This window comes from Alphaproteobacteria bacterium, assembly GCA_016870095.1.
Classification (GTDB): Bacteria; Pseudomonadota; Alphaproteobacteria; order Paracaedibacterales; family VGCI01; genus VGCI01.
Window position 1 is genome coordinate 1 of sequence record VGCI01000009.1, and the last position, 57,671, is coordinate 57,671.

Consider the following 57,671-nt stretch of genomic DNA (forward strand, 5'->3'; position numbering starts at 1 on the left):
AGATGCACACCGGGCAGTTGTTCCTGCAACAAAATGCTCCATTAACCGTAATTGCTTAGACCAACTTATTCGACTCTTTCTCATGCAACCCTTTATAACACTTCTTGGCGTTATCTAGGACAGCCCCTAAAATTATTTAGACCTTGGTAGAAAATGTCTACCTTCTGTCCCGCACACTCTTGAATAGCTATGAGAAGTGCCTGTGAAAGAGCGGGATTGGAGCCATCGAGAAGACCCCAAGCTTTATCACCAATTAATTTTCGTTGTAAATAAAGCTGCTTTTGTTGGACAGATAGCTCATTTTTGGAAATATCAGCACTCTTTAATTTACCGTAACCCTCAGTTGAGGAAAGGTAATGCCGAGAATAGAATGTTACATCCTGTCCCTCATGAAAAAGGGGAAGAGGTTGTGTGGATAACTGAATTTTAGGAAGCACGGGTTCATTTTGAGGTATTTTTTGGTTCAAGACTTGATTTAAATGTTGCCTTGAAGCCAGGTGTTCTTGCTGTAGGATCTTTACCATTTCTTGCAAACTCTCCTTTGTTGCTTCTTCCTTATCTCTTTCTTTGCCCATAAACGCTAATGCTTGCTCAAGATTTTGTAAGTCCTCAGCCATTCGAGATACTTCTTGAACTCTTATAAGCTCTCTGGCTTCGAGTTGTTCCCAAAGACTGGCAGTTTTCGGCTTTAACGGTTCACTAAGTGAGGAAAATTTTTGGGGAGCTGGGTTTAGTCGTATAACCAATTCTGTCGCCTCACTCTGGCAAACGGCAATGAGAGACGTTAAAGATAAATATATGATCGCTTTTTTCATGGTCGCTCCTTCAATACCCCTACTATTTAAAACTCATGTAATTTATCAATTTTGAGTTGTAATTAATATATTTAATTTAACATTAGTTGATAATTATATGCAACTATTAGTATATATAAAAGTTGGTTGCAAGGGCTTTTAATAGTCAATGTTGGGAATGCATGGGCTGCATTTTGTCACATAAGGAATATGTTCATAAAATTGGAAATTTAGACAAAGCGAGCGAATGCCTATCACACATTGACGCCTAAATCTCTTAAATCTAACCGACATTGGGCAGCATTCATAAATTGCATTCCCTTCAATCCTATTGCTTGTGCTCCCATTACGTTTTTATCAAGGTCATCAATAAAAAGCGTTTCTTCAGGCACAAGAGAATAAGATTCTATAAGAGTCTTATAAGGTAGCGGAGAGGGTTTCAGCGCACCAATTTCACCTGAAACTACAATCCCAGAAAACTTTTGAAAAAAGTCATATCGAGTCTTCAAATAACTGACAATTTCAATCACATTGTCAGTTATAGAATATAAGGGGTAACCTTGATCATAGAGTTCCTCAAGAAGCTCGATGCTCCCCTCTAAGGGAACGAGCGACTCTCTCACCGCAATCATAAGATTTTCAAGTGTTTCTTCAGGAATACCTAACTGCTTCTTATAAATCTGAATCACTTCTTTTTCTGTCAACTTTCCCAAGTTCAAATCAAACCAAACTGAGGATTTGAATAACTTAAGCATTAATTCGTCCGACGATCGTTCTTGATTGAAAAAATGGCGAACAATGTCCTGCGGTGACCATTTTATCAAAACATTTCCGACATCAAACACTATATTTTTAATAGTCATGCTTACCCTTTTCTCCTCATAATTTTTTATCAATCAAGCGAACCCAAGCTTCCCAGTCACGAGCCCCAAGATCATCTTCAAAACTTAAAAGATCTTTAGCAGTTTTCTTGCCTATATCAGAATCGAGAATGACAACATCTCTATTCATACTGAGCGTCAAACACTGTGTTTGACAGGCTTTTTGTAAATGATAGGTATAAAATAGAGCTTCCTTGATCGTTCGACCACTCGTAATCGAACCATGATGCCGCAGCATAAGGACAAATTTGTCTTTCAAATCCAGAGCCAATTTTCGCCCTTGAGTTGTCATGTCTAGTGCCAACGAATCATAATCATGATAATTTACATGATCATAAAAATGAAGTGCCCATTGATTAATAGGCATAAGACCTTCTTTCAAAGCAGAAACAGCCACAATTTCTGGAGAATGAATATGAAAAATAGCTTGGATATCGGGGCGAGCTTGGTAAATTGATCCATGAATCACATACCCCGTCTGATTCATATGACTTTCCCGTCCCCCCCTAACAACCCCAGCTTGGGAAACTGTCAAAAGAGACTCAGCCGTTACTTCATTAAACAACTGACCAAACGGGTAAATATGAAAAAAGGCCGGATCTTCAGCGCGAATCGATAAGTGAGCATAGGTATGATCATCTAAACCAAGATGCCCTAAAATACGATAAGCATACATCAAGTCAATTTTGCGGGGATCTAACATAGCGAAACTTCTTTAGAAAGAAAATCATTCCTAAGATGTGCCGTAAGAAAAGTAATTTGTCAAAGGGGTTTTAAAATATTCACCCTAAAGTATTTTCTATCCAAGATTGACAGGAACTCTCAGGATAGATATAGATTGTGATTGACTGTTCATGATATTTTCGTATTGTATACTTGTTTCATCCCGTGTTTTAAACGGGCCTGTAGTTCAGTTGGTTAGAACGCACCGCTCATAACGGTGTTGTCGTAGGTTCGAGTCCTACCGGGCCCACCATTTTTCATTACTTTTATTAATTTTTAATTAAAAAATATATTTTTTACTTTCTTTTCATGGTTTTATTACCAAAAGCACTTGATTATTGCCCCTAAAAACTTATCTTAACTGTTAGAAAACCTTGTTTAAACTTAAAAATGAGGCTGTTTTTATCCGTTAGGGCTAAAGGTGGTGATTCCGATGACCGAACTAGGAAACGAGAATCAAGAAGAAAATGAAGAAGGTGAAGTTTCTTCTGCGGAACAATCCAGTTCAGGAGCAGAAGGAAAATCTCGTTCAAAATCTGCGCAAAATAATATAAAAAACGCTAAGGATTATAGAAAGAAAAAAAAGGACGCGGTACAAGGTAAAGAGAAAGGGAAAGACACCCAAGAAAGCTCAGATGAAGACAAAGGGCACCACGCTGCACAAAAAGCCGAAGGGGATAGTAGTGGTAGCCATAGTCGAGCGGGTCTCCAGAGTGGTCAAACAACTGTACAATTTAACAGTGGTGGGGGTATCGGCGGCGGTAACGCAGGGATGACCTCCTCATTAACCAGCTTGTTAGGCTTATTTGCATCATCTGCAAGTTTAGTACGCGCTGAAATTGGGGCCATATTTAATACAGTCTCTCAAACCGCTAATGTCCTTTTACGGGGGGCATTCCAAACACCAATCACACAATTAGGCAATCTTTTAGGTGATGAGGGTAAAGGAGGCAAAGGATCTACCGTAACAACCTTGGACCAAACTTCAGAAAGTGCCAGTAACAAATTTATTCTTGATCTTTCTAACTCAAGCGGCACACACAATAATAATGGCGCTCAAGATGCACTCACAAGGTTATTAAGAGGCATTAGCACTCAATCATCTGAAACAAATCATGAGGAGGCGCGTCCACCCGCTGTACCCCTCTTTACACCTGTTACCGGCGTTCCCTTTATAGCAACATTTAATTCCAGCAATTTCTTCCCGGGTTCAACTATTAAGTTTGCCTTTACAAATAACGATACGACGACCCCAATATATAGAAATGCAATTAGTGAATATATTGGTGATGCTGGATTACCCGTCACTGATACCTATAGTTACAAAGTCATAAGCCCCGTCCCCGTGTACCCAACCGACACACCAGGTGAAAATGTAATATTTAACACAGGCGTGACAGCTTCTGAACTTGTTCCTCACACCATAATAACCTACTTATCTGATCCCAATATATCAACATCTCTGGCACAAGCAGATTATTCTGAAATATTATCTAATTTAAATGTTGCAGGAATAACATTCACTCCCCAAGGAGATATTTTCGTAAATGTCAGTGTGCCAACATCCGTCCTTGTGAAAATTATTCCAGCGGGAGAACCTGAATCTAATGGACTTGTCGTTCGTATTGATGGTAGCCCTGTCGCCCCCATAAGCCAGAATAATGCACCTTACTTTGCCCCAAGTATTAACCGATCAGGTGACTCCGCCTATGAACCACGTATTCCGGGAGGGATAGTCACGGGCGGCTCGTCTAATGGCGACTCCTATTATCGACAATATTACACTCAAAAATTTATCTACACAGAAAATTCTATTGTTTCACTTGCGGACGTATATCCGAACACAATGGTGGGATTGAGAGACGGAAATGGTCAATTTCAACAAACTTTCTTCAATCCCTCTAGTGGGGATACAACTATAGTTGGCAATGGAGAACTATTATTAATTGGACATCCCCAACTTCCTGGTATTAGTTATTCCGTCGGCACCTCTCAAACCATCACATATTTATATGAAAAAACAACATATGATGAAATCATTAATGGTCAACAAACTGCCACTAATGCCTTTTATTCTCAAACCAACCCAACCATTCTTACCTCAACACCCCTTGGAAATTTCTTTAATGGGTTTAATTTTCCAGATACGGCTAATAACGTAAACACTTACAGCTTACCCAGTAGCTTGATTTTTCGTCATTCTGGATCTTCTCTTACGACAATTCCAACAGAAGCTACCTATGGAAATTTTGCAGGATTTAAGGTTCCAAGTACATCCATAACAGAATATTCAGCCATCTTTTTGCCTCAAGGTTCAACGACAGATCATATTACCTTCGGGGGCAATGTCTTGGATGTATTCGGTACTAAGTATGGTGAAGGTGATGCTCTTATAATTCATATGTCTACAAATACAACGGCCTCAACTGGATCTGAGAATATTATTACATTTGGTGGCAATACGCTTGCTGGATTCGGTAATGCGTATGGAGACATGCAAACACTTTATATGGACTCAGTCACCGGAGCAAATCATAGCTCAACAATTGCCACCAACCTCATATTTTTGGGGAATATTCTGGATGTCGATAAGGGTGTTGATAGTATTCTTTTTCCTCACCTCGAATCTCTAATCCTTTCCAAAGATTTAACAGACGATAGCAATATTCACTTAACTTTTAAAAATAGTATTATCACTGGGAATGTGGGAAGCGATCAATTTAATGATAACATAAATAATTTGGGGGACCTCTATGACACTACCATTTACAATGGTTTTATTAAGGGCGTAACTGTTAGCGCGTCTTCATCTGATCAAGTGACTATCATTGCTGGCAACAACTCCATTACTTGGGGGACGAATATTTACACAGGGGGACATACAACCCTAAACCCGGATGGCAAAGATAGTTATAATTTCACTCTTATTGGTGACATGGACAACAATCCTATTAGTGAAGGTCATGCGATCATCACTGACTTTAAAATGAGCACAGACAGTATTAATTTTCAAATAACACCAAATCTTTTTAGAGCATTTGATCAACTCCATATAAAAAACATTGATATATCCAATTTAAATGCGAGTGCAACTTTTAGTTCTGGCCCTATCTCAAATCCAAATATCGCAAATTATGATCTTGGTTCAGGAACCCGTATCCAATTTGCGGGGGGCGGCTCTTTATCTTTGGAAAATATTAATATTAGCTCTTTTTCTGAAATTTCTAATATTTCACTAAGCATGAAGCTTACTTATCGACCTGTTGAGTCTCTCATCACTGCTCCTCAACAACCATTGGTATACTCTGGGTCAAATTTTAATACCCCATCGCACTTTAATGAACTTGATAATTTTTTTCAAAATTCTTTATTGGCAACCTATTCGACGGTTATTCCCTCAACTGCCTATAATCCTGGGATTATAAGTCAAATAACACCCACACAAGATTTCACCTTCAATGGAACCATGCTTCAAAATGGAACAAAAACTGTCTTAACTTTTCCGAACTTTTATACCAACCCTGCCGATACGGGCAATGTGACTATTGATCAGTTTGGAACCATTACCGTTACCACATCCACACCAATACTCGAACAACTTGAAATTACAGCAACAGATCAGGCTGGGCATAGCACAACAAGCTCTTACCTATTTGGGTTCTTAGATGCTCCCATCACAACAGTAGCTGCAGGTGATACTTACGTTGGAGGAATAAACCTAGGTGGAGTAGGAAATATTCTATTAGGAACTGGCTCAACACTTATAGGCACAAGTGTGGACCAAAATGTACATTCATCTAATAATAGTATCTTCAATTTAGGAAGTAGCGCCTTAATTGTTGATACCGCAGGAGGCGCTACCGCCTACGGTGACTTCGCTCGGTTAAACTTCACTGTTCAAGGAATTGATGATGCTCATCTCTCCTTAAGCAACCCCAATGCCTCGATATCTACAATTGGAAACACATATAATATTGGTGCCAATGCCTTTAACGTAATTGGAACAACATTTGGAGTCGCCGAAACCCTTACCATTACGGCTGAAGGGGCCGATAATGTAAGAGTTTCCGTTAGTCGTTTAAATCCTATTTCTCTTCATGCTGATGCCTCTGGCCAATTTATAGGAAATACCTTTAATTTTAATCAACAAACAATTTATGGTGCGGGCACTCTAACGGGGTATATCGATACGATTGCTATAAATTTGACGGGTGGCACGACTGTCAATGGGACAAGCCCTTTCGATATAATAGGTCGAGGCACGTTAGTCCCATCAAGTTTAGATGTTTCTGCAGATGTAAATAATAATACTTTTAATTTTGCCCCAACAACAATTATTGTTCGAGGAGATAGCGTCGGACAAACTACAACCGTTGTAGGAAATGTTGAGACACTTAACATAACGACAAAACCGGGTAATATTTCAAATACAAGCTCAAATCTTACCGTCAACTCCTCAGCTACATTTTCTGGCAACATGTTTGTGTTTGAAAATTCCTATCTTCAAGGAGGGGCAGGAAATACAATATTTTATGGTCATATTAGCAATTTAGGAGATCCGTTTGGCTATGGAAATCCCTCCAATGCTTTTGGGTATACAGGGTTTGTGAGTGGCGCTAACGTCGTTATTTCTCATAATGATGAAAATCAAATTGTTGTAACAGATAAAAATAATAATTCAATAACCTATGGAAATAATACCTATACCGGGGGCACAGGGCATAATATTTATAATTTTACCATTGCGCAAGATTCATTTGGCCTCCCTATCATGCAAGGTCATGATACAATAACTAATTTTAATCCCAATACGGACACCATTGTTTTTCACATTGAGTCAAATCTTTTTGCAAGATTGGGAATGACAATTGGTACGGATCAAATCACACAAATTCTCAATGCAGAAAAATTTGGAAGCTATTATACGATTACGGGAAGTACATATCAATTCGTTGGGGTTGGAGGGGACAATGGCTCCCTAACTTTAGGAGGTGGCTTATTTGCTCCATCAAGTACTTTTCTCCTTCTTGATGCGACTTATTCGAATGTTCCTATTCAATTTATATCCACAGGCTCGACCTATGTTCCTCCTACAATTAATCCCATACCTGCTGACTTTGATCCCGTCAAAGTTAATGTATCAATCCCTTATGCTTTTGGAGGGTTTTTTGTGGGAGATCCCTCCATTGTGCAATACTCCGTTCGGGGGGGAGCGGCAGGAGAAATTTCTTTGCCGAGTACAACGCAGTTGGGCGTTACTACCTTCGTTATTGAAGGAACTGTGGATAATGGAATAACTTTTAATTCCGAAGGAACACTCGTTGTAAATCTTGAACCCAACAAACCCATAGATACTTACCTTACTGTTGGTATATCTGACGGCATTAGTCCGTCTCAAAATCTACCTACAGTTCACATCTTTGCAATCGCCTCAACCGATGGTCTCATCCATAACGGGCCCATTGACCCTCAAGACCCAACCATAACCGCAACGGACATAACCTATTCGTCTTATGCTTTTGAAACCAAAACACCGGGCAACACAATTGTTGCGAGTGGTAATGATCTGAACTTTGACCCAACTACAAATCCAACAAATGCGGCCTTAAAAATTAATTTTGGTTCAAACTTAATTTATGATGTGAGTAGTTCTACATCAGGTTCAGTGACAACGGGTCATACAGCAGTGGGTAACATAAATAATATTAATTTCACAAATATAGGAACAACCCCCAATAGTTCACTAAATGACCAAATAATTTTCTTTAATAGCAACCTGTTTAACGTCAATGCATTTGATACAAATGCAAATACCAATGGAGCAGGTATATACGGTAATAATCAAACATTAACCATGAAAGCTGCGGGTAACTTAGTTGCATCCACTACAGGCGGCCCTATAACAATTACACCTATTGATAATACAATCAAAGGGAACTCCATTACTTTTTCAGATAATAAGGAATATGGCAGCGGTAATCTTTATGGAAACATGAGGAGTCTTTCCCTCATTCTTGTTGATCCAACACCCGTTATGGTTTCCAATCCATTGTATGGAAATGCATTTATTCAGGGAAATATATTTAATTTTGGTTCTAATACGTTAATTAGCCAGCCTGTCAACACCACCTTCGCAGGTTCAGCTAATCTTTACACAAGTGTTGGAACTCTCATTATGGCCAATCAAGAAACTTCGGCCTTTCCCCGTACAGGAACAAGTCTAATTGGTGGAACTCTATCCACTGATGGCAATATATTTACATTCAAAAATAGCACCTTAATTGCGGGAGCGACGCCAACCCACTTTTATGGCGATATCGCTGATTTATCAAGAACAAGCTTTGTTTCGCAAATTGTAACAATCATGAATCCGTCAGTCGGCCATGTCTCTATAATGGACGCTAATCATAATGTTATTAATTGGGGCAATAATACCTACATAACCCCTTCAACTGCCGGCAATAATCCCAATATTTATACTTTTACAATTTTTTCCCTGGGAGATGTATATGGGGCAATGCAAGGAAATGTGACCATAAATGGTTTTAGACCCACTTTGGATACATTAAACTTCCAGGTGGCTCCCGGTCTATTTAAATCATTAAATACAAATTACGATCGCACTTTAAGTGCGAGTGAATTAAATACCCCCGGCTTTACAACTTTCAGCTCCCAATCAGGAGATAGTGTCCTTTCTTTTACCCCATCTTTAAATGCGGGATCCATAACATTAGCCGATATCCCCAATATTACAAGTTATAATTCGTTAATAGTAACCGTTGATGTTTCTTATCCAATTGCTCCCGTTACTGTTGCCCCGTTTACGAATGCAAACCCCAATCCCCTTATCCTATCATCAACTGGTGGCACTATAGGAAATGGTATTTATTATCTAGAATTAGATAATTATTTCCAAAATGTAGATATTGCAAACGCTGATTCAACTTATACCGTCACAAATTATTTTGATAACACCTATACAAATGCTTTAGCATCATCGGGTATTACATTCCCACAACTTGCTTTGAATACGTCGGCTATTTCTTTCTCAGCCAATCACTTTGGAACAATCACTGTAACCGACACAACAACACCGAATACCCCAATCTTAAGTCCAGTGATCATTGAAGCCAACGATCCTCATTTTTCAACTAATCATCCGATTCTAAGCCCTCTTTTGGTTGGAGTATTTGAATCCACAGGCAACATTACCTCTGATACAAACCTTCAACCTGATAACCTCGGAATTACAAGATTTATAGGGGAAGCCTCAAGACCAACATACTTTCAAGGTCAGGCCAGCAATGAAGTTATCATAGGAAATATAGATCCTATAGATGGATCAACTGATTATACCTTTGCTCCCTCTGCTGGAGCCCACAATTTTTTTGGTGGCACCACATACGGCAGCCAATTATATAGCAATACTGCTGCTGCTTTTGGGGGCAATATGTTGATCAATACCACGCCTGGCACGACGGCTTATGGCAACTTTGAAAATATTATTATTAATTTATCAAACACAAATACATCATCGTTTTTGAACGTCAATAATTACGTTGCGCAATTTGGTCAAAATGTTTTCAATGTTACCGGAACAGTCTATGGGGTAGCTGATAACTTCATCTTCAATCAATATCAACCCTCGACCTTAGGTTTTTCTCCATTTGAAAATACATTTAACGGAACTTTTGTTTTTGGATATACTCCAAATCCTACGTTTTCTTCTATCGGGTCATACGGAAGTCAAACAATATATGGCTCAGGAACTATTTACGGGGTTTTGAATACCCTTGAAATTGGATCGCATAATTCTGTATCTGATGTGGATTTTAATTTTGCCAATACTCAAGTCGCAATTATGGACGATCAATATAGTACTATTTATTCAAGTTTAGACAGATTAATAATTGATACTTTAGATGATGATGTCACAGTAACGTTCGGGAATACGATTGCTATTGGTGGCTCTGGTGGGGCTAACTTTTATCCTGCCATCAATGATATGTCCTCAACACCATTCTGGACAGATACTGCGATAAATGTCTCTCGTTTTGGAACGTTATTACAAATGCAAGATAGCCATAATAACATTATAAATTGGGGGCAAAGCCAAATTTTCTTAAAGAGTGGTAGCAACAATATTATTAACGTAACTTTATTAGATGCAACACCCGATCTCTTCTCGAGCTCAACAATTAATCCTGTACTTGCTGGGAATCTAAATATCACGAATTTTGATCCTAATCATGATGTTATTCGATTTAACTTATCTCAACCCCTATACGAATATCTTCTTTCTAAAGGTCCAATAACAGGAGCATCCTTAAACGAGTTTAACAGTTTAGAGCCAAATCTTATTAATATGCAAAACACCGGCGGCGATGAACAAATTACCTTTACATATGGTTCCACAATAAAACTTATGGGCTATACGACGGGCGCATCTTTAGCCCAATTTGGTGCTGACGCCTTCCAATTGGGAACAACTTTTAATGGAACAGCTGCTACGCTACCAGGTACTTCTAATGTAGCCCCAAATGCACAAAGTACATTTACATTCACGGTGCCGAGCAATTCAGCATCTGATTTTTCGCTTTTTCAAGAGTATGATCAAATTTCTAACTTTGATACGAGTGCAAATACTATACAAATCACTTTGAATCAAAAACTTTACGATCTTCTCCAATCAAGCTACATGTTTGGAGGAACAACAGATTTCAGAAGCATTATTGAATCTAGTGCCTCAACAAGTTTGGGCGGTATCACGATTAGCAAAACAGCCGCACAATTTGATTCATCAAATAATATAACTTTTGACTCGTCTCTTAATTTCCAGACAAATGGCGTAACATCAGGCACGGTAGTTTTACACAATGTTGATATAACAAATTTATCTGATCTAGGCTCTCAATTGAGTTTTGGACAAGTGGGTGTAACCGGTCAAAGCGATACTTTCTCATTTATCATTCCTTCTGGCATCACCAATGATCTCTCATCTTTTGCTAATGTAACTTACGTTACCCATTTTGATACGGGGACTACGCACGACTATTTACAATTAATACTACCTACAGCTACGTATCTAGCTTTAAGTAGCGATGGCACGTTAAATGGTACAGTCACAGCTGCTCAATTACAAGCAGCCGGACTCACTGTCACAACAGGAACTGCCACAACCCCAACAATTATAGATTTTCCGGGAATTAATAATGAGATCAGATTAGAAGGAGTTACAAACATAACAAGTGCAAATCTTGATAATTACTTGCACGTGGGTTATGTCGAACAAGGCACAACTGGTCAGGATATTTTCAGCTTCACGATTCCCTCTGGAAATAGTCTGGGAGCTTTCACCCAGTTTGATCACGTTTTGAATTTTGATTCTAGCCAAGATATTATTCAGCTTGTTGTGCCGAAAGATGTCTATTATTCAATAAATGAAAATGGTCTCCTAACCCCTACTGAAATAATTAATGCCCTTGCAACAAATGCCTCTACAACGGTCGGTGGGATTTCAGTCACTCAACATGCCGCCCAATATCTAGACACCAGTTTGAACAACATTGATACTGTGTTAAATTTTTCAAATTCCAATGGTGTTGAGGGAGCGATTACTCTTCACAATGTGAATTCAAGCTTAGGGACAAACTTTCATTTTGGGTTTACTCAAGACATCGATCAATTAAGTAATAATACAATTACGTTTAATACAATTGATAGAGGAAACGGGTTTGGTAGCTTTACTCAATATGATCATCTCACCAATTTTGACCTCGGCGGCTCTGATAAACTACAATTTGCTTTATCCGAAAATCTTTACAATCAGATCAGCCAATCTGGTACTTTAGATAGCTTCGGAATAGCAAACTACCTCGATACTCAAAGCATAAATGGATCAGTGGGTAGTATAGTCGCTCAAACAAGTGGCGGATCCACTGTGCTTACATTTGGGTCTAATTCCCAGCAATCCGGATCTATCACTCTTGATAATTTTATCCTTTCCCAAGGTAAACTAGCAGAACTGGGAACACACATAGAATTTGGTAAACTTCTTCAAGGAACATCAGGTACAGATTTATTTTCAGTAAGCGCTTCCGCTGGCAATCCTTCTGATTTATCTTCTTTTAAGGAATTTGATCACATCATCGACTTTGACAATAGTGCTGACAACTTACATATTAATATTTCAACAAGTCTTTATGATACGATTGATCATTTTCTAAACCCATCTCCATTAAATGTTGGCACAACGACGAATGCTCAATTAATTGACGCTTTAGCCACAGGTTCTGCAAATGGGCACGCCCTAAATACTCAAATAAATATCGTTGAAGTCAATGCACAATTTCCTGTCACAAACGCGCCGATAGATACTATTCTACAATTTGTGAACCAAGGAAATATAAGTGGCTCTATAACTCTCCACAATGTCAATTTAAATGGCTCACTGACAAATCTCAATAATTTACTCATTACTCATTCATAAATTTTCCCCAAAGCATCTTGCTGTTACCCTTGTTGTTCTTTACTATTTGATCATTAATGGGAGAATAGCATGGCACCTCACAGCGGTTTTTTTACCCTGCTCACACAAAGGCGCTTTGCTCCTTTATTTTACACTCAATTTCTAGGGGCCTTTGTCGATAATGTTTTTCGTAATGCTTTAATCATTCTCGTCACATACAATGAAACATTGGCGCAAGGATATGATAGACACCTCACTGTGACTCTCTTAGGAGGTCTGGTCGTTTTACCATTTTTCTTATTTTCAAGTCTTGCGGGTCAACTAGCCGACCGTTATGAAAAATCAAAACTTGTTATGTTTTACAAAGCAATAGAAATAATTGTAATGGCATTAGGGATATATGCTCTCCTATCGCAATCCTTGCTGTTACTCTTGCTCATTTTCTTTCTCAATATGACTCAAGCTGCATTTTTTGGACCCATTAAATATAGCATTCTCCCCCTTTATTTAAAAAAAGGGGAGCTCCTTCATGGGAATGCAATGATCGAAAGCAGTACCTTTCTAGCAATTTTATTAGGGTCTATTATGGGAGGGATTGCTGTTTCCATACCCAACTATGGTATTTACATTATCAGCACTATTTTACTCTTATCTTCCATTGCTGCCTTCGTTTCCTGTTGTTACTTACCAAAAGCTAATGCGGCTGATCCTCACTTGAAAATAAATTTAAATTTATTGACAACAAGTTTCACCCTTATCCGTTTAACGGCCCAAAACCGCACTCTCTTTTTATCTATTATTGGTATTTCATGGTTTTGGGTAGTTGGAGGTATTTTCCTAACTCAAATTTCCATTTATGGGAAAGAAGTCTTAGGGGGAAATCAAAGCCTAGCCTCCCTATTTCTTATTCTCTTTACTATAGGTATTGGGCTAGGTTCCTTTTTATGCACTCATTTAAGTAAAGGGAAAATTGATTCCCGGCACATTATTTGGGGAGCCTTGGGAATGACTCTGTTTATTGTCGACCTGGTCATCGCAAGTCATTTTGTTAGTCTCAACGAACCCGATTATATTGGAATTAATCAATTTCTATTCCACAGCAATACTCTTTTCAACAATTGGCGCATCACTCTTGATCTCATGATGATTGCTGTTTGTGGAGGCCTTTATACAGTCCCATTATATACCCTTCTACAAGTTGAATCTGATACAAAGGTGAGATCCAGAGTCATTGCCGCCAATAACATTATGAATTCCTTTTTTATGGTGGTTTCTACTCTCATCACGATGATTTTGGTGTCTTTCAAAATCCCTATTCCCCATATATTTTTAATAACGGGTTTGGTCAATCTTATTGTAATCGGTCGTATCGCCCGACTGGTACCCGAATCTGTAGTTCAGTTATTCTTTCATGGTCTTCTAAAATTTCTTTTTCGAGTAGAAATTAAAGGACTACAGAACTACCATAATTCTGGAAAAAGAACTTTAATCATTGCAAATCATACGTCTTTTCTTGATGGATTATTGATTTTTGCATTTATTCCAGAACGCCTCAATTTTGCTATTTACAGTCACTACATTAACAAGTGGTGGATTCGAATTATGCGCGGAAGTATAAATTTATTCCCTCTAGATCCGACAAACCCACTGGCAACGAAACATCTCATAGATTTTTTGCGCCAAGACCGCAAATGCGTCATATTTCCCGAAGGACGCATCACAGTAACGGGATCATTAATGAAAATTTATGATGGCCCCGGGATGGTTGCCGACCGGGCGGAAGCCACCATCTTGCCCATTCGTATAGAGGGAGCACAATATTCTTTCTTTTCTCACTTACGAGGTGTTGTCCGACGAAAATTTCTCCCCCAAATTACGCTTACTATTTTGCCGTCTCAAATCATTAGCGCACCCAAAAACCTTAAAGGTAAAGAACGTCGAAAAATCATGAGTAGTAAGCTCTATGATATTATGGTTGGTATGATATTTGAGACATCACCCTATGAAAGAACTTTATTCAGTACTTTTATTGAAGCGGCCAAAACTCATGGTATGAGAAGGATTATTGTAGAAGATAGTCAACGTGATCCTCTCACGTATCGCCAAGTTCTTATGCGTTCTTACATCTTGGGTCATTACTTAGAGAACAGAACGGTGCCTGGAGAACGTGTGAGTATTCTATTACCAACGTCTATTGCAACTCTTATTAGCTTTTTTGCCTTACACAGTATTGGTCGCGTTCCAGCTATGTTAAATTTTTCTCTTGGATTGCAAAATTTACAAGAGGCATGCAATTTAGCCCGAACAAGACTTGTGATCACCTCCCGACGATTTATCGAAATTGCTCATTTAGAAGATATTGTAGAAAAATTATCGCAACACGTTCAAATTTTATATTTGGAAGATGTCCGCACCGATATTGGATTATTTGCGAAAATACGAGGTCTAATCGCTGCACATTTTCCTGAATTTTTTCACCGTTTTCTCTATCATACCATAAAACCAGACGATCCTGCCGTTATCCTTTTTACATCAGGCTCTGAAGGAACACCCAAGGCCGTTGTTCTCAGTCACACAAATATTAATGCCAATCGATTTCAAGTTACCTCTACCATTGATTTTAACGCACAAGACATAGTTTTAAATGTTCTTCCTATGTTCCATTCCTTTGGTTTAATGGGGGGAACTTTAATTCCTTTATTCCAAGGAATTCGGGCTTTTTACTATCCGTCTCCCCTACATTATCGAATGGTGCCCGTAACCGCCTACGACATTAATGCGACCATTTTCTTTGCAACAGATACCTTCTTAAGTCGCTATGCAAGGCTGGCTCATCCTTATGATTTTTATGCAACACGCTATGTATTTGCCGGGGCCGAAAAACTTCAACCTGAAACTCGACAAGTCTGGATCGAACGTTTTGGTATTCAAATCCTTGAAGCTTACGGCACTACAGAAACATCTCCGGCCTTATCCATGAACACACGTATGTATAATAAGATTGGAACTGTTGGTCGTTTCTTGCCGGCTATCCAGCACCGTCTACGACCTGTTGAAGGAATATCGCAAGGGGGGCAATTACTAGTGAAGGGTCCAAATATTATGTTGGGCTACATCAATCATGATACAAGTCGCATTATTCCCCCAAGATCTGATTTTGAAGAAAACAATCACTCTTCAAGTACTGGATGGTACGATACGGGTGATATCGTTTCGGTGGATGAACAGGGATTTGTAACAATATTGGGACGTGTTAAACGGTTTGCTAAAATTGGGGGAGAGATGATCTCTCTTGTATACATTGAAGAAATCATCAATACTTTTTGGCCAGAAAGTCAGCACGTACTTCTTGCATTTCCTGACCCAAGAAAGGGAGAAAAACTTGTGCTTTTAACGACGGGATCCCTGTCCCGTGAGGAAATTACCACCCATCTTAAATCTCAAGGGCTTACAGAATTGAATTTTCCGCGACACGTATTTTACACGGATCAAATTCCTCTCTTAGCAACAGGAAAAGTGGATTTCCCCCAGGCAAAAATCCTAGCAGAGAATTTTATGGCAAGAGATAGCCAAATAGGATAAATATTTTTAATCCTACGGCCTCTCGATAGAAAATTATGGAACACATTTTGCTTTTGCGAGCATTTCCGGAAGAATAGAAATTTCCATTATTTTTGCTACCTGCGCTTTTTTAGCGCATACTGCCAATACTAGATAATTTTTTATTATAATCAAACATTTAACAATAAGGCTTCATCTTTATAATTATAATTTAATTGATAATTAAAATTAAATTATTGATATTAGTTTCTCTATAAGATATTCCATTTTATGTAAATAAGTAAAAATTTTATTAGCTTATTTCTTAATTATTATGCCATTTAAGGCTTTGGATCATCTATTAAAAATAGGGAGATTTATATGAATAAAGTTAATTATGAATCAAAAATAAACCAAATGTTTGCTCCAATTTTTATTGGTAAATAATACTAGGAATAGTTCATTAAAATAACTTAGAAGATTTTTCCGAAAAACAAATAATTATATTGTTTTATTGTCATGACTGCAATACCGATACTAAATTTTTTTTAGTCTTAGACGATAATATTTTTTGCTAAACATTAAGAATTCGTTATTATTTTTAAATTAATATTGTTTTGTATATTTATTAATAAGAGGAATTTCTAAGTGGATTTTAATTTAGAGCATCTCCGATCTTTTATTATTGTCGCCCGCACAGGTAATCTGAGTTCAGCAGCGAAAGAGCTTGGAACTACACAACCAAATCTTGGTCGTCAAATGACTGCGCTAAGCAAAGAAGTTAATATAACTCTATTTTCTCGTCATTCACGCGGAATAACACTAACAGAACAAGGGGAGGAATTTCTCAAAGTATGTGAAGAGATTATTGGTGATTTTGTTCAAAAAACAGATATTATTCGAGAAAAAACATCGGAACCGCAGGGAACCCTTCGGATAATGATGGGAGTAGGTGCATCACAAATAATCTTAGACCACCTTTCTCCCTTTATTCATAAGTTTCCAAAACTTTGTTTTAGATTTTCATCCATAACCGACATTTTTCAATTTAAAATCGGAGATGCTGATATTGGTATTATGCCGGTATCATCATCTGACCCAGACTTAATTCAACACCATCTATACGATATGGATTTAAGAATTTATGCTTCTCCACATTATCTTGCCAAACACTCTCTGCCTAAGACACTTGAGGATTTATACGAGCATAATATGGTTGTTTATATTGGCGACACGCCAGAAATCACAAAATCTCTCTCCCTTCACTTAACTGGCAACCCTTCTAGAGATTCTAAATACAAAAACCTTATTGAAGTTAATAATGGATTATCTCTACGTAAAACTTTATTAAATGGTTTAAGGATTGGAAGTTTTTGGTATGAGGAGGAACTTTTAAAACAAGGAGTTCTTGTAGATGTATTTCCAAACATGCCAAGTCGCAGTATTCCTCATTATTATACGTATCATCGCCGTTTAGAAAACTCTCCAAAAGTACATGTCTTTCATGAATTTATGAAGGAAATTGTCAAACCATTCCAAATGATAGCCCCTGCTAATAAAAAGTAATATTACAAAAATTTTTATGTACTTCATATTTGAGATAAAAAACAAGTATATTAAAATTTAACACAATAAAAAGTGACAAATTTATTCTCTGTATTCTAGATAGAAAATTATGGAACACATTTTGCTTTTGCGAGCATTTCCGGAAGAATAGAAATTTCCATTATTTTTGCTGACCGCGTATTAATGACCAAATCAAGTTGATGATTCACTTCTATGGGTATATCTGAAGCTTTTTCTCCTTTAAGTATTCTGGCAACTAACTGACCAGCCTTATAACCCATAGCTTTATGAGACGGTGCATGAACAGCCAAAACACCTCTTTCAGCTGAATCATAATCCGGTGTAAAAATAGGTATTTTATTTGTACGCCCTAAGGCCACAATTCCATCAATTGAGGCCATCGCCGTATTATCAAGAGGGATAAAAATAGCATCTGCTTTCCCAATTAAACTGGTAGCTGCCATAAGAGTGTCTGCTGTTCTTGCGGTTGTTGCATAAACTAAAGAATACCCCATTTCAGGGGCAAGCTTTGCTAACTTTTCTACAGCTTTAGAAGAATTAGCTTCTCCCGGATTATAGAGAACACCGATAGTTTTAACAAAAGGGGCGATTTTTTGAATGAGCTCCAATTGAGGTCTCAAGGGCATTCCGTCACTCACACCTGTTACATTTTCTTTGCCCTTATCAAGAGATGACACAAGACGTGATTCTAAAGAATCAGTTACTGCCGTAAAAACCACAGGAACATTATGTTTGGCCATCGGGCGAATGAGACTTTGCGCTGAAGGGGTGGAAATACCAATTGCCACCGCTGGCTTCTGACTAACAAAGCCATCAGCAATTTGACTTGCCGTCGCAATGTTACCTTGAGCATTTTGATATAAGAGTCTCATTGTCTTACCGTCCTCAAAGCCTGAATCATTCAAGGCCTTGATGATACCTTCACGTTCTTTCGTTAAGGCATCATGATCAACAATTTGCGTAATCACAACAAGGGGCAATTGAGAAGATTGGGGCACATCATCTGCCCAAATACTTCCCATTATCAATAAGAAACAGAGAATAAAAAAATGATGAAAGTTCATGCCCCGCCTCCGCTTTGTTCTGAAAGCTTTTTCTTCAAAGATTCTGGGACTTTAATTCCAAGAGATTCAGCAATCTTATTATTTAAATCAACGTTTACATTTGCGGGATATTCTATTTGCAAATCAGAAGCCTTTGCTTCACCTCGCAAAATTTTAGCAATCATACGGCCTGTTTGACGGCCAATTTCATATTGATCTGCACCCAAAAGTGCTAAGGCGCCACTTTCTATAAGATTACCATCACTTGCAAAAAGCGGGATTTTATTGTCACGACAAATTTGCCCAATGCCATTAATAGCTGCTAATGCTGTATTATCATTGTTGATGAAAATTGCATCAACTTTACCAATCAGACTTTGAGCCGCACTCGTCACTTCACTTGTTTTCGAAGCTGCTGCAGGTACCAATTCTAGCCCTTTCTTCTTACTATCATCTTGCATTTGGGTCAGAAGACTCGCTGAATTTGCTTCCCCGGGGTTGTAAACAACGCCGATTTTTTGGGCGTTAGGTAAAATTTTCATGATGACATCAAATTGATCTTTGGGGGGAACAAAGTTTGAAACTCCTGTAACATTTCCCATTATTTTTGCCCCTTTTGGATCTGTCACAGAAGCAAAAACCACAGGTATTTTTCTGTCTCGCGATGCACTCAAAGCAGCTTGGGCAGCCGTTGTCCCAATCCCAATAAGTAAATGAACTTCTTGCCCTACAAATTTCTGGGCAACTTGGGTAGCAAGCGCCGGGTTTCCTTGTGCAGAATCCCAAGACCATTGTAAATTTTCTTTAAAACCAAGTTGGGTTAATTCATCACGAATTCCTTTGCACGTTGCATCTAGCGCCGGATGTTCAATGACCTGAATAACACCAATTTTATAAAGGGTGGTGGGAAGAGATGACGTTGCACCAAAAGTCATTGCAATTGGTAGTATTAAAGCAATAATCGTTTTTATAACTGTTCTAAAAGCCATAATAGGGACTCCATTTTAAAATTCGTTTTTCCATTATTTCGTTCATTCTGATTGGACAAATCATAAGTGTTATGATGGGGTTCCATAATTTTCTCTCCTATTTCTTAATAACAAACTTTGCACGTTTTACAGTAGCTTCGGGAAATATAATCTTTAGTTCTTCTGCTGTATCTTGGTTTAAACTCACCTCAATTTCCGCAGGCGTTTCTACGGATAATGTTTGAAGATTTACCCCTTTCAAGATTTTAGCCACCATCCTGCCGGTTTGTCGTCCCAACCCATATTGACAATGAGCGATGGTTGCAAGACATCCTTGTCTAACGGACTCAGGATCTGAAGAAATAATGGGAATAGTATTGATTTGTGCTATTTTTAAAAGAGACTCAAGCGCCGCAACAATGGTGTTATCATTGGGAATATATATAACATCAACCTTTCCAATTAACGATCTCGCAGCAGCCGTCACCTCTACCATATTAGAAGCCGTTGCGCGAACGAGAGTCATCCCCTTTTTCTCTATGTTTTGTTCAAAAATTTTGAGAACAGCAAGAGAATTGGACTCTCCCGGATTATATATTGTTCCCACTCTCTTCGCATTGGGTAATATATCTTGTAAAAGAGACACCTGTTCCGCCACAGGAGGTAAGTCTGATACCCCTGTAATTCCCTGACCCGCCTTATCCATACTCGGCACTAACTTTGCCCCTATCGGATCATTGACGGCTGCAAAAACCACGGGAATGTTATGATTTCGAGCCACTGCATAGATTGTTTGAGTTGAAGGCGTTGTAATGGGAACAATAATTGTGGGGTTTTGACTCACAAATTTTTGGGCAATCTGTGTTGCCGTTGCGATATTTCCGTGGGCATTTTCAAACAAAAAATCACAGTCAATTTTTTGTATCGCCAACTCATCTTCAATTCCATTACGTATGAGATTCAAAGAAGGATGGGGCACAATTTGCGTAATAGCAACGAGGGGCTTTTTCCCCGGGGATGAATTTGTTCCTGCAGCACATGATATTGCTACTGAAACGAGAATAACACTACGCTGAATGATATTTTTAAAACGATAACTTTTCATAATCTTTCCTTACATTTTTAAAACAAAACATTAACAACCTATAAATCACCGATGGTGATAGGCCCGCCAATGTCCGTAATAAAGATGTAAAGACTGAATCACAAAAAATTCCTTTGAACAAAACCAAGTTTACACCATATTATTTGGTGAAGGTAAGTCATAATGTCAAGAAAATATTTACCAATATCCCGCAGCGCCTTAATTTTAGCGAAACAGCTCTTGACTAGATTCATCTCGACAACGTGTTTATACTTGAGTCTTGCTATTTCCCATAGGTCATAGTAAAAACCAAAGGTATTGGTCGCATAGCTCAGCGGTAGAGCACTACGTTGACATCGTAGGGGTCACAGGTTCAATCCCTGTTGCGACCACCATTACTCCCTAGCAACCGTTTTCAGCTCTTGCGTTTCCTCTGGCATTGTATCTATGACTTCAGCTTCAGAGATAGGGCTTTCATCTTCTGAACCTGCCTCACCCTCGGTAGTATCTTCCGCATCATCATGGTCACCCAAAGGAATGCGGCTTACAGCCACGACTTTTTCTTCCTCGCCCACACGGAAAATGGTCACCCCTTGGGTCCGTCGTCCGGCTATGCGGATGTCGTGCACAGGGCAACGAATCAATTGTCCCCCATCTGTTACCAACATAATTTGATCTGTTGGATCAACAGGGAATGAACCAACAACACCACCATTGCGTTCATTGACAATGATACTGTCAACACCCATGCCTCCGCGACCCGTTGTGCGGTAACCATAAGAGGAGCTTCTCTTACCAAAACCTTTTTCCGTAATCGTCAAAATAAATTGTTCGCTGCCCGCAAGCTCTAGAATGCGTTCTGGGGATAGTTTCACAGCCTCTGAAGACCCGTCTTCATCATCCAAACTATCTGATCCCAAAGCATCTTCGCCTTCCAGTCCTCCTTCAAGAGCCTGACGAGCTTTAGCAGCTTGGCGCAAATAAGCATCACGTTCTTCAGTTGAAATAACCATTTGACCCAATATACCCATGGAGATGACTTCATCGTCTTTAGATAAGCGAATACCCCGGACACCATTGGAGTCCCGACCGACGAAGATACGAATATCTGTCATATGGAAGCGTATACATTTGCCTTTTTGAGTGGATAACAATACATCGTCATTTTCTGTACATGTTTGCACGGCAATTAAATTCTCGCCCTCATCCAACTTCATGGCAATTTTACCATTTGCTTTAATATTTAAAAAATCGCTTAAGCGGTTGCGTCGAACATTCCCCTTAGAAGTCGCAAACATCACAAACATCTGATCCCACAGATTCTCCTCTTCCGGTAGGACCATTACTGTCGAAATGGTTTCTCCCTCCGACAAAGGCAGAAGGTTAATCATCGGGCGGCCTCGCGCTTGAGGCGTGGCCAATGGCAGACGGTAGGCTTTCAACTGATAAACGCGTCCAATAGACGTAAAGAACAAAACAGGGCTATGAGTATTGGCAACAAAAACATCACTCACAATATCTTCATCACGGGTGGACATTCCTGATCGTCCCTTACCGCCACGACGTTGTGCTCTATAGGTAGACAATGGCACACGTTTGATGTAGCCATTCAAGCTTACTGTCACAACCATGTCTTCCCGCTGAATGAGGTCTTCCATATCAACATCGGAACCCCCTTCTTCAATCGTGGTCCGTCGCGGTGTCGCGAACTGTTGTTTCATCTCAATCAGCTCGTTACGCAAGATATCCATAACCAACTGGCGAGACGCCAAAATGCGCAAATATTCAGCAATCATATCGGCAAGTTCTTGCAAATCTGCCGCTATTTTATCCCGTTCCAACCCTGTCAAACGGTGAAGACGTAAATCCAAGATGGCTTGAGCTTGCGCATCGGAAAGTCGGTACGTATTCCCCACCACTTCTCGATCGGGTTCAACTAAAGAAATAAGAGCTGCTACGGATTCTGATGGCCAATCTTGTGCCATTAACTGTGCTTTAGCAACTTGCCGATCAGCAGCGGCACGAATCAAGGCAATGATTGGATCAATATTAGCAACCGCAATGGCTAAGCCTACAAAGAGGTGGGCTTTTTCTCGGGCCCGAGCCAGCTCATACCGCGTGCGACGCAAAATAACTTCCTCACGAAATTCGACGAAAGCTTCCAGAATTCTTTTAAGAGGCAATTGCTCGGGTCGACCATGATTAAGAGCCAACATATTGATACCAAAAGATGTTTGTAAAGCCGTATACCGGTACAATTGATTTAAAACAACATCAGGAACAGCATCTCGCTTTAACTCAATAACAACCCGCATTCCTTGACGATCGGACTCATCTCGCAAATCAGAAATGCCTTCAATAATTTTTTCTTTGACCGTTTCGGCGATGCGCTCGATCATGCGTGATTTGTTAACTTGATAAGGAATTTCATCAATGATAATGGCTTCCCGATCTCCCCGAAGCGTCTCAAAATGTGTTTTTCCGCGAATGACGATAGAACCACGTCCCGTACGATAGGCTTCAAAAATTCCCCCGCGCCCCATAATTGACGCCCCCGTTGGGAAATCAGGTCCGGGGACTATGGCGATGAGTTCCTCAACTGTAATGTCAGGATTATCAATAAGCGCACAACACGCCTCTAGGACTTCCCCTAAATTGTGGGTGGGTATATTGGTTGCCATACCGACCGCAATTCCACTCCCCCCATTAACTAATATGTTCGGAAAACGGGCTGGCAGAACTTTGGGCTCAACCATGGAATCATCATAATTGGGCTGAAAATCAACGGTATCTTTATCAATGTCTTCGAGAAGGGCATGAGAGGGTTTACTCAGCCTTGCTTCCGTATAACGGGAGGCAGCAGCAGGGTCGCCATCCATTGATCCAAAGTTTCCCTGTCCATCGATCAATGTCAGTCTTAAAGAAAAATCTTGAGCAAGACGAACCATAGCATCATAAATTGCCATATCACCATGAGGGTGATATTTACCCATAACATCACCCACTGTTCGTGCAGATTTACGATAGGGCCGATTATATTCGTTTCCGGCTTCCTTCATCGCATACAATATGCGTCTATGAACCGGCTTCAACCCATCTCGCACGTCAGGCAATGCACGAGACACAATAACGCTCATTGCATAATCTAAATAGGAGCGTTTCATCTCCTCTTCGATAGCAATAGGCTTAATATCTGATGGCTGAAGGGACGTTGTCATCTTGCTTCTTTCCTCTTAAAAGTCTTCAAAAAAAATTACGATATCACTTCGTTAAAAAGGCACTTCATCATTCAAAGGGGCGCCGCTACCCAGAGGCGCCGAACTCAAACCCGCCCCAAAACCCCCACTGTTTCCCCCAGATGGAAAAGAGTCGTGTTCATAGCTACCTCCTTGATCTTCAACACCCCCACTTCCGCGAGTATCAAGCATGGTTAGTTCACCGCGGAATTTGCCAAGAACAACTTCCGTTGTATACTTTTCCTGCCCTTGTTGGTCTGTCCATTTGCGAGTCTGCAACTGTCCTTCTAGATAAACTTTAGAGCCTTTTTTAAGAAATTTTTCTGAGACTTCTGCCAATTTATCATTGAAAACGACCACACGGTGCCATTCTGTGCGATCCCGCCGTTCACCTGATGCTTTATCTTTCCAAGATTCACTCGTTGCAACAGATAATGTTACAATTTTACCGCCCTCAGGGCTATTGCGCACTTCAGGATCCCGTCCCAAATTTCCGACCAAAATAACTTTATTTACCGATCCCGCCATATTCGTTTACTCCTTACCAAAATGTCATTTCTTTAGAGTTTACAACCTTAACTCTGGGGCTTTAAACTGGTCCCAATCCTTTGTTCTTTTTGCTTTCAAGAGAAGAAGGTCACTCTACCTTCTTTTATACGAAACTCTGATGCTCAACGCCATCTTTTGTTTTATATAAAGACTGAATATTTTGAAAAAGCTTAGTTTTTTACAACTTAGTTAATAATTTAAGTAAAGAAAGCTTGCATAGGGTTAAAATTGCTTTTTTATAGATTGTCTTGTAATATTCTACATATAAAAAAATTTTTATATGAATTGATAGTTAACCACATGAAAAAAAATAGTATTTTTACTAATTTTATCGGCTTTCATTCTCTTAAACATGCACCCACTTTTCGCTATAGAACAACCTCAATCCTCCTCACAGACTTCATCCGCCGCTCTAAAATTTCGAATCACGCCTCAAGGTGAGATTGAAGATGCACAAGGAAGTGATTTAATAGAACGCTTTAAAGACGCGGTAAAAAATGAGGTCAAAATATGGGAAAATAAAAAAAGTAAGTATCTTACCTTGTTAAATAGTTATGAAGCAAAACTTAGAGACAAAGCTACCCTTTCAGATTCAGAATGTTATTTAATCGAAATAGATTTGATCATTCTAAAGCGAAAAATTAAAATTTGTGAAAAAAACAAATTTTGTGTTACCGAAAGGGAAAGTTTACTACCCCAAATATTAAAGGAGATTCTTACTACTAAAATGCCCTTCCATCCCAAGATGGACGTTACAACCAGGGGCGGCGTGTGGGAATTAGGACGCAATGAGTTGACGCATGACAGTCCGGACAATTATTGTTCACTCAACTGGAAATTATTAGATACAGCTAACATTCGCCATCTTGATATTATTGATTTTTCTGATCTCCTCAACAGTCAAGAAAAGTTTCTAATTTACAAGGAAAATAAGTATTTCATTCGTCATAATATACCCCAGTTAAGCAAAAATCTTAGAGAGAAATATTTCATAGATTACGAAGAACATCTGCCAATAGCTTCCTTTCAAAGGATTCAAAAAAAACTTCGACAATTAGAAACATTACTTGGTAGCCTTTCTGATCCCTTAGTAACTTCCCATTCAGCTCCGGATAATGGAGGAGTGAATATTAGACACATTACTTCAAATTTTGGATCAGCCTCAAAAGAGAGAATTATGAAAGAAATTGAAAGATTAGAAAAAAAAGCCCATACGGTAACAATCCCTCTCATGGCTGTGACTTACTGGATGGGCGAAGTTATGTCCGCATTTATGGGCGAAATTGATGTTCATCGACAAGGATTGTCTCAATCTACGACCTCTAACGTTTTCAGTGACAATAGCTAACTTAGAAAAGGAATAACAATGAAAAGGCTAGTCTATGTGGCCATATATATTGGATTTCATTTGTCAGCTTTAGCAATGGAAAAACCAGATGAACTCCAACACGTCCCTGTACCAAGATTAAAATTTAAAATAAGTGAAAATGGAGATATTGAAGACGCACCTGGGAGTCATTTAATTATGGAATATAGAAAGTTTGCCCTATAGACTGCTATTTATTGGAATCTAAAAAGAGATGCTACCAATGCTGTGATAAATGATTTGAAAGAAGAGCTAACGAATAATAACTTATCTCCGTCTCATAAGGAAAGCCTAGAGATTCAATTGAATCGTCAAATAAAAAAAGTAACAAAATATGAGATAAGGTTTAAAGAAAATATGGACCAACAAGTTCTTTTGAGTGCATGTTTACAGCATATGAGTAGGAATGAAGATGGTCCTATTAGTTTTAAATACTGCGCAATGAACTATGATTATTTTAGTAAAATTGACTTCCGGCTTGCGGGAGATATTTTTGATTTTTCTGCATTTAAAAATCATCTACGAGGCCATAATAGTCCTCAACTGATTTATTTTGACGGCAGTCATCGGCTTGCAGGGTTGAGAGTCAGGAGTTATGCTCTGGTACATCTTGTAAAAGCCAGGGAGTATTATATAGAAAACCTGTGGTCTCATTGTTTTGAAAATCAAAGAAAGTTGATCAAAATACAAACTAAAATTTGGGAAGCTGCTAAATTGCTTCGATATGTGATGAATGCATCTGAGCTTTCGTTAGAAAATGAAATTAAAATAAGAGAGCTTCAGAAAGAAGCAGAAAAAACAAAAAAATCAATTTCCCAACTATTAAAAGAAAAAATTGAAAGCTTAAATGAAGATGCGAATGATATTTATATTCCTTTGTTAGCACCGTCATATTATTTTCTTCTTGTGCTTATTGAGTTTCAGAAGGAGGCCCCTCTTCACAAGATTAGGCAACCTGGTTGAGATAGGATAATTACGGATTCGTAAAATAGTTTACCCTCTCTTGTGAGAGGGTAAACGATAAAGAATGTGAAGAAAACTTAGAGAACTTTAATGTTAACCGCGGCCATTTTGCCTTTGTTTTCTTGTAGCTCAAACTCAACCTTTTGGTTTTCAGAAAGAGTGGATAGACCTGCTTTTTCAACTTCGCTCATGTGAACGAAAGCATCTGGCGCACCATCATCTAATGTTATAAATCCATACCCTTTTTCTGGGTTAAACCACTTTACTGTTCCTGTTTTTGACATAATAGTCTCCTTGTCTGTGTCGTTAATAATTTTTCCCTTATGGTTTTATTCTATAGAACCTAGGATTAAAAGCAAGTTCCATCTACACATCTTTTCATTTTCTCACCTTTTTTTTAGCCCTAAGCTTGCTTAAGTGTTGTATAGTAAAAATAAAGATAATCAAGAGGACCCTCCTATTTATGGAATATTTGATCGATTTTATTAAAGATTGGGGCTATATAGCTGTTTTTTTAGGATCCTTAGTAGAAGGTGAATCCGTAATTCTTGTAGCCTGCTTTATGGCCCACTTGGGATATTTGTCCTTAACAAAGATCATGATCATTGCTTTTTGTGGCACCTTATTTGCAGATCAGGCCCTGTATTACGTTGGAAGATATTATGGCCAAGCCATTATCCAAAAATTTCACCGTCTTCACGCACCAGCTAATCGGGCTTTTAAACTTCTTCATAGTTGGGATATTTGGTTTATATTAAGTTTTCGCTTCATTTGGGGAATTCGCACAATAAGCCCTATTGTTATTGGCTCAAGTGGTATTTCTCCTCAAAGATACACCCCTTTAAATATACTTGCTGCCGTTATATGGACGTTAATTAGCTGTATCGGCGGTTACATGCTTAGTGGCGTTATTGAAGACATAGGGCTCCATGTTATTAAGCGATATTTTGGGTATTTTACCATTGGGATTATCATCCTTGTTGTCGGGTTTATTGCTTTAAAACGTTGGATGAAAAGCCGGCTTGAAACTCTTGGAGATGAAGGCCCTTTTCACGACTAAATAATAAGGAATTACAAAATCATGCCAAACCGAGTTATAGCATTTGGGTCAGATCATGCCGGATTTACATTAAAAAATGATCTTAAGGAAACTGCCAAGTCTTTTGGACATTATGTGATTGATTTAGGAACACATTCGGCAGATTCTGTTGACTACCCAGATTATGCAAACAAAGTTGTGGAGGCCCTGAAGGGAGAGCAAGCCGCTCTTGGCGTTATCATTTGCGGTACAGGTATTGGAATGTGCATGGCCGCCAACCGACATAAGGGTATACGCGCTGCTGTTTGTCATACAGAGTTGGAAGCCCGCCTGGCAAGAGAACATAACAATGCCAATATTTTATGCCTAGGCGGACGGATCCTTGGCACCGATCAAGCAAAAGCCTGTCTTGCTGCTTTCTTGAGCGCTCATTTTATTGGTGGCCACCATACAGCTCGTGTAACAAAATTGGGCTAATAAAAGTGAACGTCTACCTCAGGCTAAGCCGACTTCACCGACCCGTTGGAATTCTTCTCTTAATGCTCCCCTGCTGGTGGGGTGTTGCTCTTGCTAGTCCCCAAAAAATTAATATTAAACTTCTTGTGCTTTTTGCTTTGGGAGCAACATTCATGCGCAGTGCGGGCTGCACATTTAATGACCTCATTGATCGCAACATTGATATCCATGTGAACCGCACAAAACTCCGTCCTCTTGCAAACAAAGAGATATCCCCAGGGTATGCCTTCCTCTTTTTCATCCTCCAATGTTTGGGAGGGCTTATTATATTGGGATGCTTACCGCAGCGATGTTGGCCTCTTGGTTTAATTGGCCTTGTTCTGCTTGCTATTTATCCTTTTATGAAACGCGTCACCCATTGGCCGCAATTGGTATTGGGATTTGCTTTTAATTTGGGGATTATCTTTGGCGTTGTTGCCGTTTTACCCTATGGGGCCATTCAATGGTTCCCCGTTCTCTGTCTCTATGGCGCCGGAATATTTTGGACTCTAGGATATGACACGATCTATGCCCTGCAAGACAAAACCGACGACCTTAAAATTGGTGTCAAATCCACCGCCATTTACTTCGGAGACACTATAAAAATTGCGTTATCCCTTATTTATAGCCTCGTATTTGTCAGCTTAGCGTTGGTGGGTTACTGGGAAAATGCAAACGATATTTTTTACAGTCTTCTTGGAATCAGTTTCTTCACAACGCTCGTCATGCTGTACCGCATGAATCCCCATAATGAAGAAAATTGCCAAAAGGCTTTTAATGCCAATTCCTATTTGGGATTGTTAATTTGGATTGCCTTACTCACTTTGTAATTAAATCGAATAAAAAAATCCTTAGGCATTTTTCCCTTTAAAACTAACCAGAAAATTTACGAATTTAGGCTTCCAATTTAAATTCAATAGGCACCTCCAAAGTTTTGACACCAGGCATGAACTTCCATTGGCGAATCGCGTTTAGGGCCGCATTTTCTAAAATAGGATCTACTAGCGGAGGAATTGTCCTGGCGTCAGATACAGCACCCTCTTGAGATAAATGGACCTGAATCATAACAATGCCTTGAATTTTTCTAAGCCTTGCCTCTCGAGGGTAAATAGGAGGAGGCTGAAAGAAGGATATAGCGTTATGGCTAGTGTCTAATCCCTTCGTTGAGACGGCTACTGTCTTCAAAAATTGCTTATCTTCATTACCCTTTTTAGCGGAAGATTTTCCTCTAGGTGGATTATCGTATATTCTCTCTTGGGCTTGGGTTTTGAGTTTATTTTCTCCTGAGGATGAACCTTGCGAAGAGGCTAACTTGTGTATTTTTTCAGGAATGATTGCTGATAAATGATCCTTCGGTTGGGCGTTACAAAATACCATTTCCACACAAAAATTATTCTGCAAACTTTGAGGTTGCCCCTTACCCATATACGGGAAATTAAAAGCAAAGGCAGAGATGACTAAGCTATGTGTTAGAAATGCACTCCCTAAAGCTGGCCAATAATATTCTTTCATAACATAGGATCCTCCCTCTAACATTGTGCGCGAAGCCCTACATAAACGCCCATGCCTGGTTGCTGAAAACTTCGTGGACTTTCATAGTAACGATTAAAGAGATTTTCTGCACGCCCATAAAATTGCACTTGATCCGTTAATTGATAGGCAGTTTGTAGACCCACGATCGTATAACTGCGCGTGTGCACTCTTTTAAAGATGGCCGCATCAAACGTATCTCGAGAACTAATATAAAGAACATTTCCGCTCAGTTGCCAATTAGAAGTCACGTGTCCGGTCACAGAAAAAGTAATTTTATTGAGCGGATTTCCAATCAATCCCAGTCTTGTTCTTTCATCCCAGGTTTCCGTATAGGTATGGGAAAGTTGTGCACTCCATTGCGATGTTGGGTGAATGCGCATACTTGTTTCAACCCCTTGAGTCCGAGCTTTATCCATATTAATCAACATCACCCCACCAGACGCTGCCGTAATTAAATCCCGGATCCGATTCTGAAATATTGTCACGCCCAAACTCAGTGTATTTTGAAAGAAAGAACGCTCTATACCCCCATCCCAACCTAAACTTCGTTCAGGTTTAAGATTGGGATTGCCGGAAAAAAAGGGATCTTTATAAAATCTCTGCTGCAGGGTTGGTGCTTTAAAGGCCGTTCCGATTCCTCCTTTTATAGTAATTTCTTTAACTCTGTATTGCATTCCAAATCGAAAAGTTGGTTTTGATGAAATTCCTTGATACTTGTCAATGCGGGAAGACCCAGTCAGCATTAAATTTTCATACATTCTATAAGAAAGCGTGCCCCCAATTCCTCCATGGGAAGTTTGAAAATCTCTATTCAGGATGGGTAGCTTATACCAATACAATTTTTCCCGAGCAAAATCTGTTGCAACTTGAAGTTGTAAAGAATTTGTTATCTCAAAATTTTGGCGCCAATCAATTTGGGTTTGAGAACCATTTCGCGTTGTCTGACTTGACGTTGGACGCGTGTTGATAAGATTATTTTGATAATGTCCAAGACCAAAATCATGCTGCCATCGACCTGCTAATGTCTCAAAATGCCCTTGAAGACGATTAAAAGATTCCGAAAAGTTCTGTCGATAAGGGTATGTATCCGTTGGCGGTTGGCGAAAGCCAAGGCGGCGGGTTAAATATCGACTTACCCAGGAAATATGCGCTGAATCTGACGTCGCACCGAGACGAGCAGTGAAGGCCTCCTGATGTAAAGGATTATCAGCTTTTTCCCTAATTCTTGTAAGATACCTTGATGGTGTTGTTCTTGTACCCATTGATTGAACACGCGAACCATTTACATAATAGTCTATCCTATTCTTTTGACCTTGGAATCCAACATTTTGAGTATACGTTTTAAAGGAACCCGCCTCAGTATTGGCTAAGGTTTTATGGGCACCTTGACCTTTTTTGGTTTCAAGAAGAACAACACCTCCCATACCCCCAGGTCCATATAAGGAACTCTTAGGCCCTCGAATCACTTCAATCTCACAGAGATCACTTGCCATCCATCTTGATACGTTCAACGCATTATCAAAAGAACCACTATCATTGATAGTCATACCATTCATGATGACAGTTGTATTGCCATCTCCCGCTCCTCGGATAGAAATTCTCGCTTCTTGGCCAATACCACCATGCTGGTTGACATAAACTCCAGGCACTCTACGTAAAGCATCCGAAATAGTTACCGATTGCTGCTGCTCCAGATCTTTCGCTGGAATACGTGTCGTGTCGGCACTATCAAGAGGATTGGGTTCGGATAAAGGCGTCGCTCGTACGACAATTTTTGGAAGTTGAAAAGGCAACTGACTTGCAAAAACACTTGTAGCATAAGCCAAGAAGGGTAATGTAGATAAAACCCTGGGCACAAAAATATTGACATACATGAATGAAGAACTCCCGCTCGTGGTTAATGTGCATCACCACATGCGGTTATCCCGTTCCCAAAAGCACCCCGCCCTCAAGAAAAGTGATGCGAATCAGCTGGCAGGTCTCCTGGCTTATGGGTCATTGTTTAATAGTCATGCCTTCCCAGTTTCCCAGTGGCAACTAGCTGTTTTGCTAGTAATCCTCCTTCCAGAGGACAACCCTTAAACTCGCCATTCACAGTTACGGGGGTAGCCACGGATTAACCCTTTATCGGGTATACCGTGTTCCCTTTTCATTTGGCGTACGCCAAAACCAACAGTCAAAATTAAAATCTCCCAAACACCCCCACTGTGTCAATATCCCATTTTTCACTTTTGAATATTTCTCTGTAACCCTAATTTTAACTGGTCTATGGTCGATTTTTATAGAAATTTACCCCCAATATAGAGTATCAAAAGAATATGAATACTGTTATTTCGCTTGCCTATAAAAGCTCCAAAAGCCATAAATTGGGGAGACGTATTTTTCATGAACATATTCGCCCCTACGGGCGGTATTTTGTGATCGCTGTCGTCTTGATGATTCTAGCTGCCCTGTCAACTTCCGCATTGCCGTATTTTCTTCAACCTGTTTTTGATGAAGTTTTTGCAAATGGCACACCTCGGGTACTGCTGTTTGTTTGTGGAGGAATCTTTTTGGCCTTCGTTGTAAAGGGCGCCAGCTCCTTTGGAGAGTCTGTAATCATGACTTACGTGGGGCAACGGATCATCTCTGACTTGCAAAATCGCCTTTTTAGCCATTTAATGCGCCTCGATTTAGCTTTTTTTCATGGAACATCTTCTGGAGACATATTGTCCCGATTCACAAACGATGTGAATTTAATGCGCAATGCCGTTGCCACCACCTTGGTTGGAATAGGTAAAGATTCATTTACCCTGATTTTCTTGGTATCTTTGATGTTTTACAGAGATTTAGCGTTGGCATGCATTACTCTGTTCATCTTCCCCCTTGCCATTTTACCCATCCTTCACATTGGTCGCCGCATGCGTAAAGTGGCGAATACTACGCAAGAAGAGCTCGCAAACTTTACGGGACGTTTAACACAAATTTTTCAAGGCATCCGAGTCATTAAAGCATATCGTGCAGAAGAATATGAGGCCAATAGAGCTCACATGATGATTGAACGTATCTTTGCCCTGGTCTATAAAACGGCCCGCGTTCGCTCAGCTTCTCATCCCATTATCGAGGGTCTTGGCGGAGTAGCCATTGTTATTGTTATTGCCTATGGCGGATGGCAAGTTATGCATCATGCCCGCACTACGGGCGAATTTATGTCGTTTATTCTTGCCTTATTGCTCGTTTATGAGCCCATGAAACGCCTCAGCAATATGAATGCCAATATCCAAGAAGGTTTAGCAGCGGCAGCTCGTGTTTTTACCATTTTAGATACTCCAGCCATTATTCAAGATAATCCGCATGCCAAACCTTTACCGCCTATTACAGGAAATATAGAGTTTCAGAATGTCCGTTTTGCTTATCCTGACGGAAAAATTGCATTAGATGGTATTAATCTAACAATACAAAAATCCCAATCTATTGCGCTTGTAGGAGCCAGTGGAGCTGGCAAATCCACCATCATCAATTTGATTCCTCGATTTTATGATATTCAAGAAGGATCTATTCTCATTGATGGAATTGATCTGAGAGATGTCACGCTCAGTTCATTACGTCAACAAATAGCCTTGGTCAGTCAAGAAATTATGCTCTTCGATACGACTATTCGTGACAATATTGCTTATGGATCCTTCACCGCGACAGATAATGACATTATGGAAGCCGCTAAAGCAGCAGCAGCTCATGAGTTTATTTCCGCTTTGCCGAATGGATACGAGACAATGATCGGAGAAAATGGGGTAAAACTTTCCGGAGGACAACGTCAAAGAATTGCGATTGCGCGCGCTATGTTGAAAAACGCACCCATTCTTTTATTAGACGAAGCCACATCTGCACTAGATACAGATTCTGAACGACAAGTTCAAGCGGCTCTCAAAATTCTTATGAAAGGGCGTACTACATTGATGATTGCCCATCGACTTTCCACCGTTGTCGAAGCAAATAAAATTTATGTTTTGCAAGATGGGAAAATCGTTGAAAGTGGGAATCATCAAACACTACTTGAAAATAAGGGAATTTATTCTGGCCTATGGCAGGCTCAATCGACACGCCCCACGAATGAAGCCGCATAATAAGGCTCGCTGTTTTGCCACTCATTCAAATTTACTTTTTTAATTAAAATATCGTTCCAGAATTTCTTGATAAGCTCGTGTCAAACGATGAATTTCTTCTACAGAAATATGCTCATCAACTTGATGAGCTGTCGTATTGACAAGACCAAATTCAATAACAGGGCAAATATCCTTCATAAATCGAGCGTCAGAAGTCCCTCCACTTGTACTGAGTGTTGGCGTCAATCCTGTAGCCGTTGAAATAGCTTGAGATATCAAGTTCTGCAGAGCCTTGTCTTCGCACAAAAAAGCATTGCCACTTCCTTGAATATCAAGAGTATAAGTAAATCCCATTGCCGACAAATTATGCCTTTCGGCTGTCTTGTGCAGATAGTGTTGTAAAGATTCCAGCGTATGCGTTGGGTTAAATCGAATATTAAATTTTGCGGTTGCTTCGAAAGGAATTACATTTGTAGTCGGATTACCCACATCAATGGAAGTCACGGCAAGATTAGAGGGGTCAAAGTGTTTTATTCCGTCATCCAAGGGACGCGACAAAAGATCTTGTAAATATTCGAGAAGGGGAAGAATGGGATTTTTTGCCAGATGTGGATAGGCTGCATGGCCAGCTTTTCCTTGTATAGTTATAGTTGCATTGAGGCTCCCGCGCCGTCCAACTTTAACTGTATCCCCTACCTTTGCAATATTTGTCGGCTCTCCCACAAGACAAGCATCTATTTTTTCACCCCGAAGTTTAAATTGCTCAACCACATAACGGACCCCATCTACAGCCGGCCCTTCTTCATCTGTCGTTAAAAGAAGACTTAAAGAGCCGTCAAATTTAGGAGTTTTTAAAAGATAAGCATCAACCGCCGCCATAAAGGCGCCTATGCCTCCTTTCATATCAACGGTTCCTCGACCATATAACTTGCCGTCTCTAATCTCCCCTTTAAAGGGATCAACAGACCAACGGGCGACATCCCCTGAGGGAACGACGTCTGTATGCCCCACAAAACAAAAATGCGGAGAGGATGTGCCTAAGCGGGCATAAAGATTACTCACGTCTCTAGAATCTAAACGCTCTATGGAAAAACCACGTATACTTAAAAAATTAGCAATGAGGTCAAGTGTTCCAACTTCTAAAGGCGTAACACTTGGACATTGTAGCAACTTTTGGGTTATCAAAATTGGATCGGCTATCATAAATTCTCAACGGTAAATAATTAAGAACATTTTATAAAACCAGGTATTTTTGTTTTTTCAAAGATCGTAATAAGAGAAAACAACCAAAAACTTTAATGAACAACATCTGAAGGAGTAATAGACCCATCGCCCGATAACCCTGGCACTTGTTCTACAGGCGTTTTAGTGTCTTTCTCACGCTCATCATCCTGCCATTCAATAGGTGTTAGGGGTTTGGTAAGAGCAATTTTTAAGACCTCATCTACGCAAGACACAGGAATAATTTTAATCCCCTTCTTCACGTTGTCCGGAATCTCAGCCAAATCCTTTTCATTATCAATAGGGATAAGGACTGTTTTGACTCCACCGCGATGGGCCGCTAAAAGCTTTTCTTTTAAACCACCAATTTGGAGAACGCGGCCACGCAAGGTAATTTCACCAGTCATGGCAACATCTTTTTGAACAGGAATACCTGTGAGAGCGGAAACAATAGATGTACACATTGTAACACCTGCAGAGGGTCCGTCTTTAGGGGTTGCCCCTTCAGGCACATGAATATGAATATCACGTCTTTCAAAAAGAGAAGGTTTAATGCCAAAGCGAGGGGCTTGAGAGCGGATGTAACTCACAGCGGCTTGAATCGACTCTTGCATAACATCACCTAGCTTTCCGGTGATCATTGTCTTTCCTTTACCTGGCAAAATAACAGCTTCAATAGATAGCAAATCTCCACCTGTCTCTGTCCAAGCAAGCCCTGTTGTTACACCAATAACATCTGCAACTTCAGCCAAGCCATAGTGATATCGGGAAATACCCGCATATTTTCCAAGATTCTTTGCCGTAATTTTGACAGCTTTTACTTTTGGTTTAATAAGAATTTCTTTAATAGATTTACGCGACAAATTTGCAATTTCGCGCTCTAAATTTCTTACGCCTGCTTCACGTGTATAATAACGAATCAATTGACGTAGCGCATCATCAGAAATAGCAAATTCTCCCGCTTTGAGTCCATGCATAGCAACTGTTTTGGGGATTAAGTAGTGTATAGCAATTTCAACTTTTTCATCTTCTGTATAGCCTGGCAAACGAATAACTTCCATCCGGTCCAACAGGGGTTGGGGCATTCGAAGCGTATTAGCTGTCGTCACAAACATCACATCTGATAGATCATAGTCAACCTCAAGATAGTGGTCATTAAAAGTCGCGTTCTGCTCAGGATCAAGGACTTCAAGTAAAGCAGAAGCAGGGTCTCCCCGCCAATCTGTTCCCATTTTGTCAATTTCATCCAATAAGAACAAAGGATTTGAAGTCTTTGCCTTTTTCATACCTTGAATAACTTTACCCGGCATAGCCCCTATATAAGTTCGTCGATGGCCTCGAATTTCGGCTTCATCCCGCACTCCTCCTAAAGACATACGCACAAAATTACGTCCCGTTGCCGAGGCAATAGATTTTCCAAGTGAAGTTTTCCCCACACCGGGAGGACCTACCAAACATAGAATCTGCCCTTTAACCTTCCCAACCCGGCTTTGAACAGCCAGGTATTCCAGAATCCTTTCTTTAACCTTGTCTAAACCATAATGGTCATGATCCAAGATTTTCTTAGCCGTTATAATATCGCGCTTAACGCGACTACGATGTTGCCAGGGAATACACAAAATCCAATCTAAATAATTTCGAATAACAGTAGCCTCAGCAGACATTTGGTTCATGCTGCGCAATTTACGTAATTCGGTCATAGCCTTTTCATGGGCTTCTTTGCTCAACTTTGTTTTCTTAATTTTTGTTTCAAAATCAGAAATCTCATCCTTGCCATCTTCACCTTCGCCTAATTCCTTTTGAATGGCTTTTAACTGCTCATTTAAATAGTAATCACGCTGGGTCTTTTCCATTTGACGTTTGACACGGGTTCGAATACGACGTTCAACTTGTAAAACACCAATTTCGCCTTCAATATGATTAAGGATTTTTTCCAAGCGTTGCTTGACATGAGATGTTTCTAATAAAACTTGCTTCTCAGATATCTTTAATCCCAGATATGAGGCAATTGTATCTGCTAGTTTTGCAGCATCGTCAATTTGGTTAATGGTGACCAAAACATCTGGCGGAATTTTTCTGTTAAGCTTTATATATTGTTCAAATTGACCAACGATGGTTCGAACCAAGGCCTCAACTTCTGCCTCATCAACCTCATCTTCAGGGATAAGCTCGACACTTGCATGAAAATGCTGCGCATCATCTTGAATTTTTAAGAGGCGTACACGTTGTCCCCCCTCTACGAGAACTTTTACAGTTCCATCGGGAAGTTTCAGGAGCTGTAGAACTGTTCCAAGTGTTCCGATGGAGTATAAATCTTCAGATGTTGGATCATCATGATTTGCATTCTTTTGAGTAATAAGAATGATTTGTTTTTCTTCTCCCAACATAACTTGCTCTAAGGCACGGACTGATTTTTCTCTACCGACAAACAAAGGCACAATCATATGGGGAAACACAACGATATCTCGCAGAGGGAGAACGGGGTACTGTGTTCCTTTTGTGAGACTAAACATCATATATATCTACCCATTTAACAAATTTGAATAACATAACGACATTAGCACAAGATTTACCTTAAAACTTTCGAAATGTTTTATCTTGTAACCTTATTGCTGGTTAAAACTTGTAAACAACGTCTAAGGCCGTAATCATTGTTTCCCTTTTGACGCATCACTAAGACGTTTTCCATATGTTTTTAAAGGCTGAGCCCGACCCTCTACAACTTCTTTATTGATAACAACTTCATCAACATCTTCATACGAGGGCATTTCAAACATGGTATCCAGTAAAATGTTCTCCATGATAGATCTCAATCCTCGGGCTCCGGTTTTACGGGAAATAGCACGAAGCGCAATAGCATGCAAGGCATCATCTGTTAGATTTAATTCAACATTTTCCATTTCAAATAAGCGCTTATACTGCTTAACAAGAGCATTCTTAGGTTTTACCAAAATCTCAACTAGAGATTCTTCATCTAAATCTGTCAATGTTGCTAAGACAGGAAGTCGTCCAATAAATTCGGGAATTAACCCAAATTTCAACAAATCCTCCGGCTCAACGCCTCGAAGTAAATCACCTGTTGACCTTTCGATGCTGGACCGAACATCAGCACCGAATCCGATAGCAGCTCCTTTTCCTCTGGCAGAAATAATTTTTTCTAATCCTGAAAATGCTCCCCCACAAATGAAAAGAATATTTGTTGTATCCACTTGCAAAAACTCTTGTTGAGGATGCTTACGGCCACCTTGAGGCGGAACAGAAGCAACTGTTCCTTCCATTATTTTCAACAGGGCTTGCTGGACACCTTCACCTGATACGTCACGGGTAATAGAAGGATTATCTGATTTGCGAGAAATTTTATCAACTTCATCAATATAAACTATGCCTCTTTGAGCACGCTCAACGTTATAATCTGCAGCTTGAAGAAGTTTGAGGATAATGTTTTCAACATCTTCACCTACATAACCTGCTTCTGTGAGCGTTGTGGCATCCGCCATGGTGAAGGGCACATCTATGATACGCGCTAAAGTTTGGGCAAGAAGCGTTTTGCCACTTCCCGTTGGGCCTATCAAGAGGATGTTAGATTTTGCAATTTCGACATCACCACTCTTTGGACCGTGGGCTAATCTTTTGTAGTGATTATGTACAGCAACAGAAAGAACACGCTTGGCAAAGAATTGACCAATAACATAGTCATCCAATACCGAACAAATCTCTGCAGGGGAAGGAACACCATCGCCTGACTTTACCATCGATGAACGGTTTTCTTCCCGAATAATATCTGTACATAGTTCAACGCATTCGTCGCAAATGAAAACAGTGGGTCCAGCTATAAGCTTTCGGACTTCATGTTGGCTTTTTCCGCAGAATGAGCAGTATAATGTATTTTTGATGTCACTACTGACCGATTTGCTCATATCCTACCCCCTTCTAAGTAACATCCAAAGGGCCTTCTTTTCCATCTTATTTCACAAAATAACACAGTGGCCGCTCACTTTTTAGTATGGCCTGCCAATGATCAACAAAGAGTTAAATTTTTTGGCTTTTTATGCTTTTGCATTTTTTGCAACAAGTTCTACCGCACTGGGTCGATTTACAACCACTTCATCTATAATTCCAAACTCTTTAGCTTCCTCAGGAGACATAAAACGGTCTCTCTCCAAGGCATCTTGTATAACATTTAAAGACTGTCCCGTTCGATTAGCAAAAATTTCATTAATTTGGCTCCGAAGCTTTAATATTTCACGAGCCTGAATTTCTATATCCGTTGCTTGTCCTTGAGCCCCTCCATGAGGTTGGTGAACCATGATACGGGAATTCGGCAAGGCAAATCGCTTACCCTTCGCGCCAACTGCTAGCAGCAAAGCCCCAGCAGAAGCGGCTTGGCCCATGCATAAAGTCGCCACATCGCATCGAATATAACTCATAGTATCTAAGATAGATAAGCCAGCTGTTACTACGCCCCCAGGCGAATTAATGTACATAGTAATGTCTTTATCTGGATTTTCAGATTCTAAAAATAAAAGTTGGGCACAAACGAGACTCGCAATATCATCGTTTATTGGGCCTGACAAAAATACAATGCGCTCTTTGAGCAAACGAGAATAAATATCGTAAGACCTTTCTCCCCGACTTGTTTGTTCAACAACCATGGGAACTAAAGTATTATGTATCGATCCTTGAAACTGACTCATGCGCCTTTTCCTTTCATCGCTTTTGGCTTCTTATCATCGGAAGCTGCCGCCTTAGATGACTTTTTAATCTCTTGCTTCTCCTCGATTTCTTCGTCATAAGGTGTTGGAATGACTCCCTTAACCACTTTCTTTAAGGTTGGGAAGTCTACCGTGCGTTCTTTGACGTTCGAGCTCGCTAAGATAAAATCTACCACCTTATCTTCCAAAAGGGGAGCCACCAAATTTCGAAGAGCTTGATTATTATTCACATAATATTTAATCACTTCGTCAGATTGGGAAGGATATCGCATCGCTTCCTGGAAAACAGCCATTCTGACTTCTTCGTCAGACAACTTAATCTTATGAGTATCTGCAAGATGAGAAATCAATAATCCCAAACGAACGCGCCGCTTTGCAATGATTTCATAATCTGCTTTTAATTCTTTTTCGGATTTTTGCGCATCTTCTTCATCCAGCTCTCCATTTGCGCGCGCTTCAGCTAATTCCCGTTGAAGCTGGGTCCAAATGGCGTTGAACTCTGTTTCTACCATGGTAGGAGGCAGGTCAAAACTATATTGCTCATCAAGAGCATCCAATAAATTTCGTTTGGTATATAAATGGGCAACTTTTTTACCCTCATTTTCTACCGATTGACGAACGGATTTGCGTAAATCCTCAACGGTTTCAAGCTCAAACTCTTTCGCAAAGGTATTATCTAGCTTAAACGTAATTGGCTCTTCAATTTTCTGCAATTCAACCTTGACTATGGCTTTTTTCCCGGCTAAGTCTGTAACTTTCTCATTTTTTGAAAATTGAACCTTTTCTTCAAATTTATCGCCTACTTTTTTCCCATAGAGAGCTTTCACCACAGGAATAAAAGGACTATCATCCTTTTCAGGTCCTAGCAAAATTTGATAGGTTTCTGGTAGATCTATACCTTTCCCTTCTTCGAGGGTGCCCGACCATTTTACTAGTACCAAATCACCCTTCTGGGCCGGCCTTACTGATGCTGGCGCTTGATATCGAATGTGGTCTGCACACATCTTAGTTAAGCGCTCCTCCACATCTGTATCACTAATTGTAACAGTGAGGACCTCTAAAGAGATGTCTTTGAAGCTTTTCACTTCAATTTCGGGAAGTAATTCAAATGTTATTGTACATTCAAAATCTTTTCCTCGCTCGAAAGAAACTATTTTTACCGCAGGATCAATAGCATTTCTAAATTTGTGCTCTTTATAAATTTGCTTTAGAGCTTCTTGCAATATCTCATTACCCGAATCTTCTAAAGCCTGAGCTCCAAACTTTTGCACAAGAACAGCTTCAGGCGTCTTACCGGGTCGAAATCCTGGAATTTTGACTTTAGCACCTATTTTTTGCAGTTGTACTTGAAATTTGTCCTGAAGTTCTGTGGATGTCGCTGTGATTTTAAACTCATACTTCAATTTTTCCGAAAGTGTTTTTGCAACCTGCATTTAATGCTCCGCCCCGTCTGTATGGCTATTTCTATAATTTTATATGTGGTGCGGGCGGAGGGACTTGAACCCCCACGACTTGCGTCACCAGAACCTAAATCTGGCGTGTCTGCCAATTTCACCACGCCCGCAAAAGAGACTCCCGGAAAAATGACCAGGCATCTTTTTGTACACGATCCGTTTTATATGTACAATACTTTAGTCCGACCTGAGGCATGAGGCAAGTTTTTCTTGTGGCCTATTCAGAAAATATTCGCAATAGCCAAAAAATTATTTTTTCACTTTTTAAAAAAATTATTTATTAATATTAGAAATTTTGGGCAAATTTATTACTTGAAAAGTACAGAAAAAGAACATATCTGTATTATGCATATTAGACATACAAAAGATATACGTTTTTAAAGGAATTATTATTATGGATAATAACGTAATACGGAACAAATGGACGGAAGAACACATATCTTACTTGAAAAAGGCCTATTTACAAGGTTCCCCCCTAAAACAAATTGCTTCAAAACTCAATCGCTCCGTTAGTGCAATTAATAAGGTTTTGGCCCGTCATAATTTACGGACACACAGCAAAATGGAGCACTCAAGCAGCTCATATCAGGCTATTTCTCAGCAAATTATCCCAAAAAAAAGCCTCGAGAATAAAAATCGATCCCTTCAACCGAATAGGCTCATTTTTTTAAAGGAAAGCAATCGTCTTGAAGTTCCTTTTGGGCATGTATTGAATTGGTTAAAATCGCAAAATATTTCAATTTTAAAATCTAAGAATGATGTATATTATGAAGTTGATGGAATTCCCCGAAATCAACAACAAATTTTATATCAAGCAAATTTACTACGTGAGCAATATCAACTTCCCATGTTTTGGGTAAGAGGCATTACACATTCTTAATTAATGAGGTACAGGAAAAGAATAGTTTGATTATATTATCTTCAAATTATGAGGGGCGAGATAAGCCGCAATTTCTTCTTTTAAATCATTAAGCCCTTGAACGGTAGAGGACTCACACCGGGCAACGAGTACACTTTGGGTGTTTGAAGCCCGCAGAAGCCACCACCCGTGAGTACGAGAAACACGAACACCATCCATTGTAGATATAGTCGCCGCCTCTGCTATCAGTTGCTCCCTAATCGCTTCAACGACGCAGAACTTTTTCTCATCAAGACAATCAATGCGAATTTCTGGGGTATTATACACTTTTGGCAAAGCGTCAATGATATCACTTAATGACTTATTGGTTCTTTGAAGAATGTTAATGAGCCGAATGGCTGCATACAGCGCATCATCATACCCAAAGTATTTATCTGCATAAAAGATATGACCACTCATTTCCCCTGCCAGTTGCGCCCCTGTTTCGGCAATTTTTGTCTTAATTAATGAATGGCCTGTGCGAGCCATCAGAATATTTCCCCCTAAACGGCCGATTTCATCAAACAGGACTTGAGAAGATTTTACATCTGCAATAATTGTGGCTCCGGGATTATTCTCAACAATTTCTCTGGCAAGAATAAGCAATAATTGATCTCCCCATAGAATTTCCCCCCCTCCTGCGACAACACCGATACGATCCCCATCCCCATCAAAAGCAATGCCGACATCTGCCTGATGAGCCGTCACAGTTTCTATGAGTTGCTCCAAATTTTCAGCCACTGTCGGATCAGGATGATGGGCCGGGAATGTGCCATCAATCGTCTCATTCAATAAGGTATGATTAGCATGGATACCTTTGAGCAGAAGCTTTAAGACATCTCCCGTTGCCCCATTTCCAACATCCCACACAATATTTAAAGGGCGGCGTACACTTGACTCTAGTTTTTCGTAATCTTCCAAAAGGCGGTCAACATATCGCTGGCTTATATCTACAGTCTCCAGAGTTCCTGGACTGTTTAAATCTATTGTTTCGTCGAGGGTAGCAAGTTCTTGAATATCTGCCCCAAAAAAGGGACGATTCTGCAACGACATCTTAAACCCATTATCAGGAGCAGGGTTGTGAGAGCCCGTCACCATAATTGACGCATCCACACCAAGTTTTTTCAATGCATAATAGGTCATTGGTGTCGGCCCAATTCCCAGGTCCGTGACTGTCATTCCTGTCGTCAATAATCCTTCAATAAGATTCTGGAATAGGGCCGGAGATGTTAAGCGACCATCCCGCCCCACGCATACAGTTTGCTGACCCAATTGACCGAGCATTAAACCAAATTTGCGTCCCAAAGCCCAAGCATCTGCTTCAAAAAGATTTTTTCCAACCTCACCTCGAATATCATACTCTCGTAATATCGCAGGATTAAATTTGTGCATTGCCATACGAACCCTTTTAAAACCCTAATTTAAGCAACAGATGTGGCTTGTTGAGAGGCAATTTGAGCACCATATATTGTGGGACGCCCGAGAGAAATATAATCAAATCCTGCCGAAATCATTTCTTCTGGACGATAAATATTTCGCATATCAATAAGAAGAGGATACGTCAATAACCCGGCCATTTTTTTAAAATCAAGGGCTCGAAATTCATTCCATTCTGTTAAAATCAATACAGCATCAGCATTTCTCATGGCTTCATAAGCATTCCTTGCCCAGGTAACATCCTTGAAAAATTTTGTAGCTTCATCCAAACCAACAGGATCATAAGCTTGTATCAAAAGACCCGCTTCTTGCAACGCCGGAATAATTGTCAAGCTAGGCGCATCTCGCATATCATCTGTATTTGGCTTAAATGTTAGGCCTAAAACAGCAACTGTTTTGCGGCTTTCAGCGTCGATATTGAGGGCTTGAATGACCTTTTTAGCGATTCCATTTTTACGATCCTCATTAGATTTTATCACAGATTCCACGATCGTAACCGGCGCTCCAACATCCCGCGCTGTCCGTGCCAAAGCCAAAGTATCTTTGGGAAAGCATGAGCCACCATATCCAGGTCCCACATGAAGGAATTTACGACCAATACGACCATCCAAACCAATTGCCTTGGCTAGGTCTTGTATATTGGCCCCGACTTGTTCGCAAATGTCGGCCATTTCATTAATAAAAGCAATCTTCGTTGCCAAAAACCCATTGGCTGCATATTTGATTAACTCAGCAGTTTCAATGCCTGTAAAGACAAGGGGCGTTTCTATTAAATAGAGCGGGCGGTAGAGTTGCTGTAATACAGCACGGGCACGATCATGTCCCCCCGCATCTGATTCTGTTCCTATGACAACACGATCCGGACGCATAAAGTCATTGATGGCAGATCCTTCCCTTAAGAATTCAGGGTTAGAGGCAACGTCAAATTCAGCTGTAGAATTTATTTTGTCAATTTTTTGGCTAATAATCTCATGTACTTTTCTACAAGTTCCAACCGGTACTGTCGACTTAGTGACCACGACTGTATAGCCTTCTAAAACTTCGGCAATTTCTTCTGCTGCCGTATAAACGTAGGATAAGTCAGCATGACCATCCCCACGACGACTTGGCGTTCCAACAGCAATGAAAACGGCATCAGCGCCCACAACAGCTTCTTTTAAGTCCGTTGTAAAAGATAGACGCCCCCCTCGTTGAGTTTGTTGCACCAACGACTCTAAACCAGGCTCATAAATTGGGATAACCCCTTTCTGCAAATTCTCAATTTTGGCCTTGTCCTTATCAACACATATGACATGATGCCCAAATTCAGCAAAGCAGGCGCCTGTTACCAAGCCGACATAGCCTGACCCTATCATAGCAATTTGCATTTCATTATCCTTTATTTGTTAGCAACACCCTTATCAAGGCGAGCGGAAATTCCGCAGTGTTTTTCAATGGATGCTAGCAGATGATCCTTCAAATCAGGACGAGTATACGCAAATGCTAGGTTTGCTTCAAGCCATCCTTCTTTTAATCCACAATCAAATCTTTTCCCATCAAATCTTAATCCATGAAATGGCATCTGTTCGATAAGTTTTGCAAACGAATCTGTGAGCTGGATTTCGCCCTCTTTCCCTTTATCTTGTTGGGCTAAAATATTAAAAATTTCGGGCTGAAGGATATAACGACCAACGACGGCCGTATGGGAGGGAGCTTTATCAATAGAAGGCTTTTCAACAATACCTTTTGCTTGAACATGAGTGCCATCGTCCGTTCGAATATCCAAAATACCATACCGATTAACATGTTCTGGATTGACATCCATAACGGCTATGACATTTCCTCCAAACTCTTGGTAAGCATCCAACATTTGCGATAAGCAAGGTTTTGTCGCCAAGATCAAATCATCGGCCAATATCAACGCAAAGGGTTGATTATCAACCAAATGTCGAGCACACCAAACTGCATGTCCCAATCCTAACGGGGCTTGTTGTCGAACAAAAACGGCTTGTCCAGGGTCTAATTGTGAAGAACGCAATATTGCTAATTCTGTTGTTTTCCCCCGATGTTCAAGCATTTGCTCTAAGGGGTAATTGACATCAAAATGGTCTTCAATGGCTGCTTTCCCGTGAGAAGTAATAAAAATAAACTTTTCGATACCTGAATCCCGCGCTTCTTCAACAGCATATTGAATGAGGGGTTTATCAACTACGACCAACATTTCCTTAGGAGAAGCCTTTGTAGCCGGCAAAAATCGCGTACCCAAGCCAGCAACGGGAAATACAGCGGTACGGATTTTGTTGGTTTTCATCTCATTCTCCTGTTTCTGCTTTTAACCGCAAATTTCTGATCGTTTATCATACCTTATGCATATAATTTCAGTATCTAGAGGGCGCCCCAGTCGCAATGAATCAGACTCATTTTCGTGTCTATCTATGAATGCTCCGGGGTCAGTTTATAGGTAAGACTGAAACCTCTTGTATCAACTTTCAGATTTTTAATCCTATAAAAAACCCCGCCAGACAACCCTATTATGGGATTTTCTAGCGGGGTTTTTTTAAAAGTTCGCATTAACGAACGTCAGCTATAACTACTCAATAGTTGTAACAGCTGCACGGTTTTGTGCGTAAACTTCTTCTGTATCACCGGCAACCAATGGATTGTCCTTACCGTAAGAAAGAGTTCTCAAACGGTTATGGTCTACGCCCAAGTGAACCAATGTTTTCTTAGCAGCGTGTGCACGACGTTCACCAAGAGCTTGGTTGTATTGACGTGTTCCACGTGCGTCACAGTGTCCTGCAACAACTGCTTTTGTCGCTGAGTAAGTCTTCAACCAACCAGCTTGTTGATCCAATGTTTTCTTGGAAAGGTCAGTAATGTTTGACTTATTGTAAGCAAAGAAAACCCGATCTTTAATGTTTGCTTTGAAATCTTCTGGTGTGCCAGGCGCACCAGATTGTCCGACGTTTACACTTTGGTCTGGTGCACATTCGCAGGCAGCGAGCGCAACAGCTGTTACCAAAACACTAAGTACTTTACTACGCATCTTTAATCATCCCTATAATTGTTAATCACATTAAACATTAAACCATATAAAAGTTAACAAATAATTGAAAGAAAGGGAATGGGAAATCGAAAATGTGGTGCTGATTTTTCCCAAGTGTAGAGAAAATGCCACATATCCGGTATTCCCCCCAGCCCCTTATTCCGATAACACCCGAGACCAAGCCCCATCAGAAGCATCTCGATGTGTTTTCACCAACCGGACATTCCGACCCGTCAAATCGACAGCATAAAGGCGACTGTTTCCCCGTTTTCCCCCACTCTCTTTTGTAAAGAGAATAACACGACCATTAGGAGCCCAAGTTGGAGCTTCCACCAAGTGGCCATCAGCAATAAGGCGCTCATTACTGCCGTCAACATTCATAACGCCAACATAAAATTGACCTCCAGATTGCTTTGTAAAGGCGATAAGGTCACCACGAGGAGACCAAACAGGTTGAGAGTATTTTCCCTCCCCATAACTAAGACGACGAACATTACCTCCATTCGCATCCATAACATAGATGTTTTCTCGACATGAATTTGGGTCTGATCTATCAGACGTAAAAACAATTTGGGTTCCATCGGGTGAGTAACAAGGAGAGGTGTCGATACAACTATGGTTCGTTAGGCGACTAACAGTACCGGATCCCATATCCATTTTGTAAATAGCCGTTGTTCCATCCCGAGCCAAACTCATGAGCAAGCTTCTTCCGTCAGGAGAGTATCGCGGAGCGAATGTCATCCCTTTGAAGTGGCCAATTAATCGCTTTTTAAGAGTATGGACATTCAAAACATAAACATGGGCTGTTTTGTTCACATAAGCCAGATAAGCAATTTCTTTGGCATTGGGTGCGAATTGGGGCGTCAAAACCATATGCACGCCGTCGGTTAAGTACACATTTTGATGACCGTCATAATCCATAATGGCAAGACGGCGCGTCCGTTTTCTACCTGTTCCGCGAGGCCCACTTTCATCAATATAAGCTATTTTAGTGTCGAAATAGCCACCTTCCCCTGTAATTCGATTATAGACCGCATCCGCAATCATATGAGCCACTTTACGCCATTGCCCTCCATTTGCTGACAAGGAAATTCCAAGCATTTGTGTGCCGTTGTAAACATCAAATAGCCGAATCTCTACGGTTACTTTACCTCCAGTGCTCGACACATGACCGACAAGAAGACATTGCGCGTTAACCATCCGCCAGTCAGCAAAGCGGGGGGCTCTAAAAGCAGAATTTGTATCTTGAAGAAAGGCTGCCTTGCTAATCAATCGAAAAAGACCTGAATGTTCTAAATCATCTCCCACAACGGAGGCAATATCTTTACCTATGGCTTCATTTCCACTCGAATCTATAAAATCAGGAATGGCAATGGGTGTAGGTGCAATTTGCCCTTGAGTCACATCAATTTCCAAAGTTGCCTGAATTGGAAAAGACCAGGCGAGTAGACTAATCACTAAAGATAAAACAAAGCGCAGCATAGATAGGGTTCCTCTCGTCCTTATTAAAACATCTCTTTGGGGTCAAATTTAAATATCATCTCTTTAAACTTCTCAAATTTGTCTTGAGGTATTGGCAGAGGACTACAATTTGGATCCATGACGGCGCGCTGAGCACTTTCAGCGGCCGTACGATAGGTGATATCCGAATTCATTCGGCCCTTATCTTGAATCTCAGCATTTTTCACAGTACCGTCTCTTCCAATTTTTATCTTAATGGGAACGACAATATTTTTAGCATCTCGCAAGCCAGAAGGAACGAGCCAACATCTGGAAAAATGACGTCTCAAAGCATCAATTTCCGAACCTGTCAGTACCGGGCCAATTGTTTCAGCAGGAGCTCCTTTTCCAGCAGATGGCGCACCTTCATCCTTACTTTCGGCTTCACTTTCGACTTCATTCAGAATGTCATCTAATGTTTTGGTAGGGGTTGCGGACTTGCTTTTTTTATCCTTTTTCTTATCGTCTTTTTTTTCATCTGGTTTCGTTTTTGGCTTTTTCTTTTTATCTAAAGTAATTTCCGCCTTTTGCTTTTGCTTTTCTTCCTGAGGCTTTTCCTTTGGTTTGTCTTTTGGCTTTTCTTTCGCTTTTGGATCAGGAATCGGCTCTGCCTCAACAGGCTTAGGTTCCTCGGGTTTTACTGGCTCAGGCTTTGCATGTTCAGGTTCCGGCTTTGGCTGAGGAGCTGGTTCTGGTTGCACAGGTTCCGGCGTCGGTTGTGGTGGCGTGGGTGCAGGCGTTGGCTTAGGGGGAGCTGGTTGCTGCGCTTCTTTTATTACTTCCGGAGCCAAAACAGGAGCGGCACTTTGTTCTGCAACTTGGACAAACTCAATCATCATAGGAGTTTCTAATGATCTCTTCTTTTCGAAAGGATTATAAAATCCAATCACCAATAAAATGAGAACTGTAAAGTGCAGGATTGCAGAATATATTAGCGGACGCTTCATGGGCGTTACTGGCTCCGTATAACTTTGGGGCCATTTGCTGAATTTACTGCGGGTTTAAATGTTTGTACTGTAGGCATTCGGGGGGCTGGCGCGACAGGCACACCTGCTGGTGCTGCCTGAGGAGCCGTCCTTAAAGGGGCCGCGGGAACACCTACCTGACCGGGTGGAAGAACACCTGGGATAACACCCTGAGGGGGAATGCCCCGAGGAACGTTTTGTGAAACAGAACCTGCAACAGCCTGAGAGGACTTTTTAACCATTAAGTTTTTCCCTTTATCTGGGCCGGAAGGCATTTCGGCAATAAGAGAAACTTTGTTAAAACCAGCTGCAGCAATAATTCCCATCACTTCCATGACACGACCATAATTAATTTTTTGATCCCCACGGACATAGATTTTCGCATCCGGATTGCTACCCGAAACAGCAATTAATCTTTCAATTAAGGCATCTCCTTCAAGCTCTGTTTCAGAAAGGTAGGCTTTCCCACTGGCATCCACAGAAACAACAAGGGGTTCCACTTGATCATTCATCTTTGCCGCTTTTGTTTTCGGCAGATCAACAGGAACTCCCACCGTCAGCATGGGAGCGGTAACCATAAAAATCACAAGCAAAACAAGCATGACATCCACAAAGGGCGTGACATTAATTTCGGTAAATGCCTGACCTGTAGATCGACGTCGAGCGCCCTGTCTTGCCGAAGCGCGGTTCATTGAAACAGCCATAGCTTATACTTGCTCCTCAAATTGGCGAGATATAATGGCACTAAATTCATTAGAAAAAGCGTCTAAACGATTCGCATAGCGATTTAAATCGCTCGAGAGTTTATTGTAAGCAATAACAGCAGGAATCGCCGCAACCAACCCAACAGCTGTTGCAAAAAGGGCTTCCGCAATACCAGGTGCCACTGCCACCACCGTTAGATTCGCATTTTGTTGCGTTGCTAAAGCCTGAAAGCTATTCATAATACCCAAAACGGTTCCAAATAATCCAATAAAAGGAGCCGTTGCTCCGGTAGAGGCTAAAAATCCCATATGCCGCTCGAGACGATCCATTTCCCGACCTGAAGTCAACTGCATTACACGTTCAATACGTTGTTGCAATGTACCTCTAGAGTCCGTTGAGCTCGCCAAACCCTTTGAAATTGAACGACGCCATTCTCGCATAGCTGCACAAAAAATGGCACTTAATGGATCTTGGGGACGATTGTTAATCCGATCATAAAGATCATCCAGAGCCCCCCCTGACCAAAATGCTTCTTCAAATTGTTCTGCCGTTGTATGAAGACGACGCAATCGAATAACTTTTTGAAAAATAATAGTCCAACACCAAAAAGAAGCGCCTATTAAAACAATAATAACCAATTTAATAATGGGAGCGGCATCCCAAAACATCGCCCACAGGGAAAGTCCTTCAGAAAGATTGGTTGTGGCTGAAGCTACGGCAGCAACAGATTGAATAGCTGATTGATCCATAATTCTTATTTTCCCCGAAATTTATTTGTATGAATATTATAATTTACTATTATCTAATATTGACCAAAATTTCAAGTAGATCCATAGGTGATATTAAAAATTATTCCCTCGTTGGCCACTGCATTAAACGTGCCTCTGGCACCTGATTGGTAAACCACGTGATTTGACGTTTTGCATACCTTCGAGTTGCTTGTTGCCCTTGTAAAATTGCGACTTCTAAAGTTATTTCTCCCTGTAAATAAGCCGCCAACTCCGGCACACCCACCGCCTTTAAAATAGGAGATTGAGGATCGATATTTTGCTGAAGCAAATATTCAACCTCTCTTAACGCCCCCTTTTCAATCATTTCTACAAAGCGATTATTAATACGCTGATAAAGAATTTCTCGTGAGGGAAGAAGAACAAAGTATTCACAATTTAAATTGAGTATTTTTTGAGTTTGACCTTGGCATTGTTGAATTGATTTATGAGTGGCTCGCATAACTTCTAAGGCACGCGTCAAACGTTGTGTATCATTTTGGTGCAAAATTCCTTCAATTTTTGGGTCTTCTTTTATCACTATCATAAAGAAATCTTCTTCGCTTAATCTTTCAGATAGGTGGCGCACTTCTTGCCGTATGGCTTGGGGGATGTGCGGCATAGGAGATATCCCTTGAGTGAGAGCCCGCAAATAAAGACCGGTACCACCCACCACAATAGGCGTTTTCCCTCGGGACAAGATGTCTTCAATAACTCGTGAAGCTTCTTCATACCACCAGCCGAGAGAGCTAATTTGATTGCCTTTTAATACACCATAAAGATGATGAGGAATGCCTTGTAAGTCGGTTGGTCGAGCGGTCAGACTATGCAAATGACTATACAATTGCATACTATCTCCGTTAACAATCTCTCCATCAACTTGCTTTGCAAGATGAAGAGCATAATCTGACTTACCACTCGCCGTTGGACCCCCAATAATGTATGTGTCTGACACTTGTTATCCTTCTGTCAGTCAAAATCAGCACAGAAAATTTTTGCTTACTATAAATTTCAAATTTTAAGAAACGAGTTTTTATCTACAATAAAGATCCACAAATTAATTTAATAACAACTAAATAAAATTACGCAAATAAAACCAATAATTGCAATATCAATAATTTTATAAATAAGATTTCAAATATTGTCCCGTATAACTTTTTTTAACACTAGCAACTTGTTCTGGCGTTCCTGTGGCTATGATTTGCCCGCCCTTAAACCCACCTTCAGGTCCCAGATCGATAATCCAATCTCCGGTTTTAATGACTTCCAGATTATGTTCAATCACAATAACCGTGTTTCCTTGATCCACAAGAGCGTGGAGAACTTCAAGTAATTTTCGCACATCTTCAAAATGAAGTCCTGTTGTGGGCTCATCTAAGATATAAACCGTTCTTCCTGTCGCTCGTCGCGACAGCTCTTTAGCTAGCTTTACACGTTGAGCCTCCCCTCCCGAAAGAGTCGTTGCCTGCTGGCCCACATGGATATAACCAAGACCAACCTGTTGGAGCGTTTTCAGTTTTTCGCGTACCAAAGAGTGAGCATCAAAAAAATCCACCGCCTCATCAACGGTCATATCCAAAATATCGGAAATAGATTTTCCTTTAAATTTGACATCTAACGTTTCTCGGTTATACCGCTTACCATGGCACTGATCGCATTGCACATAAACATCCGGCAAAAAATGCATTTCAATTTTTATAACACCATCACCCTGACATGCCTCACAACGCCCTCCTTTGACGTTAAAGGAAAAACGACCCGGAGCGTATCCGCGAGCCTTACTTTCTGGCAGACCCGCAAACCATTCTCGAATGGGGGTAAAACAACCAATATAAGTTGCGGGGTTAGACCGTGGGGTCCGTCCAATAGGGGATTGATCGATATCGATAACCTTATCGATATGCTCTAAACCTTTCAAATCATCATGGGGACCTGCCGGATCCTTTGTATCAGAAAATTCTCGCGCCAACGCTTTATAAAGCGTCTCAATAACGAGTGAAGATTTACCGCCTCCTGACACTCCTGTGACGCAAGTTAACGTTCCTAAGGGGAAATCAACAGTCACATTTTTCAAATTGTTGGAACGTGCGCCCACCACTTTGAGAGCATGCCCAGATCCCTTACGGCGATTCTTAGGGATATCAATTTTGCGTTTTCCAGATAAATACTGACCGGTAAGACTTTTTTTATTGTTCAAAATTTCCGCAAGTGTCCCTTGCGCAACAATTTCACCCCCATGGCGGCCAGCTCCAGGGCCCATATCAATGACCTGATCCGCCGTACGAATAGCATCTTCATCGTGTTCAACCACAACAACCGTATTCCCAATATCACGCAAATGCTTTAAGGTTGACAGGAGGCGGTCATTATCACGCTGATGAAGCCCGATAGATGGTTCATCCAATACGTACAAAACACCTGTCAATCCTGACCCAATTTGCGAAGCAAGTCGAATGCGTTGACTTTCCCCTCCCGATAACGTCCCCGAAGAACGGGATAGAGTCAAATAATCAAGACCGACATTTACCAAAAAGGTCAATCGATTATGAATTTCTTTCAGAATGCGGTGAGAAATTTCCTGATGCTTTTTGCTAAGATCAACTGTAGAAAACCATGTCGATGCCTCTCCAATAGAAAGAGCACATATTTCGCTGATCGAGCGACCGGCAATTTTAACACACAAAGCCTCCGGTTTTAATCTCTGCCCCTGACAAGCTGAACAGGGACTCATCATTTGATAACGTGTTAAGTCTTGACGAATCCAATCGCTCTCTGTATCTCGCCAGCGTCGTTGGAGATTGGGTAATACACCTTCAAAGGCTTTATGGGTTGTATATTTGCGCATACCATCATCAAATGCTAAGGAAACGGATTGTCCTTTTGACCCATTGAGAATTAATTCTTGTATAGTCGTTGGAAGGTCTCCAAAGGGCGTATCCATAGAAAATTTAAAATGGCGAGCGAGTGATTCTAGAACTTGTGAATAATATTCATTCGTTTGGAATCGTTTGCGACCTGTTCCTTGAGCAACGGCCCAAGGTTTAATAGCACCTTCCCGTAAACTCAAATTCGTATTGGGAACCACTAATGACGCCACAAAGTCAATCTCCATACCAAGTCCATCACAGGTAGGGCATGCACCATGAGGGCTGTTAAATGAAAAGAGACGAGGCTCAATTTCATTGAGGGTAAAACCGGAAACGGGGCAGGCAAATTTTGCTGAAAAAGTCGTTTGTTCGCCCCCATCAACTTGTTCTGCAAGCGCAAGGCCATCACTTAAATTTAAAGCTGTTTCTAAAGAGTCCGCCAAACGTTGGGCAATTTCTGGTTGCACCACAATTCTATCCACAACAACTTCAATGTCATGGTTAACTTTTTTATTGAGCGCAGGGACTTGATCAATTTCATAAACAACACCATCAACTTTAACGCGCTGAAACCCCTTTTTACGTAAATCCAAAATTTCTCGTTTATATTCCCCTTTCCGTCCCCGCACAATCGGAGACAAAAGGAGAAGGCGAGTTCCTGCAGGCATTCCTAAAATACGATCCACCATTTGGCTTACCGTTTGAGCCTCAATTGGCAAACCCGTTGCCGGTGAATGGGGAATACCAATACGAGCAAAAAGAAGCCGCAAATAATCATACAGTTCCGTCACAGTGCCTACTGTCGAGCGGGGATTTTTAGAAGTTGTTTTTTGTTCGATAGAAATGGCAGGACTCAATCCGTCAATGGAATCAACATCCGGTTTTTGCATAAGTTGTAAAAATTGACGAGCATATGCAGATAAACTTTCAACATATCGCCGTTGACCTTCCGCATACAGCGTATCGAATGCTAAGGAAGACTTGCCGGAGCCGCTCAGCCCCGTAATCACAACCAAACGATCGCGCGGGATATCGACATTAATGTCTTTCAGATTATGCTCACGAGCGCCACGGATGCTAATATTTGTCGTCATAAATCTTCCCTCGGGTGATTCAAAAAGTCTTCCAGAACTGCCGCTCTTTGCAATCGATCATTAATGGCCACCCCTAATCCCGTAGAGGGAATTGGCATCACAGCAATACCCGTATATAAATCCTTATCGAGTTGGCGTAACATCCTAAATAAGTTTGCAGCGGCTTCTCTGAAATCACCAGTTTCACTTAAATTTAAAGTCACAGGCACTGTTGTTGTAGGGCCAAATCCCAAAAGCGCTTCTCCCGGACGGCAATCCAAAGCATTTAGGCGTAAAGGACGATGAGGAGCATAATGACGATGCATCATCCCTGGAGCCTTAATAAGAGACCCAGGCGTATTTTTTTTCGCATAATAAATTGACCCGACAATCGACTCTAAAGATTCTCGCAAAACACTGCCGGGACGCAGCAATATTGGCCTGTCTTCAGATAAATCTAAGATAGTCGACTCCAATCCAATTTCACAAGGACCACCATCAAGTATTAGGGGGACAAAATCTCCCAATGACATAGCAACATCATCAGCAGAAGTTGGACTAATTGTTGTGGAGCGATTTGCACTCGGTGCAGCCAGCGGTTTCCCATATTCTTGAATCAATCGACCAGCAACGGGGTGCGACGGGCATCGAATGGCTAATGTGTCCAATCCCCCACTCGCAAGTAAGGAAATAGGGCAATTTTTCTTACGATTGAGCACAAGGGTTAAAGGTCCTGGCCAAAACATCTCCATTAAAGATTGGGCTTCAAGACTCATGTCGACAAGAGTTTCTGCTTCCTGTGTAGAACTCACATGAATAATCAACGGATTAAAAGTTGGGCGATTTTTGACCTCAAAAATCCGCGCCACAGCGTTATCTTGAGTTGCATCTGCGGCTAAGCCATAAACCGTTTCCGTTGGCATACCAATCACCTGTCCTTCTCGCAAGAGACGACAAGCCTCCTGTATCCCGTGGGGTGTCGGCGCAATGATCATTATATATACAACTCTATAATTTTTATTTTTATACTCTTATGTAAGCTATTTTTGAAAAAAATTCTAGCAGAGATAGACCAATCTGGAAGATCAGGGGATGCATTTTATACCGTTCTACCTCTTGGTCTTCCAAGTTTTCAATTCCCCGGATTGCTTTTTGAGCTCTCCACAGCTATACTAAGATTGAATTCTATAACTTTAGGAGGAAATATTATGAGCAAAATTGAAGATAAAACTGTTTGGCGTGCAGAGCGGAGCGTTGGAGCCCTGGAGGGTATTGATCAAGGTTTACGCTCATACTTAAGCCAAGTTTATATGTTTATGGCCTTTGGGTTGCTATTAACAGGTGGTGCGGCTTATACAGTCGCAAATGTCCCTGCAATGATGCAACTTGTGTTTGGCACAGGCTTAAAATGGGTATTTGTTTTTGCGCCTCTTGCTCTTGTTTTCTTTTTGAGTTTTCGTATTAACACCTTGAAATATGCAACGGCACAAGCCTTATTCTGGACTTATTCAGCTATGGTGGGTGTTTCCCTTGCTTCCATATTTTTGATGTATACGGGTACGAGCATTGCGCGCATCTTTTTCATAACATCCTCAATGTTTGGAGCCATAAGTCTTTATGGTTACACAACAAATAGAGATTTATCGGGTATGGGATCTTTTATGTTTATGGGACTGATCGGCATTGTTATTGCCAGTATCATTAACATGTTCATGCAAAGCTCTGCGATGCAGTTTATTATTTCTATTATCTCCGTTATCGTGTTTACTGGCTTGACTGCTTATGATACGCAAACGATTAAATCGATTTATTATGCCGGAGATAACCAAGAAGTTATGGGCAAGAAAGCGTTAATGGGAGCTTTAAGGTTATATCTAGATTTCCTAAACCTCTTTTTAGCACTGCTACAACTCTTCGGCGATCGTCGCTAAAAAAGCAAAAAACAATTAAAGTTAAAGGGGATTTTTCGGAAGAAAAGTCCCCTTTGTTTATGACGCTCGCCTCACGGGACAGTAGCCTTATTTTGTCCGGGATCCTCTATTTCTATAACCCCTGCATATACACAAATTAATTTTGAGGTATGAGTAAGAGTTGGTTTATCCAACATTGTGGCATCATGAGACCCAGGCAACCACGGAGTCGTTGTTTTTGGGGTACAAGGTTGAGGCCTTAACTGACCATTGGCTTTTTTTGTCGCTTCAGCAACTGCAGGATTGGCACGACTCGTACAATAGCAAAACGGACGAATGTTAATATTGGGAAGATGATCCATAACGGAACCTACAGCGTTGCCATCCACAGTGGCTATAGAATCTAAATTCATATCAATCCCACCAGAAACCGCTGGCACTTTTATGGACGCGGTCAGTCCAATACCAACACCTGCACCCGCTTGTGCCTGAGCACCAATCCCACTTTTTATGGCTTGAGATTGTTGCGCGGCTCCCTTCATCGCACCGTTGACAAATTCTTCCTTAGAAAGAACAGCGCCCGTTTCAACATTATAAGTCACTCGCATTCCATGTTCCTTACCGGCCGCAAAATTTGTCTGGACTGCCAATCGACCTTGAGCGTCATAGAATTTACTTTCTCCAGCCATAACCCCTTTATTAAAATGCATCTGCGCCGTTACGACACCATTATCATATATCATGGCAGGCCCATGGAGTTTGCCACCCACAAACATCAGTCTTTGC

General features: G+C 40.6%; 41 protein-coding genes, 3 tRNA genes and 1 riboswitch (1 of these 45 running past the window's edge). Of the genes, 14 read left to right on the forward strand and 30 right to left on the reverse strand.

Going from position 1 to position 57,671, the window contains the following annotated elements; all coding sequences use genetic code 11:
* The 4 genes from FJX03_07125 to FJX03_07140 all read right to left on the reverse strand — a co-directional run.
* Positions 1–84, reverse strand: an 84-nt coding sequence (locus tag FJX03_07125; GenBank protein ID MBM3633455.1) for an IS1595 family transposase, incomplete at its 3' end; no start/stop codon positions are given.
* A gap of 26 nt (positions 85–110) precedes the next feature.
* On the reverse strand, positions 111–815 hold the full coding sequence (locus FJX03_07130) for a hypothetical protein (GenBank protein MBM3633456.1): 705 nt from the start codon (positions 813–815) through the stop codon (positions 111–113).
* A gap of 233 nt (positions 816–1,048) precedes the next feature.
* Positions 1,049–1,657, reverse strand: coding sequence for an HAD family phosphatase (locus FJX03_07135; protein ID MBM3633457.1), 609 nt, complete (start codon positions 1,655–1,657; stop codon positions 1,049–1,051).
* Positions 1,658–1,673: 16 nt separating this feature from the next.
* Positions 1,674–2,378, reverse strand: coding sequence for a hypothetical protein (locus FJX03_07140; protein MBM3633458.1), 705 nt, complete (start codon positions 2,376–2,378; stop codon positions 1,674–1,676).
* Positions 2,379–2,574: 196 nt separating this feature from the next.
* Here FJX03_07140 and FJX03_07145 point away from each other — a divergent pair.
* The 4 genes from FJX03_07145 to FJX03_07160 all read left to right on the forward strand — a co-directional run bounded on the left by FJX03_07145 (position 2,575) and on the right by FJX03_07160 (position 17,972).
* A tRNA-Met gene (locus tag FJX03_07145) sits at positions 2,575–2,651 on the forward strand.
* Between the two features lie 180 nt (positions 2,652–2,831).
* Complete coding sequence (locus FJX03_07150) at positions 2,832–12,887, forward strand: hypothetical protein (protein MBM3633459.1); 10,056 nt, start codon at positions 2,832–2,834, stop codon at positions 12,885–12,887.
* Positions 12,888–12,956: 69 nt separating this feature from the next.
* Complete coding sequence (locus tag FJX03_07155; protein ID MBM3633460.1) at positions 12,957–16,448, forward strand: acyl-[ACP]--phospholipid O-acyltransferase; 3,492 nt, start codon at positions 12,957–12,959, stop codon at positions 16,446–16,448.
* Between the two features lie 606 nt (positions 16,449–17,054).
* Entirely contained in the window at positions 17,055–17,972 is a 918-nt protein-coding gene (locus FJX03_07160; GenBank protein ID MBM3633461.1) for a LysR family transcriptional regulator, read from the forward strand.
* A gap of 107 nt (positions 17,973–18,079) precedes the next feature.
* On the opposite strand, the gene FJX03_07165 is transcribed toward FJX03_07160, so the two are convergent.
* From FJX03_07165 to FJX03_07175, 3 genes are all read right to left on the reverse strand, one after another.
* Positions 18,080–19,057 (reverse strand): ABC transporter substrate-binding protein, encoded by a 978-nt coding sequence (locus FJX03_07165; GenBank protein MBM3633462.1) that lies wholly within the window; start codon positions 19,055–19,057, stop codon positions 18,080–18,082.
* Positions 19,054–20,025 carry an ABC transporter substrate-binding protein gene (locus FJX03_07170; GenBank protein MBM3633463.1) on the reverse strand — a complete coding sequence of 324 codons (972 nt, stop codon included), beginning with the start codon at positions 20,023–20,025 and terminating at the stop codon, positions 19,054–19,056. Before FJX03_07170 ends, FJX03_07165 begins: the two co-directional genes overlap by 4 nt.
* A gap of 97 nt (positions 20,026–20,122) precedes the next feature.
* The gene (locus FJX03_07175) at positions 20,123–21,109 is read right to left on the reverse strand and encodes an ABC transporter substrate-binding protein (GenBank protein MBM3633464.1); all 987 of its coding nucleotides are present in this window, start codon (positions 21,107–21,109) and stop codon (positions 20,123–20,125) included.
* 299 nt (positions 21,110–21,408) lie between these two features.
* Here FJX03_07175 and FJX03_07180 point away from each other — a divergent pair.
* Positions 21,409–21,483 (forward strand) — tRNA-Val (locus FJX03_07180).
* Here FJX03_07180 and gyrA read toward each other — a convergent pair.
* Both gyrA and ssb read right to left on the reverse strand, forming a co-directional pair.
* Entirely contained in the window at positions 21,484–24,306 is a 2,823-nt protein-coding gene (gene gyrA, locus FJX03_07185) for a DNA gyrase subunit A (GenBank protein ID MBM3633465.1), read from the reverse strand.
* Between the two features lie 51 nt (positions 24,307–24,357).
* Positions 24,358–24,852 (reverse strand): single-stranded DNA-binding protein, encoded by a 495-nt coding sequence (ssb, locus tag FJX03_07190; GenBank protein ID MBM3633466.1) that lies wholly within the window; start codon positions 24,850–24,852, stop codon positions 24,358–24,360.
* Positions 24,853–25,225: 373 nt separating this feature from the next.
* On the opposite strand from ssb, the gene FJX03_07195 reads away from it, so the two are divergent.
* The 3 genes from FJX03_07195 to FJX03_07205 are packed head-to-tail and all read left to right on the forward strand — an operon-like array spanning position 25,226 to position 27,202.
* Positions 25,226–26,221, forward strand: coding sequence for a hypothetical protein (locus tag FJX03_07195; protein ID MBM3633467.1), 996 nt, complete (start codon positions 25,226–25,228; stop codon positions 26,219–26,221).
* 18 nt (positions 26,222–26,239) lie between these two features.
* A complete protein-coding gene (locus tag FJX03_07200; protein MBM3633468.1) occupies positions 26,240–26,425 on the forward strand; it encodes a hypothetical protein in 186 nt (61 codons plus the stop codon).
* Between the two features lie 42 nt (positions 26,426–26,467).
* The gene (locus tag FJX03_07205) at positions 26,468–27,202 is read left to right on the forward strand and encodes a hypothetical protein (GenBank protein ID MBM3633469.1); all 735 of its coding nucleotides are present in this window, start codon (positions 26,468–26,470) and stop codon (positions 27,200–27,202) included.
* A 77-nt stretch (positions 27,203–27,279) separates the two neighbouring features.
* Here the strand turns inward: FJX03_07205 and FJX03_07210 are convergent, their stop codons facing one another.
* The gene (locus tag FJX03_07210) at positions 27,280–27,486 is read right to left on the reverse strand and encodes a cold-shock protein (protein ID MBM3633470.1); all 207 of its coding nucleotides are present in this window, start codon (positions 27,484–27,486) and stop codon (positions 27,280–27,282) included.
* Positions 27,487–27,665: 179 nt separating this feature from the next.
* Between FJX03_07210 and FJX03_07215 the strand changes: the two genes are divergently transcribed.
* Genes FJX03_07215 through ubiA form a run of 3 tightly spaced genes read left to right on the forward strand, consistent with a single transcriptional unit; the run spans position 27,666 to position 29,566 of the window.
* Positions 27,666–28,262, forward strand: a complete 597-nt coding sequence (locus FJX03_07215) for a DedA family protein (GenBank protein ID MBM3633471.1) — start codon at positions 27,666–27,668, stop codon at positions 28,260–28,262.
* A gap of 21 nt (positions 28,263–28,283) precedes the next feature.
* Positions 28,284–28,718 carry a ribose 5-phosphate isomerase B gene (gene rpiB / locus FJX03_07220; protein ID MBM3633472.1) on the forward strand — a complete coding sequence of 145 codons (435 nt, stop codon included), beginning with the start codon at positions 28,284–28,286 and terminating at the stop codon, positions 28,716–28,718.
* On the forward strand, positions 28,604–29,566 hold the full coding sequence (ubiA, locus tag FJX03_07225; GenBank protein MBM3633473.1) for a 4-hydroxybenzoate polyprenyltransferase: 963 nt from the start codon (positions 28,604–28,606) through the stop codon (positions 29,564–29,566). The genes rpiB and ubiA overlap by 115 nt, the downstream gene beginning before the upstream one ends.
* 64 nt (positions 29,567–29,630) lie before the next feature.
* Here ubiA and FJX03_07230 read toward each other — a convergent pair whose 3' ends face one another.
* Positions 29,631–30,272 (reverse strand): energy transducer TonB, encoded by a 642-nt coding sequence (locus FJX03_07230; protein ID MBM3633474.1) that lies wholly within the window; start codon positions 30,270–30,272, stop codon positions 29,631–29,633.
* On the reverse strand, positions 30,266–32,143 hold the full coding sequence (locus tag FJX03_07235; GenBank protein ID MBM3633475.1) for a TonB-dependent receptor: 1,878 nt from the start codon (positions 32,141–32,143) through the stop codon (positions 30,266–30,268). The genes FJX03_07230 and FJX03_07235 overlap by 7 nt, the downstream gene beginning before the upstream one ends.
* Before the next feature lie 81 nt (positions 32,144–32,224).
* A riboswitch (cobalamin riboswitch) is annotated at positions 32,225–32,458 on the reverse strand.
* 129 nt (positions 32,459–32,587) lie between these two features.
* Here FJX03_07235 and FJX03_07240 point away from each other — a divergent pair.
* Positions 32,588–34,372 carry an ABC transporter ATP-binding protein gene (locus FJX03_07240; GenBank protein MBM3633476.1) on the forward strand — a complete coding sequence of 595 codons (1,785 nt, stop codon included), beginning with the start codon at positions 32,588–32,590 and terminating at the stop codon, positions 34,370–34,372.
* Positions 34,373–34,411: 39 nt separating this feature from the next.
* Here FJX03_07240 and dapE read toward each other — a convergent pair whose 3' ends face one another.
* The 6 genes from dapE to FJX03_07270 form a co-directional block, all read right to left on the reverse strand.
* Positions 34,412–35,554 carry a succinyl-diaminopimelate desuccinylase gene (gene dapE, locus FJX03_07245; protein MBM3633477.1) on the reverse strand — a complete coding sequence of 381 codons (1,143 nt, stop codon included), beginning with the start codon at positions 35,552–35,554 and terminating at the stop codon, positions 34,412–34,414.
* Between the two features lie 92 nt (positions 35,555–35,646).
* A complete protein-coding gene (locus tag FJX03_07250; GenBank protein ID MBM3633478.1) occupies positions 35,647–38,085 on the reverse strand; it encodes an endopeptidase La in 2,439 nt (812 codons plus the stop codon).
* A gap of 135 nt (positions 38,086–38,220) precedes the next feature.
* Complete coding sequence (gene clpX / locus FJX03_07255; GenBank protein MBM3633479.1) at positions 38,221–39,489, reverse strand: ATP-dependent Clp protease ATP-binding subunit ClpX; 1,269 nt, start codon at positions 39,487–39,489, stop codon at positions 38,221–38,223.
* Positions 39,490–39,618: 129 nt separating this feature from the next.
* Positions 39,619–40,266, reverse strand: a complete 648-nt coding sequence (clpP, locus tag FJX03_07260; GenBank protein MBM3633480.1) for an ATP-dependent Clp endopeptidase proteolytic subunit ClpP — start codon at positions 40,264–40,266, stop codon at positions 39,619–39,621.
* Positions 40,263–41,717 (reverse strand): trigger factor, encoded by a 1,455-nt coding sequence (locus FJX03_07265; protein MBM3633481.1) that lies wholly within the window; start codon positions 41,715–41,717, stop codon positions 40,263–40,265. Before FJX03_07265 ends, clpP begins: the two co-directional genes overlap by 4 nt.
* 46 nt (positions 41,718–41,763) lie before the next feature.
* A tRNA-Leu gene (locus FJX03_07270) sits at positions 41,764–41,848 on the reverse strand.
* A 284-nt stretch (positions 41,849–42,132) separates the two neighbouring features.
* Between FJX03_07270 and FJX03_07275 the strand changes: the two genes are divergently transcribed.
* Entirely contained in the window at positions 42,133–42,618 is a 486-nt protein-coding gene (locus FJX03_07275; GenBank protein ID MBM3633482.1) for a hypothetical protein, read from the forward strand.
* A 30-nt stretch (positions 42,619–42,648) separates the two neighbouring features.
* Here FJX03_07275 and FJX03_07280 read toward each other — a convergent pair whose 3' ends face one another.
* From FJX03_07280 to FJX03_07330, 11 genes are all read right to left on the reverse strand, one after another.
* A complete protein-coding gene (locus tag FJX03_07280; protein MBM3633483.1) occupies positions 42,649–44,034 on the reverse strand; it encodes a phosphomannomutase/phosphoglucomutase in 1,386 nt (461 codons plus the stop codon).
* Positions 44,035–44,057: 23 nt separating this feature from the next.
* Positions 44,058–45,440: a UDP-glucose/GDP-mannose dehydrogenase family protein gene (locus FJX03_07285; GenBank protein MBM3633484.1), complete on the reverse strand. Its 1,383-nt coding sequence runs from the start codon at positions 45,438–45,440 to the stop codon at positions 44,058–44,060.
* A gap of 11 nt (positions 45,441–45,451) precedes the next feature.
* On the reverse strand, positions 45,452–46,363 hold the full coding sequence (galU, locus tag FJX03_07290; GenBank protein ID MBM3633485.1) for a UTP--glucose-1-phosphate uridylyltransferase GalU: 912 nt from the start codon (positions 46,361–46,363) through the stop codon (positions 45,452–45,454).
* A 279-nt stretch (positions 46,364–46,642) separates the two neighbouring features.
* Positions 46,643–47,098 carry a peptidoglycan-associated lipoprotein gene (locus FJX03_07295; GenBank protein MBM3633486.1) on the reverse strand — a complete coding sequence of 152 codons (456 nt, stop codon included), beginning with the start codon at positions 47,096–47,098 and terminating at the stop codon, positions 46,643–46,645.
* A gap of 156 nt (positions 47,099–47,254) precedes the next feature.
* Positions 47,255–48,580, reverse strand: a complete 1,326-nt coding sequence (tolB, locus tag FJX03_07300; GenBank protein ID MBM3633487.1) for a Tol-Pal system protein TolB — start codon at positions 48,578–48,580, stop codon at positions 47,255–47,257.
* A 23-nt stretch (positions 48,581–48,603) separates the two neighbouring features.
* Entirely contained in the window at positions 48,604–49,545 is a 942-nt protein-coding gene (locus FJX03_07305; protein ID MBM3633488.1) for a hypothetical protein, read from the reverse strand.
* Between the two features lie 5 nt (positions 49,546–49,550).
* Positions 49,551–50,267 carry a protein TolR gene (tolR, locus tag FJX03_07310; protein MBM3633489.1) on the reverse strand — a complete coding sequence of 239 codons (717 nt, stop codon included), beginning with the start codon at positions 50,265–50,267 and terminating at the stop codon, positions 49,551–49,553.
* Between the two features lie 3 nt (positions 50,268–50,270).
* The gene (gene tolQ / locus FJX03_07315) at positions 50,271–51,017 is read right to left on the reverse strand and encodes a protein TolQ (GenBank protein ID MBM3633490.1); all 747 of its coding nucleotides are present in this window, start codon (positions 51,015–51,017) and stop codon (positions 50,271–50,273) included.
* Positions 51,018–51,117: 100 nt separating this feature from the next.
* On the reverse strand, positions 51,118–51,990 hold the full coding sequence (gene miaA, locus FJX03_07320) for a tRNA (adenosine(37)-N6)-dimethylallyltransferase MiaA (GenBank protein ID MBM3633491.1): 873 nt from the start codon (positions 51,988–51,990) through the stop codon (positions 51,118–51,120).
* 165 nt (positions 51,991–52,155) lie between these two features.
* The gene (gene uvrA, locus FJX03_07325) at positions 52,156–54,996 is read right to left on the reverse strand and encodes an excinuclease ABC subunit UvrA (protein MBM3633492.1); all 2,841 of its coding nucleotides are present in this window, start codon (positions 54,994–54,996) and stop codon (positions 52,156–52,158) included.
* Positions 54,993–55,970: a threonylcarbamoyl-AMP synthase gene (locus FJX03_07330; GenBank protein MBM3633493.1), complete on the reverse strand. Its 978-nt coding sequence runs from the start codon at positions 55,968–55,970 to the stop codon at positions 54,993–54,995. The genes uvrA and FJX03_07330 overlap by 4 nt, the downstream gene beginning before the upstream one ends.
* Before the next feature lie 213 nt (positions 55,971–56,183).
* On the opposite strand from FJX03_07330, the gene FJX03_07335 reads away from it, so the two are divergent.
* Complete coding sequence (locus FJX03_07335) at positions 56,184–56,906, forward strand: Bax inhibitor-1/YccA family protein (protein MBM3633494.1); 723 nt, start codon at positions 56,184–56,186, stop codon at positions 56,904–56,906.
* 71 nt (positions 56,907–56,977) lie between these two features.
* Here FJX03_07335 and FJX03_07340 read toward each other — a convergent pair whose 3' ends face one another.
* On the reverse strand, positions 56,978–57,671 hold the 3' portion of the coding sequence (locus FJX03_07340) for a DUF4280 domain-containing protein (protein ID MBM3633495.1). Its footprint extends 275 nt past the window's final position; 694 of the gene's 969 nt are visible here — the last part of the coding sequence; its start codon lies off the right edge, out of view; the stop codon is at positions 56,978–56,980.

Coding starts and splice junctions, on each gene's coding strand:
- FJX03_07130 (MBM3633456.1), bottom strand. CDS start 815: ATGAAAAAAGCGATCATATATTTATCTTTAACGTCTCTCATTGCCGTT.
- FJX03_07135 (MBM3633457.1), bottom strand. CDS start 1,657: ATGACTATTAAAAATATAGTGTTTGATGTCGGAAATGTTTTGATAAAA.
- FJX03_07140 (MBM3633458.1), bottom strand. CDS start 2,378: ATGTTAGATCCCCGCAAAATTGACTTGATGTATGCTTATCGTATTTTA.
- FJX03_07150 (MBM3633459.1), top strand. CDS start 2,832: ATGACCGAACTAGGAAACGAGAATCAAGAAGAAAATGAAGAAGGTGAA.
- FJX03_07155 (MBM3633460.1), top strand. CDS start 12,957: ATGGCACCTCACAGCGGTTTTTTTACCCTGCTCACACAAAGGCGCTTT.
- FJX03_07165 (MBM3633462.1), bottom strand. CDS start 19,057: ATGAACTTTCATCATTTTTTTATTCTCTGTTTCTTATTGATAATGGGA.
- FJX03_07170 (MBM3633463.1), bottom strand. CDS start 20,025: ATGGCTTTTAGAACAGTTATAAAAACGATTATTGCTTTAATACTACCA.
- FJX03_07175 (MBM3633464.1), bottom strand. CDS start 21,109: ATGAAAAGTTATCGTTTTAAAAATATCATTCAGCGTAGTGTTATTCTC.
- gyrA (MBM3633465.1), bottom strand. CDS start 24,306: ATGACAACGTCCCTTCAGCCATCAGATATTAAGCCTATTGCTATCGAA.
- ssb (MBM3633466.1), bottom strand. CDS start 24,852: ATGGCGGGATCGGTAAATAAAGTTATTTTGGTCGGAAATTTGGGACGG.
- FJX03_07195 (MBM3633467.1), top strand. CDS start 25,226: ATGCACCCACTTTTCGCTATAGAACAACCTCAATCCTCCTCACAGACT.
- FJX03_07200 (MBM3633468.1), top strand. CDS start 26,240: ATGAAAAGGCTAGTCTATGTGGCCATATATATTGGATTTCATTTGTCA.
- FJX03_07210 (MBM3633470.1), bottom strand. CDS start 27,486: ATGTCAAAAACAGGAACAGTAAAGTGGTTTAACCCAGAAAAAGGGTAT.
- FJX03_07215 (MBM3633471.1), top strand. CDS start 27,666: ATGGAATATTTGATCGATTTTATTAAAGATTGGGGCTATATAGCTGTT.
- rpiB (MBM3633472.1), top strand. CDS start 28,284: ATGCCAAACCGAGTTATAGCATTTGGGTCAGATCATGCCGGATTTACA.
- ubiA (MBM3633473.1), top strand. CDS start 28,604: ATGCCTAGGCGGACGGATCCTTGGCACCGATCAAGCAAAAGCCTGTCT.
- FJX03_07230 (MBM3633474.1), bottom strand. CDS start 30,272: ATGTTAGAGGGAGGATCCTATGTTATGAAAGAATATTATTGGCCAGCT.
- FJX03_07235 (MBM3633475.1), bottom strand. CDS start 32,143: ATGTATGTCAATATTTTTGTGCCCAGGGTTTTATCTACATTACCCTTC.
- FJX03_07240 (MBM3633476.1), top strand. CDS start 32,588: ATGAATACTGTTATTTCGCTTGCCTATAAAAGCTCCAAAAGCCATAAA.
- dapE (MBM3633477.1), bottom strand. CDS start 35,554: ATGATAGCCGATCCAATTTTGATAACCCAAAAGTTGCTACAATGTCCA.
- FJX03_07250 (MBM3633478.1), bottom strand. CDS start 38,085: ATGTTTAGTCTCACAAAAGGAACACAGTACCCCGTTCTCCCTCTGCGA.
- clpX (MBM3633479.1), bottom strand. CDS start 39,489: ATGAGCAAATCGGTCAGTAGTGACATCAAAAATACATTATACTGCTCA.
- clpP (MBM3633480.1), bottom strand. CDS start 40,266: ATGAGTCAGTTTCAAGGATCGATACATAATACTTTAGTTCCCATGGTT.
- FJX03_07265 (MBM3633481.1), bottom strand. CDS start 41,717: ATGCAGGTTGCAAAAACACTTTCGGAAAAATTGAAGTATGAGTTTAAA.
- FJX03_07275 (MBM3633482.1), top strand. CDS start 42,133: ATGGATAATAACGTAATACGGAACAAATGGACGGAAGAACACATATCT.
- FJX03_07280 (MBM3633483.1), bottom strand. CDS start 44,034: ATGGCAATGCACAAATTTAATCCTGCGATATTACGAGAGTATGATATT.
- FJX03_07285 (MBM3633484.1), bottom strand. CDS start 45,440: ATGCAAATTGCTATGATAGGGTCAGGCTATGTCGGCTTGGTAACAGGC.
- galU (MBM3633485.1), bottom strand. CDS start 46,363: ATGAAAACCAACAAAATCCGTACCGCTGTATTTCCCGTTGCTGGCTTG.
- FJX03_07295 (MBM3633486.1), bottom strand. CDS start 47,098: ATGCGTAGTAAAGTACTTAGTGTTTTGGTAACAGCTGTTGCGCTCGCT.
- tolB (MBM3633487.1), bottom strand. CDS start 48,580: ATGCTGCGCTTTGTTTTATCTTTAGTGATTAGTCTACTCGCCTGGTCT.
- FJX03_07305 (MBM3633488.1), bottom strand. CDS start 49,545: ATGAAGCGTCCGCTAATATATTCTGCAATCCTGCACTTTACAGTTCTC.
- tolR (MBM3633489.1), bottom strand. CDS start 50,267: ATGGCTGTTTCAATGAACCGCGCTTCGGCAAGACAGGGCGCTCGACGT.
- tolQ (MBM3633490.1), bottom strand. CDS start 51,017: ATGGATCAATCAGCTATTCAATCTGTTGCTGCCGTAGCTTCAGCCACA.
- uvrA (MBM3633492.1), bottom strand. CDS start 54,996: ATGACGACAAATATTAGCATCCGTGGCGCTCGTGAGCATAATCTGAAA.
- FJX03_07330 (MBM3633493.1), bottom strand. CDS start 55,970: ATGATCATTGCGCCGACACCCCACGGGATACAGGAGGCTTGTCGTCTC.
- FJX03_07335 (MBM3633494.1), top strand. CDS start 56,184: ATGAGCAAAATTGAAGATAAAACTGTTTGGCGTGCAGAGCGGAGCGTT.